The sequence below is a fragment of the Streptomyces sp. NPDC104581 genome (assembly GCF_055583685.1).
Genome location: NZ_JBVJNN010000019.1, coordinates 67,477 through 124,146, shown reverse-complemented (window position 1 = coordinate 124,146; position 56,670 = coordinate 67,477). Strand labels below are relative to the sequence as shown.

General features: G+C 73.1%; 46 protein-coding genes, 1 pseudogene and 1 riboswitch (1 of these 48 only partly in view). Of the genes and pseudogenes, 17 read left to right on the top strand and 30 right to left on the bottom strand.

All coding sequences use genetic code 11. From position 1 onward, the window contains the following. The 8 genes from ACZ61E_RS17970 to ACZ61E_RS17935 all read right to left on the bottom strand — a co-directional run. On the bottom strand, positions 1-4,447 hold the 5' portion of the coding sequence (locus ACZ61E_RS17970; RefSeq protein WP_469700579.1) for a hypothetical protein. It extends 545 nt beyond the left edge of the window; only the first 4,447 of its 4,992 coding nucleotides appear in the window; the start codon lies at positions 4,445-4,447; its stop codon lies off the left edge, out of view. A gap of 96 nt (positions 4,448-4,543) precedes the next feature. Continuing rightward, positions 4,544-5,455, bottom strand: a complete 912-nt coding sequence (locus tag ACZ61E_RS17965) for a hypothetical protein (RefSeq protein WP_469700578.1) — start codon at positions 5,453-5,455, stop codon at positions 4,544-4,546. A 76-nt stretch (positions 5,456-5,531) separates the two neighbouring features. Beyond that, entirely contained in the window at positions 5,532-7,076 is a 1,545-nt protein-coding gene (locus ACZ61E_RS17960) for a hypothetical protein (RefSeq protein ID WP_469700577.1), read from the bottom strand. A 138-nt stretch (positions 7,077-7,214) separates the two neighbouring features. Then, entirely contained in the window at positions 7,215-10,874 is a 3,660-nt protein-coding gene (locus tag ACZ61E_RS17955) for a hydantoinase B/oxoprolinase family protein (protein ID WP_469700576.1), read from the bottom strand. Next, a complete protein-coding gene (locus ACZ61E_RS17950; RefSeq protein WP_469700575.1) occupies positions 10,871-11,182 on the bottom strand; it encodes a hypothetical protein in 312 nt (103 codons plus the stop codon). The genes ACZ61E_RS17955 and ACZ61E_RS17950 overlap by 4 nt, the downstream gene beginning before the upstream one ends. Positions 11,183-11,270: 88 nt before the next feature. Continuing rightward, complete coding sequence (locus ACZ61E_RS17945; protein WP_469700574.1) at positions 11,271-12,446, bottom strand: glycosyltransferase family 4 protein; 1,176 nt, start codon at positions 12,444-12,446, stop codon at positions 11,271-11,273. Positions 12,447-12,725: 279 nt separating this feature from the next. Then, entirely contained in the window at positions 12,726-14,144 is a 1,419-nt protein-coding gene (locus ACZ61E_RS17940) for a HEAT repeat domain-containing protein (RefSeq protein ID WP_469700573.1), read from the bottom strand. Positions 14,145-14,349: 205 nt separating this feature from the next. Beyond that, positions 14,350-14,799 carry an ankyrin repeat domain-containing protein gene (locus ACZ61E_RS17935; RefSeq protein WP_469700572.1) on the bottom strand — a complete coding sequence of 150 codons (450 nt, stop codon included), beginning with the start codon at positions 14,797-14,799 and terminating at the stop codon, positions 14,350-14,352. 253 nt (positions 14,800-15,052) lie between these two features. On the opposite strand from ACZ61E_RS17935, the gene ACZ61E_RS17930 reads away from it, so the two are divergent. Continuing rightward, positions 15,053-15,247: a hypothetical protein gene (locus tag ACZ61E_RS17930; RefSeq protein ID WP_055611072.1), complete on the top strand. Its 195-nt coding sequence runs from the start codon at positions 15,053-15,055 to the stop codon at positions 15,245-15,247. A gap of 47 nt (positions 15,248-15,294) precedes the next feature. Further along, complete coding sequence (locus ACZ61E_RS17925; RefSeq protein WP_469700571.1) at positions 15,295-16,950, top strand: ATP-binding cassette domain-containing protein; 1,656 nt, start codon at positions 15,295-15,297, stop codon at positions 16,948-16,950. A 57-nt stretch (positions 16,951-17,007) separates the two neighbouring features. Here the strand turns inward: ACZ61E_RS17925 and ACZ61E_RS17920 are convergent, their stop codons facing one another. Then, positions 17,008-18,537 (bottom strand): SCO1417 family PLP biosynthesis transcription factor, encoded by a 1,530-nt coding sequence (locus ACZ61E_RS17920; RefSeq protein WP_469700570.1) that lies wholly within the window; start codon positions 18,535-18,537, stop codon positions 17,008-17,010. A gap of 104 nt (positions 18,538-18,641) precedes the next feature. Here ACZ61E_RS17920 and yczE point away from each other — a divergent pair, with 104 nt between their 5' ends. The 4 genes from yczE to ACZ61E_RS17900 all read left to right on the top strand — a co-directional run bounded on the left by yczE (position 18,642) and on the right by ACZ61E_RS17900 (position 22,100). Continuing rightward, positions 18,642-19,310 carry a membrane protein YczE gene (gene yczE / locus ACZ61E_RS17915; RefSeq protein ID WP_469700569.1) on the top strand — a complete coding sequence of 223 codons (669 nt, stop codon included), beginning with the start codon at positions 18,642-18,644 and terminating at the stop codon, positions 19,308-19,310. Then, a complete protein-coding gene (locus ACZ61E_RS17910) occupies positions 19,307-20,068 on the top strand; it encodes a glycerophosphodiester phosphodiesterase (RefSeq protein WP_469700568.1) in 762 nt (253 codons plus the stop codon). The genes yczE and ACZ61E_RS17910 overlap by 4 nt, the downstream gene beginning before the upstream one ends. A gap of 44 nt (positions 20,069-20,112) precedes the next feature. Next, positions 20,113-21,471: an MFS transporter gene (locus ACZ61E_RS17905; protein ID WP_469700567.1), complete on the top strand. Its 1,359-nt coding sequence runs from the start codon at positions 20,113-20,115 to the stop codon at positions 21,469-21,471. 254 nt (positions 21,472-21,725) lie between these two features. After that, positions 21,726-22,100, top strand: coding sequence for an RNA polymerase-binding protein RbpA (locus tag ACZ61E_RS17900; RefSeq protein ID WP_003959706.1), 375 nt, complete (start codon positions 21,726-21,728; stop codon positions 22,098-22,100). Positions 22,101-22,221: 121 nt separating this feature from the next. On the opposite strand, the gene fxsA is transcribed toward ACZ61E_RS17900, so the two are convergent. The 4 genes from fxsA to ACZ61E_RS17880 form a co-directional block, all read right to left on the bottom strand. Next, on the bottom strand, positions 22,222-22,830 hold the full coding sequence (gene fxsA, locus ACZ61E_RS17895) for an FxsA family membrane protein (RefSeq protein ID WP_469700566.1): 609 nt from the start codon (positions 22,828-22,830) through the stop codon (positions 22,222-22,224). Between the two features lie 53 nt (positions 22,831-22,883). After that, positions 22,884-23,651, bottom strand: coding sequence for a polyprenol monophosphomannose synthase (locus ACZ61E_RS17890; RefSeq protein ID WP_469700565.1), 768 nt, complete (start codon positions 23,649-23,651; stop codon positions 22,884-22,886). A gap of 564 nt (positions 23,652-24,215) precedes the next feature. Further along, complete coding sequence (locus ACZ61E_RS17885; protein WP_469700564.1) at positions 24,216-25,862, bottom strand: amidohydrolase; 1,647 nt, start codon at positions 25,860-25,862, stop codon at positions 24,216-24,218. A 98-nt stretch (positions 25,863-25,960) separates the two neighbouring features. After that, positions 25,961-26,401 carry an Lrp/AsnC family transcriptional regulator gene (locus tag ACZ61E_RS17880; RefSeq protein ID WP_469700563.1) on the bottom strand — a complete coding sequence of 147 codons (441 nt, stop codon included), beginning with the start codon at positions 26,399-26,401 and terminating at the stop codon, positions 25,961-25,963. A 204-nt stretch (positions 26,402-26,605) separates the two neighbouring features. Between ACZ61E_RS17880 and ACZ61E_RS17875 the strand changes: the two genes are divergently transcribed. Continuing rightward, a complete protein-coding gene (locus tag ACZ61E_RS17875; protein ID WP_469700562.1) occupies positions 26,606-26,998 on the top strand; it encodes a hypothetical protein in 393 nt (130 codons plus the stop codon). 132 nt (positions 26,999-27,130) lie between these two features. On the opposite strand, the gene ACZ61E_RS17870 is transcribed toward ACZ61E_RS17875, so the two are convergent. After that, positions 27,131-28,303: an acyl-CoA dehydrogenase family protein gene (locus tag ACZ61E_RS17870; protein WP_469700561.1), complete on the bottom strand. Its 1,173-nt coding sequence runs from the start codon at positions 28,301-28,303 to the stop codon at positions 27,131-27,133. Between the two features lie 429 nt (positions 28,304-28,732). Here ACZ61E_RS17870 and ACZ61E_RS17865 point away from each other — a divergent pair, with 429 nt between their 5' ends. After that, positions 28,733-29,980: a glycoside hydrolase family 18 protein gene (locus tag ACZ61E_RS17865; RefSeq protein ID WP_469700560.1), complete on the top strand. Its 1,248-nt coding sequence runs from the start codon at positions 28,733-28,735 to the stop codon at positions 29,978-29,980. A 96-nt stretch (positions 29,981-30,076) separates the two neighbouring features. Here the strand turns inward: ACZ61E_RS17865 and ACZ61E_RS17860 are convergent, their stop codons facing one another. Then, a complete protein-coding gene (locus ACZ61E_RS17860; RefSeq protein ID WP_469700559.1) occupies positions 30,077-30,733 on the bottom strand; it encodes a TetR/AcrR family transcriptional regulator in 657 nt (218 codons plus the stop codon). A gap of 114 nt (positions 30,734-30,847) precedes the next feature. Continuing rightward, positions 30,848-32,251 carry a peptidase C39 family protein gene (locus ACZ61E_RS17855; protein ID WP_469700558.1) on the bottom strand — a complete coding sequence of 468 codons (1,404 nt, stop codon included), beginning with the start codon at positions 32,249-32,251 and terminating at the stop codon, positions 30,848-30,850. A gap of 187 nt (positions 32,252-32,438) precedes the next feature. Here ACZ61E_RS17855 and ACZ61E_RS17850 point away from each other — a divergent pair, with 187 nt between their 5' ends. Both ACZ61E_RS17850 and ACZ61E_RS17845 read left to right on the top strand, forming a co-directional pair. After that, the gene (locus tag ACZ61E_RS17850; RefSeq protein WP_469700557.1) at positions 32,439-33,068 is read left to right on the top strand and encodes a hypothetical protein; all 630 of its coding nucleotides are present in this window, start codon (positions 32,439-32,441) and stop codon (positions 33,066-33,068) included. 373 nt (positions 33,069-33,441) lie between these two features. Then, a complete protein-coding gene (locus tag ACZ61E_RS17845) occupies positions 33,442-35,352 on the top strand; it encodes an AAA family ATPase (RefSeq protein WP_469700556.1) in 1,911 nt (636 codons plus the stop codon). Between the two features lie 104 nt (positions 35,353-35,456). On the opposite strand, the gene ACZ61E_RS17840 is transcribed toward ACZ61E_RS17845, so the two are convergent. From ACZ61E_RS17840 to ribD, 10 genes and pseudogenes are all read right to left on the bottom strand, one after another. Beyond that, positions 35,457-36,566, bottom strand: a complete 1,110-nt coding sequence (locus ACZ61E_RS17840) for a hemolysin family protein (RefSeq protein WP_469700555.1) — start codon at positions 36,564-36,566, stop codon at positions 35,457-35,459. Next, positions 36,563-38,011: a hemolysin family protein gene (locus ACZ61E_RS17835; protein ID WP_469700554.1), complete on the bottom strand. Its 1,449-nt coding sequence runs from the start codon at positions 38,009-38,011 to the stop codon at positions 36,563-36,565. The genes ACZ61E_RS17840 and ACZ61E_RS17835 overlap by 4 nt, the downstream gene beginning before the upstream one ends. Before the next feature lie 305 nt (positions 38,012-38,316). Beyond that, positions 38,317-38,781: pseudogene (locus ACZ61E_RS17830) on the bottom strand (PH domain-containing protein); the annotation flags it as partial. Between the two features lie 14 nt (positions 38,782-38,795). Then, positions 38,796-39,644, bottom strand: coding sequence for an ATP phosphoribosyltransferase (hisG, locus tag ACZ61E_RS17825; protein WP_469700553.1), 849 nt, complete (start codon positions 39,642-39,644; stop codon positions 38,796-38,798). A gap of 130 nt (positions 39,645-39,774) precedes the next feature. Further along, a complete protein-coding gene (locus tag ACZ61E_RS17820) occupies positions 39,775-40,044 on the bottom strand; it encodes a phosphoribosyl-ATP diphosphatase (protein ID WP_469700552.1) in 270 nt (89 codons plus the stop codon). A gap of 34 nt (positions 40,045-40,078) precedes the next feature. Further along, entirely contained in the window at positions 40,079-40,564 is a 486-nt protein-coding gene (ribH, locus tag ACZ61E_RS17815) for a 6,7-dimethyl-8-ribityllumazine synthase (RefSeq protein WP_469700551.1), read from the bottom strand. 62 nt (positions 40,565-40,626) lie between these two features. Next, positions 40,627-41,919 (bottom strand): bifunctional 3,4-dihydroxy-2-butanone-4-phosphate synthase/GTP cyclohydrolase II, encoded by a 1,293-nt coding sequence (locus ACZ61E_RS17810; RefSeq protein WP_469700550.1) that lies wholly within the window; start codon positions 41,917-41,919, stop codon positions 40,627-40,629. Then, on the bottom strand, positions 41,916-42,584 hold the full coding sequence (locus ACZ61E_RS17805) for a nicotinamide mononucleotide transporter family protein (RefSeq protein ID WP_469700549.1): 669 nt from the start codon (positions 42,582-42,584) through the stop codon (positions 41,916-41,918). Before ACZ61E_RS17805 ends, ACZ61E_RS17810 begins: the two co-directional genes overlap by 4 nt. Continuing rightward, a complete protein-coding gene (locus tag ACZ61E_RS17800) occupies positions 42,581-43,201 on the bottom strand; it encodes a riboflavin synthase (RefSeq protein ID WP_469700548.1) in 621 nt (206 codons plus the stop codon). Before ACZ61E_RS17800 ends, ACZ61E_RS17805 begins: the two co-directional genes overlap by 4 nt. Further along, complete coding sequence (ribD, locus tag ACZ61E_RS17795) at positions 43,202-44,380, bottom strand: bifunctional diaminohydroxyphosphoribosylaminopyrimidine deaminase/5-amino-6-(5-phosphoribosylamino)uracil reductase RibD (RefSeq protein WP_469700597.1); 1,179 nt, start codon at positions 44,378-44,380, stop codon at positions 43,202-43,204. 172 nt (positions 44,381-44,552) lie between these two features. Continuing rightward, positions 44,553-44,683: riboswitch (FMN riboswitch) on the bottom strand. 192 nt (positions 44,684-44,875) lie between these two features. On the opposite strand from ribD, the gene ACZ61E_RS17790 reads away from it, so the two are divergent. Then, positions 44,876-45,622: an SDR family oxidoreductase gene (locus tag ACZ61E_RS17790; RefSeq protein ID WP_469700547.1), complete on the top strand. Its 747-nt coding sequence runs from the start codon at positions 44,876-44,878 to the stop codon at positions 45,620-45,622. A gap of 81 nt (positions 45,623-45,703) precedes the next feature. Here ACZ61E_RS17790 and ACZ61E_RS17785 read toward each other — a convergent pair whose 3' ends face one another. Then, positions 45,704-46,888, bottom strand: a complete 1,185-nt coding sequence (locus ACZ61E_RS17785; protein WP_469700546.1) for an ROK family transcriptional regulator — start codon at positions 46,886-46,888, stop codon at positions 45,704-45,706. Positions 46,889-47,021: 133 nt separating this feature from the next. Between ACZ61E_RS17785 and ACZ61E_RS17780 the strand changes: the two genes are divergently transcribed. The 3 genes from ACZ61E_RS17780 to ACZ61E_RS17770 all read left to right on the top strand — a co-directional run bounded on the left by ACZ61E_RS17780 (position 47,022) and on the right by ACZ61E_RS17770 (position 50,626). Continuing rightward, positions 47,022-48,269, top strand: a complete 1,248-nt coding sequence (locus tag ACZ61E_RS17780; RefSeq protein ID WP_469700545.1) for an MFS transporter — start codon at positions 47,022-47,024, stop codon at positions 48,267-48,269. A 156-nt stretch (positions 48,270-48,425) separates the two neighbouring features. Then, positions 48,426-49,844: a uracil-xanthine permease family protein gene (locus ACZ61E_RS17775; protein ID WP_469700544.1), complete on the top strand. Its 1,419-nt coding sequence runs from the start codon at positions 48,426-48,428 to the stop codon at positions 49,842-49,844. Between the two features lie 92 nt (positions 49,845-49,936). Next, positions 49,937-50,626 carry a DUF5995 family protein gene (locus tag ACZ61E_RS17770; RefSeq protein WP_469700596.1) on the top strand — a complete coding sequence of 230 codons (690 nt, stop codon included), beginning with the start codon at positions 49,937-49,939 and terminating at the stop codon, positions 50,624-50,626. 95 nt (positions 50,627-50,721) lie between these two features. Here ACZ61E_RS17770 and ACZ61E_RS17765 read toward each other — a convergent pair whose 3' ends face one another. Together ACZ61E_RS17765 and ACZ61E_RS17760 are read right to left on the bottom strand one after the other, a co-directional pair. Beyond that, a complete protein-coding gene (locus tag ACZ61E_RS17765) occupies positions 50,722-52,443 on the bottom strand; it encodes a flavin monoamine oxidase family protein (protein WP_469700543.1) in 1,722 nt (573 codons plus the stop codon). Positions 52,444-52,528: 85 nt separating this feature from the next. Then, positions 52,529-53,344, bottom strand: a complete 816-nt coding sequence (locus tag ACZ61E_RS17760; protein ID WP_469700542.1) for a carbon-nitrogen hydrolase family protein — start codon at positions 53,342-53,344, stop codon at positions 52,529-52,531. Positions 53,345-53,655: 311 nt separating this feature from the next. Here ACZ61E_RS17760 and ACZ61E_RS17755 point away from each other — a divergent pair, with 311 nt between their 5' ends. Beyond that, positions 53,656-54,246 carry a Repetin gene (locus ACZ61E_RS17755; protein ID WP_469700541.1) on the top strand — a complete coding sequence of 197 codons (591 nt, stop codon included), beginning with the start codon at positions 53,656-53,658 and terminating at the stop codon, positions 54,244-54,246. A gap of 70 nt (positions 54,247-54,316) precedes the next feature. Here ACZ61E_RS17755 and ACZ61E_RS17750 read toward each other — a convergent pair whose 3' ends face one another. Beyond that, the gene (locus ACZ61E_RS17750) at positions 54,317-54,772 is read right to left on the bottom strand and encodes an Lrp/AsnC family transcriptional regulator (RefSeq protein WP_078078353.1); all 456 of its coding nucleotides are present in this window, start codon (positions 54,770-54,772) and stop codon (positions 54,317-54,319) included. 298 nt (positions 54,773-55,070) lie between these two features. On the opposite strand from ACZ61E_RS17750, the gene ACZ61E_RS17745 reads away from it, so the two are divergent. Both ACZ61E_RS17745 and ACZ61E_RS17740 read left to right on the top strand, forming a co-directional pair. Beyond that, entirely contained in the window at positions 55,071-56,117 is a 1,047-nt protein-coding gene (locus tag ACZ61E_RS17745) for a GDSL-type esterase/lipase family protein (protein ID WP_469700540.1), read from the top strand. Positions 56,118-56,159: 42 nt separating this feature from the next. Continuing rightward, positions 56,160-56,549, top strand: coding sequence for an ATP-binding protein (locus ACZ61E_RS17740; protein WP_469700539.1), 390 nt, complete (start codon positions 56,160-56,162; stop codon positions 56,547-56,549). Positions 56,550-56,670: the final 121 nt, after the last annotated feature.

Below are 56,670 nucleotides of genomic sequence, written 5' to 3'. Positions count from 1 at the left end.
CGGTGAGCAGCTGGCCGCCGGAGAAGACGTCGCCCATCTGTCCGACCGGGACGCGCTCCGCGCGCAGCACGGCGTCCGGTTTGAGGATCTCGACGGCGATGCCCTTGGGCTGGAGGGCCGCCTGAACTCCGCGCAGCAGCAGGGACATCCCGTCCCGGCGGAGGTCGGAGTTCTTCTTCAGGGCGGCGCGGGTGGCCTCGTCGATGACCTCGCCGAGCCGTTCGGTGAGGGTGGCCTGGTCGGGTTCCTCGAAGCGGATCCGGAGGAATTCCTGTCCGGACCACTCCCCCAGCCCCTCGGGCAGCCGGGAGAGCCGCTGCGCGGAGCGAAGGGTGGTGAGGGCGGATTCCACCAGTCCGCGCAGCCGGTCGACGATGGAGTCGCGGTTGCGTTCGAGCTGTTCCAGTTCGTCGGTGAGCACGCGCAGCCGGGGCGCGAAGGCGGCGGCCCACTTCGCGGCGTGGTCGGGGAGCGCGGCGGCCGGCAGTTCGCGGATCTGCTGGCGGGCCGGGGTGCGTACCTGTTCGTAGCGGGTCGAGTTGGCGTGCCGTACGAGGATGTCGCTCGCTTCCCGGACGGCGGACTCGGCGGCGGACAGGTCCGTGGCGCAGCCGCGCAGCGAACGGCGCGCCTCGGCGGCGGCGTTGCGGGCCTCTTCGATCGTCCCCGGATACGGCTCGTGCTCCTCCGCCGCCTCGTCGCCGTCCTCGTGGGCCGAGCCCCTGAGCAGGTCGCCGAGGAGGGCGGCGGTGTCCTCGAAGCCGCCGGTGGCGCCCTCCGCGGTGCGGTGGGCGTGCAGCAGTTCGCCGTGCGCGGCGCGGGCGGTGTCCAACGCGTCGGTGCGTGCGGCGAGTTCACCGGTGGCCGTGCGCAGCAGCGCCTGCGCCTGTTCCACGTCGGCGGGGACCTGGCTCTCGGGCAGGTCCGTGTGCGCCCCGCTCTCGGCGGGTGCGAGGCGCTCGGCCTCGCCGCGCAGCCGGCCCAGCTGCTCGCTGGCGGTCGACGCGCGTGACTCCAGCATCTGGACGAGGGATTCGGCGCGGGCCGCCGCGGCCTGCCGGGACGGTCCGTCGGCGCCGTCCGTGCTCTCCAGGAGTTGCGCGGCGCGGGTGCGGACCTTGTTGCTGAGCCGGTCGAGTTCGGCGAGGGCCGCGCCTTCGTCGCTCTCGGCGTGGGCCTGTTCGGCGCGCAGGTCGGCGCCGACGCCGACCTTCTCGTAGAGCTGCGAGGCGGCGCGGTACGCCTCGCGCAGCGCGGGGAGGGCGGCGCGCGGTGCTTCGCCGCCGGGTTCGGGCAGGTGGTCGGGGGCGCCGGCGATCTCGGCGCGTTCGGCCCGCAGGGCGCGGGCCGTACGGCGGGCGTCGTCGGCGGCGCGCTGGGCGGCCCGTCGGTCCTCGTCCGCGGCGCGGGCCCGGTCGAGGCAGGCGGTGGCGCGGGCTTCGGCCTCGGTGGCGTCGTCGGCCAGGGCGCGGAGCTTGACCTGCCAGCCGGCCCGTTCACGGAGCCGGAAGGCGAGGCCGGCGAGCGCGTCGGCGGCGCGGCGGGCGCGCTGGGCGGCCTCCTGGCGTTCGTCACGCACCCGTGCGGTGTCGGCGGCGGCCTCGTCCGCCTCGGTCCGCACCGCGCGGGCCTCGGCGAGTGCGGCGCCGGCCGTCCGCGCGACCTCGTCGGCCGCGTGTGCCGTCCCGGCGAGTTCTGCGAGCCTGCCGGGCGCGCAGGTGGCCCGCCAGGAGCCGAGGCGCGCCGCGATGGCCCGGTCCCCGGAGAGCCGGGCGGACAGGGCGCGGATCTCCTCGTCGCGTGCGGTGGCCTTGGTACGGAGGGACTGCCGTTCGGCGTCGGCCGCGTGTTCGTCGTGCATCGCGGGGTTGGGCGGGACGAGGAAGACGCCGCTGTCCTCGCCGCCGGCCGCCGTACCGAGCGGGCCGGGGCCCGGTACCGGTGCGAGCAGTGCGGCGGCCGTGCCCACGGCGACGGTCGAGCGGGGCAGCAGGGCGGCGCCGGAGAGGATCTCGCGGGCGCGGGCGTGCGAGGCGGGGTCGGTGATGACGACGCCGTCGACCAGTTCGGGCCGTGCGGTGAGGACGGCGGCGTGGTCGGCGGGGTCGACGGCCTGGGCGAGGTAGCGCCAGCCGGGGAGGGCGGGGATGCCGTGTTCGCCGAGGTATTCGACGGTGGCCAGCACGTCGGGGCCGGGTGGCAGCAGTCCGCCGTCACCGAGCGCGCCGAGGATGCGGGAGTCGTCGGCGGCGGCCGTGCGCAGGTCGAACAGCTGGCGCTCGGCGGCGGCGACGCCCTGGTCGAGGAGTTCGCGCAGTTCGTCGGCGTACCGGTCCAGCTCCTCCGCGGTGAGGGGGCCTTGGCCGGTGGGGCGGGTCGCGGTGGCACCGCGCGGGTCCGGGCCGTCCGTGCGGGACAGCCGCCCGGCGGCCGTTCCGCCGCCGGTGCCGTCCCGGTGCTCCGTGCTCGCGGGGCCTGCGGGGCCCCCGGGAGCGCCCGGGCCCGGTTCCGGGGGCGTATCGGGCCCCGCGCCCGCCGAAGGGCCGTCCGCACTGCTCCGGTCGGCGCTGCGCGGCCCCGGGACGCCCGCTCGCGCGGGGGCGCCGGGCAGGCCGAGCAGTTCGGTGAGGCGTTCCTCCTCGGCGATGGACTCGGCGGTACGGCGCTCCGCCTCGTACTCGTGCTCGGCGGCGCGGGCGGCGTCGACGGCGCGGGCCGCGGCCAGTTCGGCGCGCGACTCGGCCGCCGCCGCGTCCCTGGCCCGGTCGGCCGCCGCGCGCGCGGCTTCCCTGGCCGTGTCCCAGGCGGCGACGGCGGAGTTCTCCGCGTCGCTCGCGGCGAGCGCGGCGCGGGCGGGGTCGGCGTCGGGGGCGGTGTCGTCGAGCCAGCCGGCCCGTACCGCCTCGGCGGTCTCCTGCTCGACCTCGGTAAGGCGCTGGCGCAGGTGGCCGGTCTCGCTGCGGGCGCGCTGGGCCTCGGTGGCCGCCGCTGTCGCGTCGCGGTGGGCGGCCTCGCCGGCCTCCTGGAGTGCGGCGGAGCGCTCCTCCTCCTCGTTGGCCAGCCTCTCGCCGTCGGCGGCGGCGGAGTGCAGGGCGCGGACGAGGTCGGCGGCGGCGGTGGCGCGGGCGGCCAGGGCGGGCGCGGCGTCGCGTTCGGCCTCACGGATGGCGGCGGCGACCCGCGCCGAGCGGTCGGCGGCGGCGCGGTGCCGCAACACGTTCTCGGCGGCCTGCCAGGCGGTGTGGAGCGTACGGGCGTCGCTCAGCTCCCTGCGCTGGGCGGCGGCGGCCTTCTCGGCGACGGTGAGGGCCAGGGAGGCGTGCCGGTAGGCCAGTTCGGCGGCGATGAGGGCGCTGCGGCCGCGGGCGCCGTCCGCCTCGGTGACGGTGTGGGCGGCGGCGGTGACCCGCTGGGCGAGGTCGCCCACGCGGTCCCGCTCGACGGCGGCGCGGGCCGTGAGTCTGCGGGCGAGCGTACGGGTGCGGCGCTCGGCGCCCGCGTGGATGTCGCGGGCCCGGGAGCGGGTGTCGGTGGCGTCGACGATACGGCCGAGCAGGTCGACGGAGCCCGCGGTGAAGTCCCGTTCGGCGGTCAGCTCGGCGCGGCGGCCCAGTTTGTTGCCGAAGCCGCCGACGAGGTCGGCGAGCCCGTCCGTGTCGCGCGTGTCGGTGACGGCGCGCAGCAGGAGATCGGTGAAGTCGGAGTCCTTCTTGACCGCGAAGAGTCCGGCCGCCTCGCCCTCGTCGGCGTTCATCTCCCGCTGGTAGCGGAACAGTTCGGGGTCGAGGCCGAGATCCCCGAGGTGTTCGATCCAGCGGTCGTGGATCTCCTCCCAGTACACGTCGAGGTGCGGATACGCCTTGCCCGCCTCGGTGATGGCGTCCCGGAAGCCCTTCATGGTGCGGCGCCGGCCACGCGCGCCGGAGACGCCCTCCACGGGCCGCCGGACGGCGGTCGACTCGGCGACCGGCAGTGAGTCGAGGCTGAGCCCGGGGCCGGGCCGGAAGGAGTACCAGCCCTCGGCGAACTTGCGCGGGTCGTTGGACACCTGACGGCCGCGCCACTCGCTGGCCTTGCCGACCACGACCAGCTCACCGGTGAGGGTGTGCTGCCACTCCAGGGCGACATGGCCGCAGTCGTCGGCGAGCAGGAACTTGCGCAGCACGCCGGAGCTGGCGCCGCCGAGGGTGTTGCGGTGGCCGGGCAGCATCACCGAGAAGATCAGCTTGAGCAGTACGGACTTGCCGCCGCCGTTCTCCAGGAAGAGCACACCGGCGGGGGCCGGGCGGCGCGGCGGGCCGACCGGCTCCTCCTCGAAGAACTCCGCCTGGGTGGGGGCGGGGTGGGGCACCGGCTCGCCGACTCCGCGCAGGTCGAGCACGGTGTCGGCGTAGCGCGCACCGGCAGGCCCGATGGAGTAGAGGCGGACCCGGGACAGCTCGTACATGGCGGCGGACTCTCGTCGTGGTAAGGGGCGGATGGGGACCGGCGGGGTGGGGGCCGGGTGGGCGCGGGGCCGCGCCACGTCCGGCCGCTGGGCCGTTCAGGAGTGGAACGGCAGCCCGGCGTCGGCGACCAGGTCGAGGCCGTCCGGGTCGGGTGGGGGCAGCAGGGTGGCCGATCCGTCGGTGACCGGTACGACGCCCAGGGCGAGCAGCTCGGCCATGGCGGCGCTGCCGGCCATGTCGCGGACCTGGAGTTGGTAGCGGGCCGTGGTGCGGTACGCGCCTCCGGAGTCGTCGCCGGTGCGGTGCAGGAACCCGGAGTCGGTGAGGAAGGCCATGGCCTTGCCGATGATGCCGGTGGTGGAGCCGGCGAGGCGGCGGGCGTCCTTGGTGGCGCCGGTCGCGCTGCGGCGCGCGTAGACGCGCCAGGCCGATTCGAGGCCGGGGGTGTCCGTCTCGGGGTCGGTGTTCTCGCCCTGTTCCTCGGCCCGTTCCTCCAGTCTGCGGCATGCCTGCCGTACGAAGGCGTCGACGCCGTTGACGGTGATCCGGCCGATGTAGCCGTCGTCGGCGAGGTCCTCGGGGCGGGGGAAGGCCATGGCGGCGACGGCGAGATGGGCGAGGCCGTGCAGGAACCGGTCGGCGGAGTCGGCCGAGGCACGGCGGGCGTAGTCGCCCATGCGGACGGCGAACACGGAGTCCTCGCCCGCCGTCACGGCCATCCCGGCGCGGGACGAGACTTCGAGGACGACGAGACCGAGGCCGGTGGCGACCGCGTCGGAGAGCCGGGCGAAGCCCGGCTCCTCGCGGTACCGGCGCAGCAGGTCGGCGTATTCGGCGTCGCGCGCGGGCAGCAGTCTGGGCTGGAGCCCGAAGGAGACGAGCCGGGCGGCGTCGGCCGCGTCGGCGGGGGTGACAGCGCCGCCCGGCGCGGGCGCGGACACCCGGACCGGCTCCGCGCCGCCCGGCTCGCCCCACGCGGCGGTGTGCTCTGCCTGGTGGTCGCTCACGGCACCTGCTCCTTGCTGGGGGTCGTTCTGTCGAGGGTGGCGCGGCTGCCGGGGATCCGGGCGACGGCGGTGGGCGTCATGCCGCCTCCGTACGGTCCGCGGTCATGCCCGCGGCGTCCAGCAGGGCTGTGCCCACTATGAGGTCGGCACCGCCGAACTCCGGGTCGTCGAGGGGGGTTCCGTCGTCGACGGCGAACAACAGGCGCTCCTCGCCCTGCCGGTAGGCCGTGCCGACCGGTGGACTGGCCGCGTGGACGGCGAGCAGCGCGACCAGATAAGGCAGGTCGGGATCGCGGCGGCGGGCTTCGGCGAGCAGGCCCGAGAGTCTGCGTGGCGCGTCGTGCTCCAGGTCGAGCAGCTCCATCGCGCTCGCGAGCTGCTCCTCGCTGAAACGGCTGTCGTCGGGCGTCGCGATCAGATCAGGTTCGGGCATCTCCGCACCGAGGTGTTCGCGCTCCACGGGAGGGGTGAGCAGCAGATCGACGAGGTCGCCCACCCGTACGGAGGCGGGGGTGCGCAGGCCGGTGCCGCGGGCGAAGAACGCGTCGGTGACCCGGCTCGCCCGGTCGACCGGCAGCGGGAGGAGCGGGGCGACGAGCTGGCCGTACAGATCGAGTCCCGTGCGGCTGGTGGGTCCGGCGAACGCCTGGCGGTCCTGCTCGGCGCGGAACAGCGGGCCGGCCTCCAGCAGCCGGGACTGGAGCTGGGTGTGTCTGCGGATGCAGTCCTTGACGATGTCGACCAGTTCGGCGGCGCGCCGCTTGTGCTCGGCCGTCTTCGGGTCGGCGCCGGTCTCCGCCTCGTCGCGTGACCTGCGGATGTTGTTCAGGATGGCGTTCTCGTGGCGGTAGCGGTCGGCGACATGGTCGAGCGCTTCGTCGATCATGTCGGGGACGGCGTTGAGCCAGTCGACCGCGCGGACGTTGCGCCGGGTCGCCTCCAGCGTCCTGCGCAGGGTCTCGGCGTACTGCACGGTGCGGTACCGGGCCTGTTCGGCGGCGAGTTGGGCGTCGGCGAGCCGCCCCCTGTTGATCAGCACCTCCAGTTTGACCTCGGCGGCGATCTGCGCGCTGGTGACGTCCGTGTCCAGCGCGCCCACCAGCACGTTGACCGCCTCGTCGGTGGTGCGCAGATAGACGCTGCCGCCGTGGCCGGGGACTTCCTCGATCAGTTTGAAGTCGTAGTCGCGGCGGGTGTAGACGCCGTCGGCGCCGAACGTGCCGTAGACGGCGCGGAATCCGCGGTCGACGCTGCCGACGTTGATCAGGTTCTCCAGGACCCAGCGGGCGACCCGCTCGTGCTCGGTGGCCGGGCGGTGCGGTGCCTGGGCGGCGACGCGAGGCAGGAGTCTGGCCACTATCTGCTCGTGGTCCGCGCCGGTGTCGAAGTCCATGTTGAGCGTCACGAGGTCGATCGCCGCGAGCGCGACCTCCGCCATCGCGTAGACGGAGTACTCACCTGCCAGATTGGCCTTGCGGGTGTCGAGGTCGTGCAGCGGCGCGGTGCAGGCGAGCGCGCGCAGCCGCCGCGCCAGCCCTTCGTCGGCGGCCGGGCCCTGGGCGGGCCGCGGCCCCGCGCTGAGCTGGGGCGGAACGGGGTCCGTCGAGACAGGCGAAGTCACCCGCACAGATTAGGTCCTCGGACTGACAACGGTCGAAACGACGCAGAAGCCCCAGCGGTGGCAGCGGGTCGGCGGGCGGGCGGCGGCGTGCCCGCCGGTCCGCCGCGCCGGGCGGGTTCGGGTCGCTCCGGGGCGGGTTCACCGTGGTGTTCCGTATCCCCCGCCGCCCGGGGTGCGCAGCACCAGCACGTCGTCCACGGCGACGTCGACCGAGTCGACGCCCTTCAGCTCCGTGCGTGTCCCGTCGGCCCGTTCCACCTCGTTGGCGCCGAGTTCACCGGTGCCGCCGCCCGCCATGCCGTACGGCGGGACGGTGCGGTGCCCGGTCAACAGCGTCACCGTCATGGGCTCCAGGAAGCGGATGCGCCGTACGACTCCGTTGCCGCCGGTCCAGCGGCCCCGGCCGCCGCTGCCGTTCCGGACGGCGAATCCGTCGACCCGCACCGGGTAGCGCCATTCGAGCACTTCGGGGTCGGTGAGGCGGGAGTTGGTCATATGGGTCTGGACCGCGTCGGCGCCGTCGAAGCCGTCCCCGGCACCCGATCCACTGGCGACCGTTTCGTAGTACTGGACCCGCTCGTTGCCGAAGGTGAGGTTGTTCATCGTGCCCGATCCCTCGGCCTGCACGCCGAGCGCCGCGTACAGCGCCCCCGTCACGGCCTGCGAGGTCTCCACGTTGCCCGCCACCGTCGCCGCCGGGTGGGCCGGTGACAGCATCGAGCCCTCGGGCACCCGCACGTCGAGCGGGGCCAGACAGCCGCTGTTGAGCGGGATGTCGTCGGCGACCAGTGTCCGGAAGACGTACAGGACGGCCGCCATCACCACGGATCTGGGCGCGTTGAAGTTGCCCTCCTGCTGCGGCGAGGTGCCGGTGAAGTCCACGACCGCGCCGCGCGCCTCGCGGTCGACCCGTACGGCGACCTCGATGACCGAGCCGTTGTCGGTCTCGTAGCGGTACGTCCCGTCGCTCAGCCCGGCGATGATGCGGCGTACGGACTCCTCCGCGTTGCGCCGTACGTGCCCCATGTAGGCGTCGACCACGTCGTGGCCGAACTGCTCGGTCATACGGCGCAGTTCGGCGATGCCCTTCTCGTTCGCGGCGATCTGGGCGCGCAGGTCGGCGAGGTTGGTGTCCGGGTCGCGGGAGGGGTGCGGCGCGTCGGCGAGCAGCCGGCGGGTCTCGGCCTCGCGGAGCCTGCCGTCACGGACGAGGAGCCAGTTGTCGAAGAGCACGCCCTCCTCGTGGATGGTGCGGCTGAAGGCGGGCATCGAACCGGGCGTGATACCGCCGATCTCGGCGTGGTGGCCGCGCGAGGCGACGAGGAAGCGCAGCCGTTCGCCCTGTTCGTCGAAGACGGGCGTCACCACCGTCACATCGGGCAGATGGGTGCCTCCGTGGTACGGGTCGTTGACGGCGTACACGTCACCGGGGCGGATCGAGCCCTCGTCGCGCCTCAGCACTTCCTTGATGGACTCGCCCATGGAGCCGAGGTGGACGGGGATGTGCGGCGCGTTGGCGATCAGATTGCCCTCGGCGTCGAACAGCGCGCAGGAGAAGTCGAGCCGTTCCTTGATGTTGACGGAGTGCGCGGTGTTCTCCAGCCGAACGCCCATCTGCTCGGCGATGGCCATGAAGAGGTTGTTGAACACTTCGAGGAGCACCGGGTCCGCCTCGGTGCCCGCCGCGACCCTGGTGGGGCGGGGACGTACCCGGGTCAGGAGCAGATGCCCGAGATCGCCCACCGCGGCCTGCCAGCCCGCGTCCACCACGGTCGTCGCGTCGTCCTCGGCGATCATCGCGGGGCCCGTGACGGTGTCGGCGGGCCGCAGGTCACCGCGGCGCACGAGCGGGCAGTCGTGCTCGGTGCCGTCGACGAACATCCGTACCCTCGCGGGCGGTACGGGCCCGCCGTCGGCCTCCGCCGGGGCCGGCCCGGCCGCGTACGCGCCGTGCGAGGCGGCCTTCCCGACGGCTTCGACCGACACGGCCTCCACCACCAGGGGCTTGTCCATGGTGAAGGCGTAGCGCGAGCGGTGTTCCTTCTCGAAGGCCGCCCTCATCTCGGTGGCTCCGTCGAGGGGCACCGCCAGGCTCGCGTCCGTACCGGCGTACCGGAGCAGCACGCGCGCGTGGGTGGTGATCGCGGCGTCCGGGACGGAGTCGGCGCGCAGTTCGGCGCGGGTGCGCTCGGCGAGGGCGGCGCACAGTTCGCGCACCCGGCCGAGCGTGCCGCCGCCGGCGCCGTCTTCGTGATCACCGCCGCCGCCCTCCCCGGCGCCGTCGGCGTCGCCGAGTTCGGCCTCCACCGACTGCTCCCGCATGGCGGTGGCGTCGGCGAGCCCGATGCCGTACGCGGAGAGGACCCCGGCGAGCGGGGGCACGATCACCGTGTCGACGCCGAGCGCGTCCGCGACGGCGCACGCGTGCTGGCCGCCCGCGCCGCCGAAGCTGGTGAGGGCGTAGCGGGTGATGTCGTGGCCGCGCTGGACGGAGATCTTCTTGACGGCGTTGGCCATGTTCAGCACCGCGATCTCCAGGAAGCCGGCGGCCACTTCGGCCGGCTCACGCCGGACGCCGGTGGCCTGCTCGACCTCGCGGGCGAGCGCGGTGAAGCGCTCCCGCACGGTGTCGGCGTCCAGCGGCTGGTCTCCGTCGGGTCCGAACACGACGGGGAAGTGGTCCGGCTGCACCCGGCCGAGCATCACGTTGGCGTCGGTGACGGTGAGCGGGCCGCCCCGGCGGTAGCAGGCGGGGCCGGGCACGGCGCCCGCGGAGTCGGGGCCGACGCGGTAGCGCTGGCCGTCGAAGTGGAGCACGGAGCCGCCGCCGGCGGCCACGGTGTGGATGTTCATCATGGGGGCCCGCATCCGGACCCCGGCGACCTGTGTACCCAGTTCGCGCTCGAACTCGCCCGCGTAGTGCGACACATCGGTCGAGGTTCCGCCCATGTCGAAGCCGACGACGCGGTCGTGGCCCGCCTGTCCCGAGGTACGGGCCATGCCGACGACACCGCCGGCGGGTCCGGACAGCACCGCGTCCTTCCCACGGAAGTGGGCGGCCTCGCGCAGCCCTCCGTTGGACTGCATGAACATCAGCCGGATGTCACGGAGTTCGGTGGCGATCTCGTCCACGTAGCGCCGCAGGATCGGGGAGAGATACGCGTCCACGACGGTCGTGTCGCCCCGTGGCACCAGTTTGATCAGCGGGCTGACCTCGTGGGAGGAGCTGACCTGGGTGAAGCCCGCCGCGCGGGCCGCCTCCGCGACGGCGATCTCGTGACCGGGGTGGCGGTAACCGTGCACGAGGACCACCGCGGCGCTGCGGAAGCCGTCGTCGTACGCCTCCCGCAGCCGCCCGGCGACGGCAGCCGTGTCGAGCGGGCGCACGGTGGCACCGTGCGCGTCGACGCGCTCGGGCACCTCGATGACGCGCTCGTAGACCGCGTCCGGGAGCACGATGTGACGGTCGAAGAGACGGGGCCGGTTCTGGTAGGCGATCCGCAGGGCGTCGCCGAAGCCCTCCGTCACAAGGAGGACGGTGGGCTCACCACGGCGCTCCAGCAGCGCGTTGGTGGCGACGGTGGTGCCCATCTTGACGACGTCGATCCGGTCGGCGGGCACCGGGTCGTCGGGGGCCACCCCGAGCAGCAGCCGGATCCCGGCCACCGCGGCGTCGGCGTACTGCTCCGGGTTGTGCGAGAGCAGCTTCCGTGTGACGAGCCGTCCGTCCGGCCGCCGCCCCACCACGTCGGTGAAGGTGCCGCCACGGTCGATCCAGAATTCCCAGCGCCCAGTCATTCCCCCATTCTCGCAAGCGGACGGGCCGGTGGCAGGGCCGTCAGCGCGCGGGAGAGCGCGTGCTCGGCGCGCAAATCGAGACGGGTGGCCGTGCCGCGCGCCCGGTGGCGCAACTCGCCGCCCGCCAACAACAGCAGGTCGGGCAGCAGATCGGTGCTTCTGCGCCCCATCCAGCCGGTGCCCGCCGTGGCCGGCCAGAGCAGCGCCTCGGTCCGGGTGGGCGGCGGCCGTTCGGGGTCGGGTGACGGCGGCGGGCCCAGCGTCAGACCGCGCGCGGTGAGCATCGTGTGGAACCTCGCGGCGATCATCCGGTGGCCCCGTTCGACGGGGTGCAGCCGGTCGGCGCTCCACAGGGAGCGGTCGGCGACCCACGCCGGGGCGCGGCGACCGCGCCGCTCACGCGACCACGGCCGTGCGTTCGCCGAGCACCTCGGCGTAGTGGTCGAGCAGTTGGTCGCCCACCGCGGCCCAGGTGCGGCCCTCGACCGTGGCGCGGGCCGTGCGTCCGTAGGAGGCGCGCAGTTCCGGGTCGGCCCGGAGGTCCCGTACGGCGTCGGCGACGGCCCGCGCGTCGTGGGGAGGCACGAGCAGTCCGGTGCGGCCGTGGTCGACGAGGTCGAGCGGTCCGCCCGCCGCCGGGGCGACCACGGGCGTGCCACTGGCCATGGCCTCCTGGACGGTCTGGCAGAACGTTTCGTACGGCCCGGTGTGCGCGAAGACGTCGAACGAGGCGAAGAGCCGGGCCAGTTCGTCCCCGGTCCGGCGGCCGAGGAACACGGCGCCGGGGAGCGCCGTGCGCAGGGACGGCCCGCTCGGGCCGTCGCCGACGACCACGACCCGTACGCCGGGCAGCGCGCAGACCCCGGAGAGGAGTTCGACGTGCTTCTCGGGCGCCAGGCGGCCGACGTATCCGACGATCAGCTGACCGTCGGGCGCCAGTGAGCGGCGCAGTGCCGCGTCGCGCAGTTCGGGCCGGAACCGGACGGTGTCCACGCCGCGCCGCCAGAGCCTGACGCGCGGGACGCGGTGTTCGGTGAGGTCCTTCACGGCGGCGCTGGACGGCGCGAGCGTGCGGTCCGCCGCGCTGTGCACGGCGCGCAGCCGCCGCCAGGCCGCCGCCTCGCCGGCGCCCATGTAGGTGCGGGCGTAGCCGGCGAGGTCGGTCTGGTAGACGGCGACAGCGGGGATGCCCAGCCGTGCGGCGGCCGCCATGCCGCGTACGCCGAGGACGAACGGCCCGGCGAGGTGCACGAGGTCGGCCCGGTGCGCGGCGAGGGCCGCGGCGACCCGGCGGCTGGGCAGCGCGACGCGTACCTGGGGATAGCCGGGGAGAGGCAGGGAGGGGACACGCACCACGGGGCACGGTGCGTCGGAGTCGTCCGTACGGAGGGCGGCGGAGGACGGGGAGGGGGAGGCGGTCCCGGCGCCCGCGAATGCCGCGGCCGACGAGGCCGGTGCGATGACGAGCGGGTCATGGCCGCGGGCGACGAGATGACGGGCGGTCTGGTGGGCGCAGTGCGCCACGCCGTTCACATCGGGCGGGAAGGATTCGGTGACGATGACGACACGCATAACGGTGTTGTCGCCGTACCGGAGGTGGTCCCGCCAACGTGGATCTTTCCGGGTGGGAAACGAACCGTGAGCATTGGTGTTTCCGGCGTCCGGGCGGAACTTCGGCGGCCGTGAAACCGTTCGCGCCCCTGATCGGAACCGGAGTGCGCCGGGCGGTTCATCTGCTGGAGTCCGTACGGCCATACCCGCCCGGTAGAAGCCTCCCGGCGCCGGGAGGCCGCCCCGCGCGGCCCCGCTTCTCCCCCGCCCGGTGCGTCCCGGGCGGGGGGGGAGGGTGGGTCAGACGGCGGGCGCGTCCGGACCGATCCGGCTCCGTACGGCGGTCTGCACCTCGGCCTCCTCGGCCGGATCCGCGGCGAGCCGGCGCAGCCGGTCGGCGACCCGTACGTCACCGGTCTCGGCGTGGAGCGCGGCGACCTCCCTGGTGGTCTCCTCGCAGTCCCAGAGGCACTCCACGGCGAATCCCGTGGGGTACGAGGGGTCGGTGGCCGCCAGCGCCCTGGCCGTACGGCCGCGCAGCTGTGAGGAGGCGGTCTCCCGGTACACATGGCGCAGCACGGGCGCGGCGCAGCCGATGCCGAGCCGCCCGGTGCCGTCGACGAGGGTCCACAGGCGGGGCGCGTCGGGTCCGTCGGACCGTACGGCCTCGCGCAGCGCGCCGAGCACCAGTGGGGAGTCCCCCGCGCCGCCCCGGGAGGCGAGGACACCCGCCGCGGAGGCGCCGAGGGCGTCGGGCCGGTGCACCCAGCCGCGCGCCCGGTCGACCGCCGCCTCACCGCACATCCGCTCGAAGGCGGCGACGGCGGCCTCGGCCAGGCTCTGCGAGGGGTCGGTCGCCGCGGCCTCGATCAGGTCGAGCACGGCGGGATCGCGGGCCTCGGCGAGATAGTGCAGGGCGGCCGAGCGCGCGCCGTCGGGGGCGCTTCGGCCGGCTTCGACGATCGCGGCCCGGTCGTCGGGTCCGGCGACGGCTGTCAGACATCGGGCGGCGGGCACGTGCAGGGTGGTGCCCCGGTCGAGGCCGTCCTGTGCCCACTCGAAGACGGCCTGGACGCTCCAGCCGGGGCGCGGACCGGTGGGCCGCATCTGCTGCTGCCATCGGTCGAAGGAGCTCTGCTCGCGGGCCGCCTTGACGCGTGCGGCGACCGCCTCGCGCGGGTCGTCGGCCCACAGGCGCCAGGGCCGGGGCTCGAAGGCGTCGCGGAGCGCGCTCGCCAGCTCCGCGTCGCCTTCGGCGGTCGTGGGGAATCTGGCGAGGACCTTCGGGGCGAGCGAGCGCAGACCCGAGTCGTCGTCGCGCAGTGCCAGTTCGTCGAGCGCCCAGGTCCAGTTGGATCCGGACGCGGCGTACCGGCGCAGGAGCGCCAGGGCGTCGCCCCGTCCGTAGGAGGCGAGGTGGCCGAGTACGGCGAGGGAGAGCCCGGTACGGGACTCCTCGGTGTCGAAGTGGTCCTCGGCACGGAAGAGGTGGTGTTCGAGCGCTTCGAGATCGCCGTGGAGGTCCAGATAGAGACGTGCGTAGTAGAGGGAGCGGTTCTCGGCCTGCCAGTCGTGGCGGGGGTCGTTCATGACGCAGTGGTTGAGGGCGGTGAGCGCCTCGGCGCGGGGTGCGGCCAGCGCGTGCAGGGTGCCGTCGCCGCGCCCCCTCTGCAGCAGGCCGAGCAGCGTGCCGCTCGGCGCTATGACTGGATCGAACATGGGGAGAGCCTCACATCAAGCTGTCGACGCGACCGGTGTGTGGGGATGCCTAGGCTGCCTAGGCCGCGCGGCAACATCGCTCGACCGTCGTCTCCTGCTTGGTGTAGACCATCTTCCTCTGCCTCTCGTCGGTGGCCCCATCCGGGCCCGACGTCATGATGACCCACCCATTTCGCCACCGCGACCACATTTACGACGCCTCCTTTCACCGCGCTGCGAACAGTTCCAGCAGGTCCGTCTTCCCGAACATGCGCGCGGTATCCACGGCGGAGGGTGTTCCGGCCGCCGGGTCGGCCCCGCCGGTGAGCAGCGCGCGGATCACGGCGTCCTCGCCCTTGAAGACCGCGCCGGCCAGCGGGGTCTGCCCGCGGTCGTTGGGGCGGTCGGCCTCGGCGCCACGTGAGAGCAGTGCCGTGACGGCGGGTGCGTGGCCGTGATAGGCGGCGAGCATGACCAGTGAGTCGCCCCGGTCGTTGGTGAGGTTCACCGGGACGCCCGCGTCGACGTAGGCGGCGAGCGTCTCGGCGTCTCCGCGGCGCGCGAGGTCGAAGACCTTCGTGGCGAGTGCGACGACGTCGCTGTCGGGAGCGTCGCCGGGAGTCCCGCCCGGCGGGGTCGCTCCGGGCGGGGCCGCGTCGTCCGGGCTCCGGCTCATCGGTGGACCGCCTCTCGCGTCGCCGGCCTGGGGCGTACGGCCGGGGGGCCGTACGGGTGGTTCGACAGATTACTGCCCCGTAGACCGCTCCGGGGGTACCGAGGCCGCATCAAGCGGTACGCGAGCTTCCGCCGTCCGCCGGTCCAGTGAAATTCGCCGAATTTCACTCACTTGCACCTTTTATCACATAGATACTTACTGTGAGCATGGAAGAACTCATGGTGACTGTCCCCCTCAACCAGGAGAACCCCTCATGATCCTGTCCATCTCAGGCGTCGTGCTGCTCGGAATCATCGTCTTCCTCTTCTTCAGGAAGGACGGACTCAAGGCGTCCCACGCCCTCGTCTGCGCACTCTTCGGCTTCTACCTCGCGGGCACAGCCATCGCCCCGAGCATCACGGCCGGAGGCGCCAGCCTCGCCGGCCTGCTGGGCGGGATCAAGTTCTGACCCCCCCTCCGTCCCTCTCGCACCTTCCGCACCTTCAGGAGACAGACGTGGCCCGGCGACCACTCCCCCGCATTCTGAGCAGCGGCAACGCTCACATCGCTCGCAGCCGAGAGATGGCCCGCTCGGCCGCCGACAGCGCCACCGACGTCCTCCATCCGCTGATCACGATCACGCGTGGTCTGCGACTGCTGGCCGGCTCGGGACGGCGCAAGTGGGCCGCCACGCCCAAGGAGCGGCGTGGTCCCGCGCTGTTCCTGGTGGCGGCCTGCGTGCTGATGGTCGCGCTCCTCCCTTACGGACCGCTCCTCGCCCTCATCTCGGTGATGGCGGTGGCCGGCTGGAAGGGGCGTGACCGTACGCCGGCCCGCGGCGGACCCACCGACGCGGAGCTCCAGCGCCTGCGCTCTCTTTACGAGGCGCTGGTGCCGTACTTCTCCGTGCCGGAGGACCCGAGCCCGCTCTTCGCGCACGGCGGAGAGTGGGACAAGGTCTTCGACGAGTACGAGTTCGACGCCGACGGGCGTCTCACCCGGCTGCGGGTGTCGTACCCGGCCTACTTCACCGACGGCGAGGACTCCTCCCGCTTCCGGATCGAGCACCTGCTGCACGCGAAGTCCGGGCGGGGCCGGGAGTACCTCTTCGACTGGGACGAGGAGGGCAACGAGCTGATCATGAGCGTGCTGCCGCCCCTTCCCACCGGGATCGCCGCCCAGCGGTTCGTGACGGCTCCGGGCGAGACCGTGCTCGGCTTCACCGACCCGGCCGCCGTCCGGCGCACCGTGCCGGTCCTGGAGGGCGGCGAGACCCGTGACGCCCCTCCCGTGGTCTGGCGTACGGGCGCCCGCTCGACCGAGCCCCATCTGCTCGTCATGGGGCGCCCCGGAAGCGGCACCACCAGCCTGCTGCGCTCGATCGCCCTCCAGGCGCTCGCGCACGGCGACGTCGTGATCGTGGACGGCAACGGGACCGGCGAGTACGCCAGCCTCAGTGGCCGTACGGGCGTCCTCGCCGTGGAGTGCGGGCTCTCGGGCGCGCTGTCCGGTCTCGAATGGGCCGCCAACGAGACGGAACGGCGGCTGATCGCCGCCAACCGCGCCCGGCAGTCGGGGCACGCCGTGCCCGAGGACACCAAGCGCCCGCTGTGGCTGCTGCTGGACCGGCCGGGCGCCTTCACCCATCCGGCGGCCGCCGACGGGCGGCCCGATCCGCAGGAGCTGCTCCAGGTGCCGCTGCGGCACGGCAGGGCCGCGAACGTGACGGTGGTCGTGGCGGAACAGCTCGACACCCTGGACGCGGTCAGCCGGACCGTACGGACGCACACCCGCGCCCGGGTCGTGCTCGGCGCCGCCACCCGTGACGAGCTGGCGTCGGTCCTCGGAGCGCCGCCGCACACCACGCCCACGCCGGAGACCCCCGCCGGCCGGGGCTACGCGCGACTCGGTTCCGGTCCGGTGCTCAGGCTCCAGGTCCCGGCGACACCCGATCCGTACGACGACGCCACCAGCGAGGCGCACCGGCGGGCGGTGCTGGATCTGCTGCCGGACCGGCACACCCCGCCCGGCGCGACGACGGAACCCACCGACACCGCCCCCAGGGCGGCCGACCCCCGACCGGCGCCCGACCCGCCCGCACGCACGCGGGTGGGGCCGCGCCCCCGGCAGAGCCAGGCGCCGGTGCCCACCGCGGTCCCGGCCGAGGGCTGACCCCAGGGGCACCGCGAGCCGTACGCGCACGAAGGGCGCCCACGAAGGGCGCCGAGGTCAGGCGACGAACGTCCGGGGTGTGTCCGCGCCGGCGCGCGCGCCGCTCTCCACGAGGCGGGCGGCCGCCGCCAGCCGGACCGCCGCCTCGTCGGCGACGGGGCCGCCGACGGTGAACGGCAGCCGCACATAGCCCTCGAAGGCACCGTCGACCCCGAAGCGCGGCCCGCCCGGCACCCGTACGCCGACCCGTTCGCCCACCTCCGCGATGCGCGAGCCGGACAGTCCGCCGGTGCGCACCCACAGCGTCAGCCCGCCGCGCGGCACGTCGAACTCCCAGCTCGGCAGCTCCCTGCGGACGGCCGCCACCAGCGCGTCCCGGTTCTCCGCCGCCTGGGCGCGCCGGATACCGACCGCCTGCTCCCAGCCGCCGGTGCCCATCAGCCAGTTGATCGCCAGCTGTTCGAGCACGGGGGTGCCGAGGTCCGCGTAGGCGCGGGCGGCGACCAGGGAGCGGATGACCTCGGGCGCGGCCCGTACCCAGCCGATGCGCATGCCCGCCCAGAACGCCTTGCTGGCGGACCCGACGGTGAGGACCGCGCTGCCCGCGGGGTCGAAGGCGCAGACGGGCGGCGGGAGTTCGGCGCCAGGCCCGTCCCCGGCCCCGTCCTCGTCCAGCCCGTCCAGATACAGCTCGGACATCGTCTCGTCGACGACCAGCACGGTGCCCGCCGAACGCGCCGCCTCGACCAGCTGTCTGCGCTGGTCCTCACCGGCCAGGGCGCCCGTCGGGTTGTGGAAGTCGGCGACGACGTAGGCGAGCCGGGGCGCGGCGTCCCTCAGTACCTGCCGCCAGCGGGGCAGGTCCCAGCCGGCCAGCCCCTCGGCCATGGCGACGGGGACGAGCCGGGCGCCCGCCTCGCGCATCAGCTGGAGGATGTTCGCGTAGCTCGGCGACTCGACGGCGACGCGCTCGCCGCGCCCGGCGAAGAGATGGCAGATGGCGTCGATCGCGCCCATCGCGCCGGTGGTGACCATGATCTGCTCGGGCATGGTCGGGATGCCGCGCGCCGTGTAGCGGTCGGCGAGGGTCTGGCGCAGCGCGGGGAGCCCCGCCGGGTAGTCGCCGTGGGTGTGCGCGTACGGCGGCAGTTCGTCCAGGGCGCCCCGGACGGCGGTGGTGAGCCAGGGCTCGGGCGCGGGCAGGGCCGCGCAGCCGAGGTCGATCATCGAGCCGAGGGCGTCCGGCGGCAGCGGTTCGAGACCGCGGGCGGGCAGCGGGTTCCCGGCGGGTACGGCGGTCCAGCTGCCGGCGCCTCTGCGTGATTCGAGGAACCCCTCGGCGCGCAGGGCCTCGTACGCGGCGGCGACCGTCGTGCGGCTGACGGAGAGAGCGAGGGCCAGTTCGCGTTCGGCGGGGAGCCGGGCGGCGACCGGTACGCGGCCTTCGAGGACGAGCAGCCGGACGCCGTCGGCGAGGGCGCGATAGGCGGGGGGTTTGCGGGTGCCGGGGCCGGCGGGTCGCGGCCGCTGGGCATGGAGTTGGCGTGCGAGCTGAGCCGAGCCGACCGCCGAAGTCCACTGAGTCATCGAAATCAGTCCACCTTCCCCGAATTGGCCATGGTTGGCCTTCGGCTCCCCGCCACAGGGTGACACGTACCAGTCCACTCGTTCCACTCCAGGAGGACAGCGCCTTGTCCGTCACGCCCGCTCTCCGTGGGAAGCGGCTCCCCCGCCGGCTCGTCCAGCTCTACGCCGGTCTGACGCTGTACGGCGTGAGTTCGGCCCTGCTGGTCAGGGGTGGTCTGGGGCTGGAACCGTGGGGTGTGCTGCACCAGGGCCTGTCCGAACTCACCGGTCTGACCATGGGGGTCGTCTCGATCCTCGTCGGCGCGGTCGTGCTGCTGCTGTGGGTCCCTATCCGGCAGCGTCCCGGGCTCGGCACGGTCTCCAACGTCCTCGTGGTCGGCATCGCGATGGACGGCGCCCTGGCCGTCGTCCCGGACGGCCGCGTCCTCGCCGTACGGATCCCGCTGCTCATCGGCGGCATCGTCCTGAACGGCGCGGCCACCGGTCTCTACCTCGCCGCCCGGTTCGGCCCCGGCCCCCGCGACGGACTGATGACGGGGCTGCACCGGCTCACCGGCCGGTCGGTACGGCTGGTGCGCACGGCGATCGAGGTGGCCGTCGTCGCCACCGGCTTCGTCCTCGGCGGCTCCGTCGGGATCGGCACGATCGCCTACGCGCTGGCGATCGGACCGCTCGCCCAGCTGTTCCTGCGGGTCTTCAGCGTCCCTGCGACGGACGGTGGCGGCACGGTCGTCGCCGGAGGTTCTCCGGAGCGGGTCATACTTCGGCCGTGACTCCCGTACGCCACCCCTATCTGGACCATCCGTCGCCGATCCCGTTCGCCCACCGCGGCGGCGCGGCCGACGGGATCGAGAACACGGCGGCAGCCTTCCGGCGCGCCGCCGGTCTCGGTTACCGCTATTTCGAGACCGATGTGCACACCACGGCCGACGGCCGGCTCGTCGCGTTCCACGACGAGACCCTGGACCGGGTGACCGACATGCGCGGCCGGATCTCCGAGCTGACGTGGAGCGAGATCAGCCGGGCCAGGGTCGGCGGCGAGCCGCTCGCGCTCTTCGAGGACCTTCTCGACGAGTTCCCGGACGCCCGCTGGAACATCGACATGAAGGCGGAGCCGGCCCTGGTCCCGCTGATCGAGCTGATCCGGCGGACGGACAGCTGGGACCGGATGTGTCTGGGCTCGTTCTCGGAGGGGCGGGTCGCGCGGGCGCGGCGGCTGGCGGGGCCCCGGCTCGCCACGTCCTACGGCGTGCGCGGGGTCCTCGGCCTGCGGCTGCGCGCGTACGGGGCGCCCGTGCCGGTCCGCGGGGGCGCCGTCTGCGCGCAGGTCCCGCAGGACCGGGGCGGGGTGCGGGTGGTCGACGAGCGCTTCGTGAGGACGGCGCACGCCCGTGGTCTCCAGGTGCACGTGTGGACCGTCAACGAGGCCGATCGGATGCGGGCCCTCCTGGACCTTGGTGTGGATGGCATCATGACCGATCATCTGGAGACGCTGCGCGCGGTGTTGACCGAGCGCGGCGTCTGGCACTGACCGGTACGGATGTCCCCTCCGGGGGCGAATTGAGGGGGCGCGGGGTGACCGCCGACACCGCGGGCCTGACCGACGACGAGACGGGCCGCATACGTGAGCAGCGCGGCTGGTACTTCTACGATTTCGCGTGTTCCGTCTACTCGACGAGCGTCGTCACCGTCTTCCTCGGCCCGTATCTGACGTCCGTGGCGAAGGCCGCGGCCGACGCGGACGGTTTCGTCCATCCGCTGGGCATCCCGGTGCGGGCCGGTTCGGTCTTCGCGTACGCGGTGTCCGTGTCGATCGTGCTGGCCGTGCTGCTGATGCCGCTGGCCGGCGCGGTGGCGGACCGGACGGGGCGCAAGAAGCCGATGCTCGCCGTCTCGGCGTACGTCGGGGCCGGGGCGACGGCGGGCATGTTCTTCCTGGAGGGCGACCGCTACGCGCTGGGTGTCGTCCTGCTGATCGTGGCGAACGCCTCGCTGGCGGTGTCCATGGCGCTCTACAACGCCTACCTGCCCCAGATAGCCACGCCCGACGAGCGCGACGCCGTGTCCTCGCGGGGCTGGGCGTTCGGCTACACCTCGGGGGCCTTCGTCCTCGTACTGAACCTGATCCTCTACACCGGCCACGAGTCGTTCGGCGTCTCCGAGTCGGCGGCCGTACGGATCTGTCTGGCGTCCGCCGGTGTCTGGTGGGGCGCGTTCACGCTGGTACCGCTGAGCCGGCTGCGCGACCGGCGGGTGGTGAGGGACGGCGGCAAGGCGGGCGAGGGGGCGGTCGGTACGGGCTGGCGCCAGCTGATGGCCACCCTGCGCGACATGCGCCGCCATCCCCTGACGCTCTCCTTCCTGCTCGCGTATCTGATCTACAACGACGGCGTGCAGACGGTGATCTCCCAGGCGTCGATCTACGGCTCCGAGGAGCTGGGTCTCGACCAGACGACCCTGATCACGGCCGTGCTGCTGGTGCAGATCCTGGCGGTGGCGGGCGCGCTCGGCATGGGACGGCTGGCGCGGACCCATGGGGCCAAAAGGACGATTCTCGCCTCGCTGGCCGTGTGGACGGCGATCCTGGCGGCCGGGTACTTCCTGCCCGCCGGGAAGCCGGTCTGGTTCTTCGCCCTCGCCGCGGCGATCGGCATGGTCCTCGGCGGCAGCCAGGCGCTGTCGCGTTCGCTGTTCTCGCATCTCGTGCCGCGCGGCAAGGAGGCCGAGTACTTCGCCGCGTACGAGATGAGCGACCGGGGGCTGAGCTGGCTGGGGCCCCTGGTGTTCGGCCTCGCCTATCAGGTCACCGGCAGCTACCGGGACGCGATTCTCTCCCTGGTGGTCTTCTTCGTGATCGGTTTCGCGCTGCTGGCGCGGGTACCCGTACGCCGTGCCGTGGCGGAGGCGGGAAACCCCGTGCCGGAGCGGATTTAGACGTTGAAGTGAAAGCGCGGTAGTGTACGCCGTTGGCCTGCCAGCCGGACCGTTACCGCATGTCACAGAAGCGAAAACACGGGATGACATCCAGCGCTAGATGTGACAAACCGGGCACTGGTGGGTAAACAAGGGGCGGCACGACGGGCGACGCATGACCCGCAACGGGAATCTTTACCGCCGACCGGACGTTGACCGGATGACGACGACAGCGACACCTGTCCTGTGGGCGACAAGCCCGGGAGGCACGATTCATGAGTGAGCGAGCTCTCCGCGGCACGCGACTTGTGGTTACCAGCTACGAGACGGACCGCGGCATCGATCTGGCCCCGCGCCAGGCGGTGGAGTACGCATGCCAGAACGGCCATCGATTTGAGATGCCGTTCTCGGTAGAGGCGGAAATTCCGCCGGAGTGGGAGTGCAAGGCGTGTGGCGCCCAGGCACTCCTGGTGGACGGGGATGGTCCCGAGGAGAAGAAGGGCAAGCCTGCGCGTACGCACTGGGACATGCTCATGGAGCGACGCACACGCGAGGAGTTGGAGGAGGTGCTGGCCGAACGGCTGGCCGTCCTGCGCTCCGGCGCCATGAACATCGCGGTGCACCCGCGGGACAGCCGAAAGTCGGCCTGACCCTCTCGGTACCGCCACAACAGCACATGCGAGAAGCCGTGGGCCGCGACACATTCCGTGTCGCGGCCCACGGCTTCTCGCCGTGTCCGCCCCCGGCGGGTGGCTCGGGGGGCGGACGCCCTCAGTGCGTCAGGGGCGGCCGGGGCCCGTCGTGGCCCGAGTCACCCGGCGGGCGCGGCTCGTCGTGCCTGATGACCTCGCCCTGCACGACCTTGCCGTCCGGGCGGGACATCCGTGCCTGCTGGGCCTGCTGGTACGCCTCCCCGAGACTTCCGGGCCCGGCGGCGCGCATCCGGCGCTCCAGGGACCGCTCGGCCCTGCGGCTCAGCAGCGAGCGCACCGGGGGCAGCAGCAGCACCAGGCCGACGGCGTCGGAGATCAGCCCCGGCAGCATGATCAGCAGGCCGCCCAGCATCAGGAAGCCGTTGCCGGAGCGGGTGTTGGCGCTCTCGTCCGAGCTGCCCGCGTCGGGGTTCTCCTGCTGCCGCTGCGCCCGCTGGAGCGTCTCGGTGAGATTCTTGAACGCCCGCCGGCCCGCCCGCTTCACCACCACCGCGCCCAGGATGCCCGCGCCGATCAGCAGCAGCAGTACGGTCAGCCCGTTCGTCGCCTCGGCCACGACGGTCAGCAGCCAGATTTCGAGCACCAGCCAGAGAGCGATGCCCAGGGGGACAATTCTGCGCGCTCGCGAGCGCTTCGGGGCCGCGGGAGGCGGTGCGCCGGTCGTCATGACTCCAGTGTGCCTGGCGGCGGCTCGCGTTGTCGTACGAGGGGCGGCCGGATTCAGAGGGGCTTCCGGCCGAGCATCCGGTTCGCCCGGGTACCGACGCCCCAGGCGGTGACCCGCCAGAGCGCCTCCACGAGGATGTCCCGGCTCATCTTCGAATCGCCCAGCTCACGGTCGACGAAGGTGATCGGCACCTCTACGACATGGCAGCCGGCCTCGACGGCACGGCGGGCGAGGTCGACCTGGAAGCAGTACCCCTGCGAGGCGACCTCCTCCAGACCGAGCCGGTCGAGCGTCTCCGTACGGAAGGCGCGGAAACCGCCGGTGATGTCGCGCAGCGGCAGACCGAGCAGTGCCCGCGAGTAGGTGCTGCCGCCGCGGGAGATCATCTTCCGACTCCGCGGCCAGTTCACCACCCGCCCGCCGGGCACCCAGCGCGAGCCGAGCACCAGATCGGCGCCCTTGAGCGCGGTCAGCAGACGGGGCAGTTCCTCGGGCTGGTGGGAGCCGTCGGCGTCCATCTCGACCAGCACGCCGTAGCCGTGCTCCATGCCCCAGTGGAAGCCCGCCAGATAGGCGGCGCCCAGCCCTTCCTTGCCCTTGCGGTGCAGGACGTGGACCTGGCCGTCGTCGGCGGCGAGTTCGTCGGCGAGCTTCCCGGTGCCGTCGGGGCTGTTGTCGTCGGCCACCAGGATGTCGGCCTCCGGGACCGCCGCGCGCACGCGGCCGACGGTCCGTTTGATGTTCTCCGCCTCGTTGAAGGTCGGGATGATCACCAAGGCTGCGCCGAGCGGGCCGTACTGCCTCTGACCACCGTCGTTCACAACTGCCCCTTAATCGCCGTACGCAGAAGTACCACCTTAGCGAGCACGCGGGGGGTGTCCGTCCACACGGTCGCGGGGTGTCGGAGGGGACGGGGCACGGGCGGCCGGAATCCGGCGGTCCGGGCGGCCGGGCAGGGGATCCGGGTAGGGATCCGGGGCCTGGGGATCGGGTCCCGGCGTCCTTCGGGCCGACCTGGGACCCGCCGGCTGCGGGTCGACCGAGAGCCGTTGTCTACTGAACGCCGGGGCCCTACCCGGGTCTCACCCGCCGACCGGCAGAAACCTTCCCTCGCCCCCGAGGCGCGGGCGCTGAACCTGGCTCCCAGCGGTGGCGCGCCGGTGCGGCACGCCACCCCATGACCCAGCGGCGTTCGACGACTGCGTGGGAGTTGCCGGTCGGACGTCGTTTGGTGGACCCGGCCGAACCTACCGGCCGGTGAGTGCGTGCTGTCAACACTCCTCCCACCTGCGGAAATTACCTGTATCAGCAGGTCAGCGGGGAAGATCCGCTGGTCGCGACAGTGACCGACGGGCATCGGTCGGCCGTACGGAAACGCGGGTACATCACTCGTTCGGTCGCACGAACACCGTACGTCCGCCCACCACGGTCCGCAGACAGCGGGGCAGAGCCACGCCGGGCGTCAGATCCGGCAGGCCCGGCGTGCCCGAACGCGGGTCGGTGGACCAGCGGGAGACCCGGTCGTCGGGGGCCTGGACGATCAGTTCCTCGGTGCGCCAGACCGCGTAGTCGGCGGGGGCACCGGGGACGAGCACCCCCGTGTCGTCCCGGCCGACCGCGCGACCGCCGCCGCGCGTGTGGGCGGTGAAGCCGGCGCGTACCGAGATCCGGTGGGCGGGGGTGCGGTGGAAGGCGGCGGCCCTGATCGTGTCCCAGGGGTCGAGCGGGGTGACGGGGCTGTCCGAGCCGAAGGCGAGCGGGACACCGGCGCGCAGGAGCGCCGCGTACGGGTTGAGCGTGCCGGCGCGCGCCTCACCGAGCCGGTCGGCGTACATGCCCGCCGTACCGCCCCACGCCGCGTCGAAGGCGGGCTGGACGGCGGCGGTGAGGCCGAGTTCGGCGAAGGCGGCGACGGTCTCGGGGGTGAGCATCTCGGCGTGCTCGACCCGGTGGCGGGCGGCCCGGATCCGGGCGAGGCCGAGCGTCTCGGCGGCAGCGCGCGTCCCGGCGACGACGGCGGCGGTCGCGGCGTCCCCGATGGCGTGGAAGCCCGCCTGGAGACCGGCCTCGGTGCAGGCGGTGACATGGGCGGCGATGCCGGCCGCGTCGAGATGCGCGGTGCCGGTGTGGGGCGCGTCGGCGTACGGCTCGCTCAGCCAGGCGGTGTGCGAGCCGAGGGAGCCGTCCACGAAGAGGTCGCCCGCCGCGCCGACGGCGCCGAGTCCACGGATCCGCGCCGCGCCCTTGGCGTCGCTGATCAGCTCGGCCCAGTAGCCGTGGACGCGTGGGCCCGGTTCCTCGCCCGCGAGCCGCAGGAGCCCGGTGAAGTCGTCCTCGTCGGAGATCTCGGGGCCCGCGCACTCGTGGAGCGTGCCGATACCGAGCGATGCCGCGCGGGCGCGTGCGACGCGCTGCGCCTCGGTGCGCTGCGCCGGGGTCACCGCTCCGTGCGCGGCGGCGCGCACGGCGTGGTGGGCGTCGCCGGTCAGCGGGGCGTCCCGATGGAATCCGGCCAGATCGCGGACGCCGGGCACCAGGTCGAGCAGTGCGGTGGTGACCACGGCCGAGTGGACGTCCACCCGCGTCAGATAGAGCGGCCTGCCGCCCGCCGCCTCGTCCAGTTCCGCTCGGGCGGGGGCCCGGCGCTCGGGCCAGCGCGCGGCGTCCCAGCCGTGCCCGAGGAGCACCCGGTCTCCGGGGTGCGCGGCGCGGTGGGCGCGGACGAGGGCGAGCGCGTCGCCGAGGGTCCTGGCGCCGGACAGGTCGAGTCCGGTGAGGGCGAGTCCGGTGGCGGTGGTGTGGACGTGCGCGTCGGTGAACGCCGGGGTGACGAGGGCGCCTTCGAGGTCCACGGTCTCGTCGACCCCGGAGGCGAAGGAGTCCGCGGCGCCTTCGGAGCCGACCCAGGCGACATGGCCGCTCTCGACGACCATCGCGGTGGCGAAGGGGTCGGCGGGGCTGTGGACGTCTCCACCGCGCAGCAGCACGGTGCGGGGTTCGCTCGGGGTCCGGGGGGCGGCGCGATCGTTCATGCCGCCCAGTCTCCCGCCCCGCCGGACGGCGGCTGCACGCAGGGGTGGGCATCGGTCCGGAACCCCCGGAGGCGGACCGGGCCCCGGGGGAATGCCGCCTAGAAGTGCGGTCCCCGTGCCTCGTACGGCGTGGACAGGACGACCGTCGTACGGGTGGAGACACCCGCCAGGGTGCGGATACGGGTCAGCAGGTGCTCCAGCTCCAGCGGGGTGGCCACCCGCACCTTGAGGATGTAGTTCTCCTCGCCCGCCACGCTGTGGCACGCCTCGATCTCGGGGATCGGGGCGAGCCGCTCCGCGATGTCGTCCGGCGCGCTGGGGTCGAAGGGTTTGACCGAGATGAAGGCCGTCAGGGGCAGGCCGACGGCCTCCGGGTCGACGACGGCGGCGTAACCCCGTACCACTCCGCGCTGCTCCAGCCTGCGGACCCGCTGATGCACCGCCGAGGTGGACAGACCCGTGGCCTTGCCCAGGTCGGTGTAGCTCATCCGCCCGTCCTTGACGAGCAACTCCACGATCTGACGATCCAGCTCCTCCATGCGGATCAACCTATTGCCCGAGGAGGCTTCCGGCACAGCCGAGGGCGTACCCGATCGTCACGCGCGCCGGGCATGTGACGAAGACCACAGGTATGTCACGGGGTCCGTCGAGACCTCACGGTTACCCGGCTCGCGCGACGGGAATTGCTTGGTGTGGTCGAGGCCGCACGTGGCCGTTCGGCCCACCCGAGGGGGAGTGTCTCCATGCAGAGCCTGAAGCGCGCCGGACGTATCGAACCGGAGCCCGTTGAACCCGTCGAGGCCGATGATCTCGACTCCTGCGACACCTTCGAGATGTACCGGGTCGTGTGCCCGGACTGCTCGCAGCCGATCGCCCTGCTGGCGGACGAGGACCGCCTCCCGGAGCACGCGCTCTGCCCCAGCCCGTGGACCCCGTTCGTGCTCACCGTGTGCGCGGGTACGGGCCGTCCGGCCCGGGACGCCCGGCCGGCCGACGAATCGCTCGACGCCCAGGAGCAGGACACCGCACTGCTGCTGACGCTCCCCCAGGGGCTGGACTGGCGGACACAGCCGTTCTCCCACGCGGGCGGGGCGCGCCCGTTCAAGCTGCCGCATCTGCGGCGGCACGCCGCCTGACGCGCCATCACATGAGGTCCGGGCGGGAATCGGCCGATCGCTGACCGCCCGACCTGATCGCCCGTCAATTCGCTTGGCCCGTCCGCCGGTTGGTGACGACCGACGGACGGACCCGGTCCGGCGAGCGGGTGTTCAGCGGGTCTCGGGCCCCGCGAGGTGCCGCGCGATCACCATGCGCTGGATCTGGTTGGTGCCTTCGACGATCTGGAGCACCTTCGCCTCGCGCATGTAGCGCTCGGCGGGGAAGTCGGCCGTGTAGCCGTATCCGCCGAGCACCTGGACGGCGTCCGTGGTCACCTGCATCGCGGTGTCCGTGCAGAACAGCTTCGCCATCGCCGCCTGCCGGGAGAACGGCAGGCCGGCGTCGCGCAGCCGCGCCGCCGCGAGGTACAGGGCCCGTCCCGCCTCGATACGGGTGGCCATGTCGGCGAGCATGAAGCGCAGGCCCTGGAAGTCGGCGATGGGGCGGCCGAACTGGCGGCGCCCCGTCGCGTACTCCACCGCCTCGTCGAGGGCCGCCTGGGCGACACCCACGGCGCAGGCCGCGATCCCCAGCCGTCCGGAGTCGAGCGCGGAGAGCGCGATCGCGAAGCCCTGTCCCTCGTCCCCGATCCGCCGGTCGTCGCCGAGCCGGACGCCGTCGAAGTGGAGCTGGGCGGTGGGCGAGCCGTTCATGCCCATCTTCTTCTCGGGCGCGGCGGCGGTCAGGCCCTCGGCGTCCCCGGGCACCAGGAAGGCCGAGATGCCTCCGGCGCCCTCGCCCCCGGTGCGCGCGAGCACGGTGTAGAAGTCCGCGACACCGCCGTGGGTGATCCATGCCTTGGTGCCGGTGATCACCCAGTCGTCGCCGTCCCTGACGGCCTTCGTGCTCAGGGAGGCGGCGTCGGAGCCGGAGGCGGGCTCGGAGAGGCAGTACGCGCCGAGCAGACCGCCGCCCAGCATGGCGGGGAGGTACGTGGCCTGCTGGTCGGCGGTGCCGTACGTGGCGAGCGCGTGGCAGGACAGGGAGTGGACGCTGACGCCGAGGCCGACGGTGAGACGGGCCGCGCCGAGCTCTTCGAGGACTTGGAGCCAGACCTCGTACGGCTGGTCGCCGCCGCCGTGTTCGGAGTCGTACGGGAGGCCGAGAAGGCCCGATTCGGAGAGGAGGGAGAAGGTCTCCCGCGGGAAGTGTCCCGCCGCCTCCTGCTCGGCCGCCACGGGGACGATCTCCCGCTCGGTGATGTCGCGTACGAGTGCGAGCAGGTCCTTGGACTCCTCGGTGGGCAGCTGACGGTCCACCGGACGCGGGGCGCGGTCGGGCATGGCGGCGCTCTCCTCCCTCTCGGGGCGCTACGGCGGTCGCGCACGCAGGGTGTGGCGGCGCCGCCGGTCGAGATCCGGGGGTGTCCCCGGACCGGATACCTACCCAGCCGATGCTGCCTTCCCGGATCACGGGGCGGGCTGACCAGCGACTGTGGCGCGTTGAGTATGCCCGATCGGCGGGGAGTAGTCACGGGCGGCCGGATCCCGCACGGGGGTCCGGGCCCGTCCCGTCCGCACGCCGCCGGGGGAGCCGCCGGGCAGACGCTCAGGCCGCTGCCGGGGGGTCTCCGGGCTCCGCCGAGTGTGCCGGAACTTGGTCCGCACCATTGACCCACTGGTCTAGTCCTTCTAACGTCCCGGTGAACACTCTTCGCGTCCATGCCAAGTCGACGGCAGGGGCGTCGATCTCCCTCCCCACGAGGAGACACCATGCTCAGACCGCACCGTCCCCGCGCCCGTTTCCGGGCGCTCGTCGCCGCGGCGTGTACCGCCGCTCTCGGCGTCACCCTGCTCGCCGGCGCCGGAACCGCGGCCGCCGGCCAGGAGAAGGCCCCGGCGGCGGCCCCCACAGCCGCCGGTGAGAAGGTCATCGGATACTTCGCCAACTGGGGTGTCTACGACCGCAATTACCACGTCAAGAACATCGAGACCTCCGGGTCCGCCGACAAGCTGACGCACATCAACTACGCGTTCGGCAACGTCCAGGGCGGCAAGTGCACGATCGGCGACGCCTTCGCCGACTACGAGAAGGCCTACACCGCCGACCAGAGCGTCGACGGTGTCGCCGACGCCTGGGACCAGCCGCTGCGGGGCAACTTCAACCAGCTCCGCAAGCTCAAGGAGATGCACCCGGACCTCAAGGTGATCTGGTCGTTCGGCGGCTGGTCCTGGTCGGGCGGCTTCGGTGAGGCGGCGAAGGACCCGGCCGCGTTCGCCAAGTCCTGCCACGACCTGGTCGAGGACCCCCGCTGGGCCGATGTCTTCGACGGCATCGACATCGACTGGGAGTACCCGAACGCCTGTGGTCTGACCTGCGACACCAGCGGGCCCGACGCGTTCGCGAACATGGCGTCGGCGCTCCGTACGGAGTTCGGCGGCGACAGCCTGGTCACGGCGGCCATCACCGCCGACGGGTCCGAGGGCGGCAAGATCGACGCCACCGACTACGGCACGGCGGCCCAGTACCTGGACTGGTACCTGCCGATGACGTACGACTTCTTCGGCGCGTTCGCGGCGCAGGGCCCCACGGCCCCGCACTCGCCGCTCACGTCGTACGACGGCATCCCGCAGGAGGGCTTCAACTCCGACGCGGCGATCACCAAGCTGAAGGCCAAGGGAGTTCCCGCGGAGAAGCTGCTGCTCGGCATCGGCTTCTACGGCCGGGGCTGGACCGGGGTCACCCAGTCCGAGCCGGGCGGTTCGGCGACGGGCGCGGCGGCCGGCACGTACGAGGCGGGCATCGAGGACTACAAGGTCCTGAAGAACACCTGCCCGGCCAACGGCACCGTGGCCGGTACGGCGTACGCGCACTGCGGCAGCGACTGGTGGAGCTACGACACCCCCGCCACCATCGGCACCAAGATGGACTACAAGAACGAGCAGGGCCTGGGAGGCACCTTCTTCTGGGAGCTCAGCGGCGACACGACCGACGGTGAGCTGATCAAGGCGATCGACTAGCCGCTCGGGGACACGCGATCCCTCGGCGGACGGCGCCGGGCGGGCTCAGCGGGCCCGTCCGGCGCTTGCGCGTCCGGGGCGCTTCCTGACGTTCCGTCAGCGGCCGGTGTACGGGCGGAAGTCCGGGTCCGGCGGCGGCGCCGGGCACTCCGGCGCGAACTCCTCGATCGTGTTCAGCGTGTGACGCAGCATCCGCACCAGCAGATCGCGCGGGATCTCCCGGGTCAGCTCGCCGCGGTGCTCCAGCCATTCGAGCGTCAGCCACTCGACGCTGCTGAGCCAGCCGAGCAGGGCGAGCCGGGCGATCGGCGGGATGTCCTGGCGGCCGTAGGCGCCCTCGGCGACGGTGGAGACCAGTCCCGTACGCACCGCGTCGCGGATCGCCTGCACCTGGGTGTCGAAGCCGACGCCGCCCGTGATGATCGTCCGGTAGGCGGCCTCGTTGAACTCGGCGAACCGGAGGTACGCCTCCACCGTGCGCTGGACGCGCTGGGTGCTCGGCAGACCGGCGCCGCCCGCCGCGAGCGAGACCAGCTCCATCACCGAGTCCTCGATGATGGCGAGGTAGTAGCCGCGCTTGTTCTTGAAGTAGTAGTAGATCAGCCCCTTGGCGACACCCGCGTGCTGGGCGATGTCGTCCATCGACAGGGCGTCGTACGACGTGTCGGCGAACAACTTCCGGCCGGTGGCGATGAGTTCGGAACGGCGCAACTGCGCCCGCTCGCTCTCGCCACGCTGCTGCCTGTTGTTCAAATCCGCGCGTCCCAGGTCTCGGCCGTCTCAGGAGATCCGCAGTATGGCAGACCCGCCGACGGCGGCCGAGGCCGCCCGCGGCGCCGGGGAGGACCCCCGGCGCCGGGAGACGGCTCAGCGCACTCCTACGGCCTCCAGCGCCTTGCGCTGGGCCGAGGTGGGCTCGACGGGCCAGTAGAGGTAGCAGACACCGCCGGTGCCGGAGACGACCGCGCCCGAGGCGTTGTAGCGCTTGGTCCGCAGCCAGATGTTCTCCCACTCACGGCGCCGGTAGATCCGCCGCACGGCCTCGTTGCTCGGTGACGCGGGGTCGTTGGCGATCACGTCGCCGGCCGTCGTGAAGCCGATCACGGTCATCAGGTGGCCGGAGGTGCCGTAGCCGGCCCCGGTCAGCTCGCTCGCCAGGAAGGACTGCGAGGTGATGACCGGGATGCCCGCGCGGATCAGCCGCTCGACGTCGGTGAGCGAGCCGAGCCGGGTGACGACCGCGTTCATGTCCTTGTACCCGGCCGCATAGGCCGCGTTGAAGGGCCAGTTGCCACAGCCGTCGTACTGGTAGTCGAAGGTGAACCGGGCCGCGTGGCAGACCTGCGGGTCGTCGAAGTCCGGGTTCACCCAGGCCAGATCGGCGGGGGTGGGCTTGCGGCCCCAGTACTCGATGATCATCTGTGACGAGGTGGGGCTGCACCACGCCTCGCCGCCGTTGTCGTACTCCGGGTACTGGCCCACGTGCGTGTTCTGCGAGTAGCGCGGCACCGCCAGCTCGCGGGCCACCTGGTGCGCGGCGGCCGGGACGGTGAACCGGTCGGGGATGTCCGAGGCCATCGCGCCCACCCGCCGGACCGTGGGTGTGAGCGTGGTGCCCGGCTTGCGGTGGAGCGTGAGGCGGAGCTGGTACGACACGAGGCGCAGACCGCTCGCCGGGTCGTCGAGGGCGAGGGTGTCGGTCCAGACGCTGCTGCGGTCGTCCGTCTGGTCGTCGACGGACGTACGGCGGATGTCGCCGTCCCCGGACGCCCAGCGGCCCATCACGTACCAGGGGGTCGCCCCGCCGTCGGAGTAGGTGCCGCGCAGCTCGGTCTGGATCCAGGTGCCCGCGGGGGTCTCGGCGTTCCAGGAGGCGATCGCCTCGGTGGCCGGGACGCCGGAGCGATGGACGGGCGAGGTCCAGGTGGCGTACTCCCAGGTGCTGGTCGCCCCGGTGTGCGGGTCCGTGTAGTCGGTGCTGCCCGCCGGTACGCCGATGACGAGTCCGGAGCGACCGCCGGAGAGGACCTTCGTGCCGTCGGCCGTGCCGCCGCGCCAGTCGGCGGCACAGCTCCAGAACCGGTTGTCCACTCCGGTGGGCGCGCGGTGGGGCGCGGTCGCGGGTCCGGAGCGGGCGGACGGTGCGGAGGGCGCGGCGGCCAGGGCGGGCGTGGCGGCGGAGAGCGCGCCCGCGCCGGCCGCGGCGAGGGCGGTGGCGAGCACCGTACGGCGCGACGCCGGGCTGTTCCAGGATGCTGCTGTGCTGTTCATGGGACCCCCGGGTCACTGGTCACTTCACTGGTATGTGCACGACAGTCCGTCAACTATCGCGGCTCCCGATCCGCTTCGGCCAGCGATTCGTCCCGCGTCGCCGGACCAATATTGGTCTCCACCACTGATACCCCTCCCCCGCGCGGGAGCACGCCGCGTCCCACCCGTCCGCGCATAGGCTGACCGGGTGGACGACCTCACCGAAGCCGCGACGACCCTGCGCGCACTGCCGCCGTCCTGCGGCCAGGTCCGGCTGGTCGCGGTCGACGGGCACGCCGGTTCCGGCAAGAGCACCTTCGCCGGGCGGCTCGCCGCCGCGCTCGGCGGCGCGCCCGTCCTGCGCCTGGACGACCTGGCCACGCACGACGCGTTCTTCGACTGGACGCGGCGGCTCACCGACGACGTGCTCGGCCCGCTCTCGCGGGGCGCGACCGCGCGGTACGCGCCGTACGACTGGACGCAGCGGCGCTTCCGTGCGCCCCTGCCGCTGCCTCCCGCGCCGGTCGTCCTGGTCGAGGGGGTGGGCGCGGGCCGGGCCGCCGTACGGCCGTGGCTGGCGAGGCTGCTGTGGATGGACCGGGGCGCCGAGGAGTCCTGGCGGCGGGGCCGCGAGCGCGACGGCCCGGAGCTGTCGGCCTTCTGGGACGGCTGGACGCGGGCGGAGACGCGCCATTTCGCGGCCGATCCCTCGCGTCCCTTCGCCGATGTTCTGGTGCGCGAGTGGCAGGAGGGATACAAGTGGCTGCCCGGAACTCGTGCGAATGCGCCAGAGGTTGAACCTGTCACCTACGGTGACGGGACATTCCCTCCGTACTGAGCAGTCGGAAATCAGCCCCGAAGGTGCCTCAACTCGGCTTGACCAAGGGGTGGGACAGGTCTTACGTTCTCAATGTGCGGCTTTTCGGAGCCGCCGCAGACGCGAAGCCCCCGGTTGTTCCCCCGTGATCGGGGGCTTCGTTCTGCCCTCTTCGCCGTCTCCCGGCGCCGCCCCCCACCCAGCGATCACCCTGGGTCACCGGAGCGGGCGGGCGGACCGCGCCCTTAATCGCGCACCCTCTGCGCAGGTACGATGCCCCTTGGTTGGGTAGGTCTGGGGTCAATTCCCGTCCACGACAAGCTGGTTCAGCACGCTCTGCCGACGGGCGCCCGCCCGGCGGGACATCACGGGGTCATGGTTTGTGGGGGGCCTGATGGACATCGGCACGCAGGGCGCTGGAGCCCCGGCCGATCTCGCGTGGGTACGTGGCGTGGACGCCTACACGATGGGGGCGTATCCACAGGCGGAGGAGGAGTTCCGGGAGGCCGTACGGCTCGATCCCGGCATGGCGGACGGCTGGCTGGGGCTGCACGCGCTGCGGGTCGACACCACGGCCGCGCTGCTGCACATGTACCGCCACCGTGACCGCTTCGGCGAACAGCGCTCCCGCCACCGCCGCACGCTCAACTCCTGGTACTGGCTGGGCTGGTGGGTCCAGCCCGTGCTGGAGAGCCGGCGCGATCTGCTGCTCGCGCACGCCTCGCACTGGCTCGACGGCCGGCACGTGCCCGAGCTGGACCGGGCGCTCGCCGGGCTGCCGCCCGTGGACGCCGATCCGCATGTGCGCTTCCTGCACGCCTGCCGGGCCTATCTGGTCAAGGACTGGGACCAGTTGGTGCGCCACACCGAGTCCCTCGTCAACGACCCGCTGCTGGGCATCGAGGCCGGGCTCTTCGGGGGCATGGCACGCGTCCGGCTGGAGATGTACGGACAGGCCGAGCCGCTGCTCTCGACCTCGCTGATGCGCTGCCGCAGCGAACAGCCGCAGCGCAAGGAGCTGCGCTACTGGCTGGCGCGGGCGCACGAGGGGACCGGGCGCAGCGCCGCCGCGCTGCCGCTGTACCGGGCGGTGCACCGGACGGACCCGACCTTCATGGACACCGCCGCCCGGCTCGCGGCCATCACCGACTCCGACGGGTACGACGGGGCGGACGACTCGGCGGGACTCGCGTCGGTCGCGCTGGCAGGTTTCGGCCAGGACGCGCTGGACGCGCAGACCGACGGCGAGTACCCGCAGGGCGCCGACCCGCGGCCGGGCGCCGACGGCCAGTCCACCTTCGGCGTGGGTGTCCCGGCGAACCCGGTGGACCCGGTGGACGGGATACGGGAGAAGGCGGGCGTACCGTCGCAGCCCGCTCCCCCGCAGTTCCCCGACCGCCCCACCGACCCGGTCCTGCTCGCCGAGGCGCTGGCCGAGCTGGAGCGGATGGTGGGTCTGGAGCCGGTGAAGCGCCAGGTCAAGGCGTTGTCCGCACAGCTGAACATGGCGCGGTTACGGGCCGGCCAGGGGCTGCCCGTACAGCCCCCCAAGCGTCACTTCGTCTTCTCCGGCCCCTCGGGCACCGGCAAGACGACCGTCGCGCGCATCCTCGGCCGGGTCTTCTACGCGCTCGGGCTGCTCGGCGGTGACCATCTGGTCGAGGCCCAGCGGGCCGATCTGGTCGGCGAGTTCCTGGGCCAGACGGCGGTGAAGGCCAACGAGCTGATCGACTCGGCGATCGGTGGCGTGCTGTTCGTCGACGAGGCGTACAGCCTCGCCAACTCGGGCTACAGCAAGGGCGACGCGTACGGCGACGAGGCCCTCCAGGTGCTGCTGAAGCGCGCGGAGGACAACCGGAACCATCTCGTGGTGATACTCGCCGGCTATCCGGAGGGCATGGACCGGCTGCTCGCCACCAACCCCGGTCTCTCGTCCCGCTTCACGACGCGCGTCGACTTCCCCAGCTACCGGCCCCTCGAACTGACCGCGATCGGCGAGGTACTGGCCGCCGAGAACGACGACGTGTGGGACGAGGAGGCGCTGGACGAGCTGCGCAGCATCAGCGGCCATGTCGTCGACCAGGGCTGGATCGACGAGCTGGGCAACGGCCGCTTCCTGCGCACCCTCTACGAGAAGAGCTGCGCCTACCGCGATCTGCGGCTCTCGGGTTACGGCAGCACGCCGGGACGCGACGATCTCGCCACGCTGCGGCTGCCGGATCTGATGCAGGCGTACGGCGAGGTGCTGTCCGGCCGGGGGCCGCTGGACCGGGGGCGCGGTCCGGGGGACACGCCGCAGTTCTGACCCGGCCGGGGCGCGCGCCCGGCGCCGGACGACGGTCCCGGCCCCCCGGGCGTCGGACGGCGGCCGAGGTGACCGAGCCGCCCGGCGCCGGGGAGCGGGCGCGTTCAGTGCGCCAGGACCTGGTCCGACGCATCGGGCGGGCCGGCCTTGCCGCCGGACCGCAGCGCCACCGGCAGCGTCGCCTCCCGGTGGGCCGGGTCGCGCACCTCACCGACCAGCGTCTCCAGCACGTCCTCCAGCGCGACGAGCCCCAGCACCCGGCCCGACCCGTCGGCGACCTGCGCGAGGTGCGCGGCGGCCCGGCGCATCACGGTGAGGGCGTCGTCCAGTGGCAGTTCGGCCCGCAGGGTCGTCATCGGCCGCCAGATGTGCTGCGGTACGGCGCGCTCCCGCTCCTCCAGGTCGAGGACGTCCTTGACGTGCACGTACCCCATGAAGGCCCCGGTGCGGTCGGCGCAGACCGGGAAGCGGGAGAAGCCGGTGCGGACCGTCAGCTCCTCGATCTCGCGGGGCGTGACGGCGGGTGTCACCGTCACCAGCCCGGCCCGGGTGAGCAGGACGTCGGTGACCGGCCGGGAGCCCAGCTCCAGGGCGTCCTCCAGCCGCTCCTGCTCCGCCGGTTCGAGGAGACCGGCCTGACCGGAGTCCTCCACCAGCCGGTTGAGCTGCTCGCTGGTGAAGACGGCCTCCACCTCGTCCTTGGGCTCGACGCCGAAGGCCCGCAGGACCAGGCCGGCGCAGGCGCCGAGGGCCGCGGTGACGGGGCGGCAGAGCCGGGCGAAGCCGACGAGCCCGGGGCTGAGCCAGATCGCGGTCCTCTCCGGGGCTGCCATGGCGAGGTTCTTCGGGACCATCTCGCCGATGACGAGGTGCAGGAAGACGACCGCGGCGAGGGCGACGAAGAAGCCCAGGGGATGGATCAGCCCCTCGGGCACATGGGCCGCGTGGAAGAGCGGTTCGAGGAGCCGGGCCACGGTGGGCTCGGCGACGGCGCCGAGCGTCAGGGAGCAGATCGTGATGCCGAACTGCGCGGCGGCCATCATCTGCGGGAGGTTCTCCAGGCCGTGCAGCACCTGCCGCGCTCGGGCCGATCCCCCGGCGGCCAGCGGTTCGATCTGGCTGCGGCGCACCGAGACGAGCGCGAACTCGGCTCCGACGAAGAATCCGTTGGCGAGGACCAGCACGGCGGCGAAGAGGAGTTGGAGGGCGCTCACCGGGCCGCCTCCGCTTTCGCGGGAACCTTCGCGGGAGCCCGCGCCGGGCTCGCGGCGGGGGCGGGGGCCGCCGTCGGGACGGTGGCCCCCGGCGTCGCCGAGGTGCGGGCCGCCGCCGGGACCGGCGCGGGGACGTCGCCGGTGCGCACGAGGCGTACCCGCTCGGCCCGGTAGCGCCCGACCTGCCGGACGGAGAGCCGCCAGCCGGGCAGCTCGGCGCGGTCGCCGGGCGCGGGGATCCGGCCCAGCAGGTCGGCGACCAGTCCCGCCACCGTCTCGTAGGGCCCGTCGGGCACTTCGAGCCCTATCCGCTGGAGCGTGAGGACCCGGCAGCTGCCCTCGGCGTCCCAGGCGGGCCGTCCGTCGTCGGTGGCGACGGAGGCGAGTTCGGGCCGTCCGTCGCCCACGCTGTCGTGCTCGTCCAGGACCTCGCCGACGAGCTCCTCGATGATGTCCTCAAGGGTGACGACCCCCGCCGTGCCGCCGTACTCGTCGATCACCACGGCGATGGGCTGCTCGCTGCGCAGGCGCTCCAGGAGCTGCTGCACGGGCAGGGTCTCGGGCACGAGCTGGGGCTGCACGGAGATCCGGCCGACCGGTACGCGCCGGCGCTCCTGCGCCGGGACGGCGAGCGCGTCCTTGAGATGGGCCATGCCGACGATCTCGTCGATGCGCTCGCGGTAGACCGGGAACCGAGAGAGTCCGGTGGCACGCGTCAGGTTGAGCACGTCGGCCGCCGTCGCGTCCCACTGGAGGGCTATGACCTTCACGCGCGGGGTCATCACGTGCTGCGCGGTGAGGTGGCCGAGGGACAGGGTCCGTACGAAGAGGTCCGCCGTGTCCTGTTCGAGGGCGCCGGCGAGCGCGGAGTGCCGGGCCAGCGAGACCAGTTCACCGGGTGTACGGGCGGAGGCCAGCTCGTCGGTGGGCTCGACGCCGAACAGCCGCACCAGCCGGTTGGCCACCGCGTTGAGCAGGGTGATCACGGGCCGCAGGACGGTGGCGAACAGATGCTGCGGGCCCGCGACGAAGCGCGCGACCTGCAACGGCCGGGAGACGGCCCAGTTCTTCGGTACGAGCTCGCCGATGACCATCTGGACGGCGGAGGCCAGCAGCACACCGGTCACCACGGCGACTCCGGGCACGGCGCCCTCGGGGAGCCCCGTCGCGGTGAGCGGGCCGTCGAGCAGCCGGGCGAGCGCGGGCTCGGCCAGCATGCCGACGACGAGCGAGGTGATGGTGATGCCGAGCTGGGTGCCGGACAGCTGGAAGGACAGCTCCCGGAGGGACCTGACGACGGCGCGGGCGCGGCGGTCGCCGGCCGCCGCCGCGCGCTCGGCGTCCGGGCGGTCCACGGTGACGAGGCCGAACTCGGCCGCGACGAAGAATCCGTTGGCCAGGATGAGAAGGAATGCCGCGGCGAGCAGCAGAAGGGGGATGGTCATGCCGCCGCCTCTTCGAAGGCGGCGGCGCGGGTACTACCGGATGATCCGTCCATTGCTGGAGGGAGTCACTCCTCGGGTCGCAGGATGCCCCGCGGGCCGGTACTCACGGCCGTCGGATGCGGGGCGGGGCGCACCTGGCGCCTCCGTCCCCAGAGTAGCCACTGGCGCGGGCACCGCAATGTTCACGCCGGACCGGTGTCCCGGGACGCGTCCGTACCGGCGTCCGTACCCGCGTTCCCGGCGGCGTCCGTACCGGCGCCCTTGGCGGGGCCGGGGGATGTGCCCGCGCCGGCCTCCCCGGCCGTCTCCGCGCCGGTGCCGTGCGACTCCGCGAGGGTGCGCAGCGTCCGTGCGTCGCGCACGGCCTTCTGCTTGGCGACGCCGGGCTGGATGCCCAGCACGGCCAGGCTGGTGCCGTCGCTCAGGTCGAGGAAGACCCACGGGTCGCCGACGCGCAGGTTGACGCGCAGGATCTCGGCCCACTCCAGCCGCCGGGTGCGGGTGATGTTGACGACGGTGACTCCCGTGCCGTCGGCGACGACCTTGGGGCGGCTGAGGAGGACCAGCACCCCGAAGAAGAGCAGACCGACGAAGACGAAGCTGACGCGCTCCCCCGCGTTGAGCTTCTCCAGCATCACGGACATGGCCGTGATGACGACGAGCATGACCGTGCCGACCGAGAGCAGGACGGCGCGGGTGCCGTTCGGCCGGAACGTCACGGGAAGTGCGGGCGGGGCGGGGAGTTCGGGGCGGGCGGCCGGCACGGGCATCAGGGGTACGTCCTTCACAGGCGGCAGGCGTGGATGGCCGTGGTGAGGATGGCGCGGGCACCCAGTTCGTACAGGTCGTCCATGATGCGCTGCGCCTCCCTGGACGGGACCATCGCGCGGACGGCGACCCAGCCCTCGTTGTGCAGCGGCGAGACGGTGGGCGACTCCAGGCCGGGGGTGAGGGCGACGGCGCGCTCCAGGTGCTCGGCGCGGCAGTCGTAGTCCATCATCACGTACGTGCGGGCGACCAGGACGCCCTGGAGGCGGCGCAGGAACTGCTGGACCTTGGGGTCGCCGGTGTCCGCGCCGTTGCGGCGGACGACGATCGCCTCGGACCTCATGATCGGTTCGTCGACGACTTCCAGGCCGGCGTTGCGCATCGAGGTGCCGGTCTCCACGACGTCGGCGATGATCTGCGCGACGCCCAGTTCGATCGCGGTCTCGACGGCGCCGTCGAGGTGGACGACGGAGGCGTCCACGCCCTTGTCGGCGAGGTACTTGACGACGATGCCCTCGTAGGAGGTGGCGATCGTCAGCCCGCCGAAGTCGGCGACGGAGGTGGCCGTGCCGGGCTTGGCCGCGAAGCGGAACGTGGAGCGGGCGAATCCGAGCGGCAGGATCTCCTCGGCGCCCGCGCCCGAGTCGAGCAGCAGGTCGCGTCCGGTGATGCCGATGTCGAGACGCCCGGAGCTCACGTAGATCGCGATGTCGCGGGGGCGCAGGTAGAAGAACTCGACCTCGTTCTCCGGGTCGACCAGGACGAGTTCCTTGGACTCCTTGCGCTGCTGGTAGCCGGCCTCATGGAGCATCGCCGACGCTGCCCCGGAGAGTGAACCCTTGTTGGGGACGGCGATACGCAGCATGACAGCGGCTTCCTTACGTATGCGTGGGAGCGGGGGAAGGAACAGTGGACGGGAGCGGGGTCAGGGGGCCGGGGCGCCGGCGCGGCCGTACGTCCGCGGGCGCGGGGCCACGGGCCGCCGGAGGTGGTGCTCAGAGATGGGAGTAGACGTCGTCGAGCGAGATCCCGCGCGCGACCATCATCACCTGGACGTGGTACAGCAGCTGCGAGATCTCCTCGGCGGTGGCTTCGGGGCCCTCGTACTCGGCCGCCATCCACACCTCGGCGGCCTCTTCGACGACCTTCTTACCGATGGCATGCACTCCCTTGTCCACCAGCTCGGCGGTGCGGGAGGTGGCGGGGTCGCCCGTGGCGGCCTTCTGCTGGAGCTCGGTGAAGAGCTCCTCGAACGTCTTCGACATGGTGAGGACCACCCTACGCGGTCCGCACGGACCGTCAGCGCCAGGGTTCGGCGACCGTACGCAGGGTGGCCGCCGTGGCGACGGCCGCGGTGGCGGCCTCGTGCCCCTTGTCCTCGTTCGAGCCCTCCAGCCCGGCCCGGTCGAGCGCCTGCTCCTCGGTGTCGCAGGTCAGTACGCCGAATCCGACGGGCACCCCGGTGTCGATCGAGACCTGTGTCAGGCCCTGGGTGACGCCCTGGCACACGTAGTCGAAGTGGGGGGTCCCGCCGCGGATGACGACGCCGAGGGCGACGACGGCGTCGTACCCCCGGTCGGCGAGGACCTTGGCGACGACGGGCAGCTCGAAGCTGCCGGGGACCCGGAGCAGGGTCGGCTCGTCGATGCCCAGTTCACGCAGCGCGCGCACGGCGCCGTCGACCAGCCCGTCCATGACCTTCTCGTGCCACAGGGCCGCGATGACCGCCACCCGCAGGTCGCCGCAGTTGCGGACGGACAGTTCGGGTGCACCCTTGCCGCTCATGTCTCTCCCGTTGTTCCGATGTGCCGATGTGCCGGAGCGTGTGCGTCGTGGTCGTGTCGTGGTCACTGGTTGCCGCAGGCCGAGGTGGCCGCCGGGTCGAGCCAGGGCAGTTCGTGCCCCATCCGGTCCCGCTTGGTGCGCAGGTACCGCAGGTTGTGCTCCCCCGCCTGGACGGGCATGGGCTCGCGGGCGGTCACGTCGAGACCGTGCCGCGTCAACGCGTCGATCTTGTCGGGGTTGTTGGTCATCAGCCGCAGGCTGCGCACACCGAGGTCGTCGAGGATCCGCGCCCCGGCCGCGTAGTCCCGCGCGTCGGCGGGCAGGCCGAGCTCCAGGTTGGCGTCGAGGGTGTCGTGCCCGCGCTCCTGGAGTTCGTACGCGCGCAGCTTGGAGAGAAGACCGATCCCGCGCCCCTCGTGGCCCCGCAGATAGACCACGACGCCCCGGCCCGCCTCCGTGACGCGCCGCATCGACGCCTGGAGCTGTGGACCGCAGTCGCAGCGCTGCGAGGAGAAGATGTCGCCGGTCAGGCACTCGGAGTGCATCCTGACGAGGACGTCGGCGCCGTCGCCGATGTCACCGTGGACGAGGGCGACGTGCTCGACGCCGTCGACGGTGGACCGGTAGCCGAACGCGGTGAACTCGCCGAACGCCGTGGGCAGCCGGACCTCGGCCTCGCGGCGGACGGTGGGCTCCGCCGATCGCCGGTACGCGATCAGGTCCTCGATGGAGATGATCGTCAGACCGTGCTTGCGCGCGAACGGGATCAGCTCCGGCAGCCGGAGCATCACGCCGTCCTCGCCGGCGATCTCGACGATCGCCCCGGCCGGCCGCAGCCCCGCGAGCCGGGCCAGATCGACGGCGGCCTCCGTGTGGCCGTCGCGTACGAGCACCCCGCCCGGCTTGGCGCGCAGCGGGAAGACATGGCCCGGCCGGACGAAGTCGCCCGGTCCGGCGGCGCTTCCGGCGGCGAGCAGCCGCAGTGTGGTGGCCCGGTCGGCGGCCGAGATGCCGGTGGTGACGCCGTGGGCCGGGCCCGCGTCGACGGAGACGGTGAAGGCGGTGCGCATCGACTCGGTGTTGTGGTCGACCATCTGCGGCAGTTCGAGCCGGTCCAGCTCGTCGCCCTCCATGGGCGCGCAGATCAGTCCGCGGCACTCGCTCATCATGAAGGCGACGATCTCGGGGGTCGCCTTCTCGGCGGCGATCACCAGATCGCCCTCGTTCTCGCGGTCCTCGTCGTCGACGACCACCACGGGACGGCCCGCGGCGATGTCCATGATCGCCCTCTCCACGGGGTCGAGGGCGAAGTCCTCGATGTTGTCCGTGGAGTACCAGGTGGGCTGTGCGGTCATGCTGCTGCTCCTTCCAGAGCCGGGGTGCCGGCGCGGGTGCGCAGCCACCAGTCACGCAGTCCCCAGAGGACGAGACCGAGGTAGACGACGTACACGAAGCCGGAGAAGGCGAGTCCGCTGCTGAAGGCGAGCGGTACGCCCACGAGGTCGACCAGGAGCCAGGCGAACCAGAACTCGACCAGACCGCGTGCCTGGGCGACCATCGCGGCGAGGGTGCCGACGAAGATGTACGCGTCGGGCCAGGGGTTCCAGGACAGTTCGGGCACGGCGGTGAACAGGCCGCCGACGGCGAGGGTGCCCAGCGCCGTGCCGCCGAGGAGCAGCCAGCGCTCGGGCCAGGTGGCGAACCGTACGGCGATCGTGCCGTCCTGCGCCTGCCGCCGGCCGCGCTGCCACATCCGCCAGCCCCACAACGCCACGCCGATGACGAGGAGTTGTTTGCCGACACCGCCGCTCAGGTGCGCCGACGCGTAGGCGGCGACGAGGACGACACCGGAGAGCAGCTGCGCGGGCCAGGTGAGGATCGAGCGCCGCCAGCCGAGCACCAGGGCGATCAGGCCGATGGAGTTGCCGATCATGTCGGACCAGATGATGTGCTGGCCGAAGGCGGTGAACGCCTCGGCGTTCAGCCAGTCCATGGCCGGCCAGGAGGGCATGGCGCTCATCGGACCGGCCCCCCGGCGTCCGGGGCGGGGAAGGCCAGCAGGCGTTCCACGTACTTGGCGATCACGTCGACCTCCAGGTTGACCGGGTCGCCGGGCTGTTTGATGCCGAGGGTGGTGAGCGCGAGGGTGGTGGGGATGAGGCTGATGGTGAAGTGGTCGGGGCCCGCCTCGACGACGGTGAGGCTGACGCCGTCGACGGTGATGGAGCCCTTCTCGACCACGTAGCGGGCGAGAGCGGCGGGGAGCGAGACCTTGACGACCTCCCAGTGCTCGGACTTCTCGCGGCCGACGACGGTGCCGGTGCCGTCGACATGGCCCTGGACGATGTGGCCGCCGAGCCGGCCGCCGACGGCCATGGGCCGCTCCAGATTGACCCGGGCGCCGGGCACGAGCGCGCCGAGGCTGGAGCGGTCGAGGGTCTCGGCCATGACGTCGGCGGTGAACTCGCCGCCCTCTTCGAGGTCGACGACGGTGAGGCAGACGCCGTTGACGGCGATGGAGTCGCCGTGCTTGGCGCCTTCGGTGACGGCGGGGCCGCGCAGCCGGAAGCGGGAGGAGTCGCCGAGATTCTCGACGGCGGTGACCTCACCCAGTTCTTCGACGATTCCGGTGAACACTCAGCGCTCCTTGGGAGTGGTGACGGCCGCGGCGCCCATGGGGGCGGTGCCCGCGGCCACGGTGCTTTCGGGGACGGCGCCCGCGGGTGCGGCGGGTTCCGGTACGGCGTGTTCCGGTACGGCGGTGACACGCAGATCGGGGCCGACACGTGCGGTCCCGGTCATCCGCAGGCGCAACGCCCCGGTGAGGGTGGTGATTCCGGCGTCGCCGAGCGCGGCCGGTCCTGCGCCCAGCAGAACGGGCGCGAGATAGCCGACGACCTTGTCGACGGCCCCCGCCGCGACGAAGGCACCGGCCAGCGTCGGACCGCCTTCGAGGAGTACGGAACGGACCCCGCGCGCGTGCAGGCCGGCGAGCAAGGCGGGTACCGACAGCCCCCGTTCGGCGCGCGGCAGCCGCAGGACGTCCACCGGCGCCCCGCCGGGACCGGCCGCCTTCAGGTGCGTGGTGTCCGCGTCGTCGGCGACGGCGATCAGCGTGGGCCCCGCGCCGTCCAGGACGCGTGCCCCGGGCCGTACGGCGGTGGCATCGGTGTCGACGACGACCCGCAGCGGCTGGACGGCGCCCTCGACGCCGCGGACCGCGAGGTGCGGGTCGTCCGCGCGCGCGGTTCCCGAGCCGGCGACGACGGCGTCGGCCTCGGCGCGGAGGCGGTGGACGTCGGCGCGCGACTCGGCGGAGGTGATCCACCGGCTGGTGGCGTCGGCCGCCGCGATCCGGCCGTCGAGCGTGGCGGCGTACTTCCACAGGACATGGGGGCGGCCGAGGCGTACGGAGGTGAGCCAGGCCGCGTTGCCCGCCTCCGCCTCGTCGGCGAGCAGGCCCTGCTCGACCCGGACTCCGGCCGCCCGCAAGGTCCCGGCGCCGCCGGTCGCCCGCGGGTCGGGGTCGCCGACCGCGTACACGACCCGGGCGATCCCGGCCTCGACGAGCGCCCGGGAGCAGGGTCCGGTGCGGCCGGTGTGGTCGCACGGTTCGAGGGTGACGTACGCGGTGCCGCCCGCGGCCCGGCCGCCGGCCGCGCGCAGGGCGTGGATCTCGGCGTGCGGGCCCCCGGCCCGCCGGTGGAATCCCTCGCCCGCGGGCCGGCCGGCGGCGTCGAGGATCACGCATCCGACAACCGGATTGGGGCTGGTGGCGCCGAGGGCGCGGGCGGCGAGCGTGACGGCCCGCCGCATGGCGTCGGTGTCGGCCGTGGTGGTGGCCACCGGGTCCTCCCTGCCTCTGGGGCACGGACTCCGGGGCCTGTCGAAGACGACAGAGAAACGGGAAACGCGCACGGGAACGCCGGACCGATGGACGGAGCGTCCGAGGACGATCCGCCGACGGCGGCATACCGGTGACGGCCCGCCGCGCACTGCCTCCCATCCGGACTTTCACCGTCGGTCCAGGAATTTCACCTGGTCAACCGGCCGCTGGAAGCGGTCGGGTCGCGGACTGTAACCGCCGGTTCGGAATTGCACCGACCCCGGAGTGCGCTGCTGCTGGTACGGGACCAGTGTGCCACGCCTGATCGTCGGCCATCGCGGGTGTGTGCGCCGAATCACAGACGGTGGTCCGGCCGGCGGCCGGGCGGTGGTCGCGGGAGGGCACGGGAGACGTGGCGGGATCTCCACGGCACTCCCCAACACCCTCTCGTCACACGGGGCGTCACACGCTGGCAGGCTTGGGCCATGGCGACAATCCTCGTGACCGGTGGTACGGGAACACTCGGCAGACAGGTCGTGGACCGGCTGCGCACGGACGGGCACACCGTCCGCGCGCTGAGCCGGAGTTCACACCCGTACGCCGTCGATCTGCGCGACGACGACAGCAGGGCCCTGGACGAGGCGCTGCGGGGTGTGGACGTGGTCGTGCACTGCGCCACCTCGACGCGCGGCGGTGACGACAGGGCGGCGGCGCATCTCGTGGAGTCGGCCGTGCGCGCGGGGATTCCGCATCTCGTCTACGTGTCCGTCGTCGGGGGCGACAGACCGCCGGTCGGCTACTACCGGACGAAGCGGATCGTCGAGCGGATGATCGAGGATTCGGGGCTCGGCTGGACGATTCTGCGTACGACCCAATTCCACGATCAGGTCCTGAGGATGCTGGAGGGCGCGACGAGACTGCCCGTCGCCACGGTGCTGCCGGCCCGGGTCAGCCTCCAGCCGATCGGCTCGGCGGAGGTCGCCTCACGGCTGGCGGACCTGGCCGCGCGCCCGCCGGCGGGCCGGGTGCCCGACCTCGGGGGTCCCGAGGTCCGCACGCTGGAGGATCTGGCCCGGGCGTATCTGCGCGCGACGGGCCACAAGCGCCGGCTGGTGGCCCTACCGCTGTTCGGCAGGGTGTACGCGAGCTTGCGGCGGGGCGCTCAGCTGGCGCCCGAACGGGCCGTGGGCCGGGAGACGTTCGAGGACTTCCTCGCGACGCGGAAGATGTGAGGCGCGGCACGGGGCACACGCCGGCCGGCCGGGCCGTGCCGCCGGGCCGCCGGCGGGACCCGCCGCCGTAGCGGTTCGGGTTCAGCCCGGTGGGGTGAACAGGTCGTTCTGGGCCGCGTCCCGCGCCGTCAGCAGCGCTCCGCGCAGCACGGCGGCGCCGCCCAGGGAACTCGCCACGACCTCCGTACGGAGGGGGGAGATCCCGGTCAGGCGCGCCTCGACACGGGACGCCAGCGCCGCTCCGCCCGCATGGCCGATCTCGCCGCCGAGGACCACCCTGCCGGGGTCGAGCACGGCGCTGATGGCCGCGGCGCCGACCGCGAGCGGCGCGGCGAGGGCGTCGAGGAACGCCTCGCCCGCCGCGCCCGCCGTGTGGGCGGCGCGCACGACGGCCGCGGCGGGCGGCTCCTGGGGGCCGGCGTCGGCGAACAGGCCGTGCCGCCCGGCGAGTTCACAGATGCCGGCCGAGCCGGCGAGCGTGTGGAACCCGCCGTCGCAGGCGGTGGCGGAGGGCAGGCCCGAGGTCCCCGGCACGGGCAGGAAGCCGATCTCCCCGGCGCCGCCCGACGCGCCGCGCCGGACCTTGCCGTCCAGCACGAGGGCGGCGCCCACGCCGAAGCCGAGCCAGAGCAGTACGAAGCTGTCCGCGCCCCGGTCGCGTGCGGCGCCGACGCGCTGTTCGGCGACGGCGGCGAGGTTGGTCTCGTTCTCCACGAGGACCTTCGCGGTCAGGCGTTCCTGGAGCGCGGCGACGAGTCTTCGGTGCCAGGCGGGCAGCCCGCTGGTCTCACGGAGTTCGCCGGTCACGGGGTCGATCAGGCCGGGCGCGCCGATGCCCACGCTGTGCAGGCGTACGGCGCCCGCCTCGCGGGCGGTGCGCTCCAGCAGGGCCGCCGCGCCCTCGACGGCCGGTTCGGTGCCCGTGTCGCTGCCGATGGGCAGCACCGCCTCGGCGAGCGTCGCCCCGAGGAGATCGGTGACGAGGACGGCGACGCTCTGCGTCCGCACGTCGAGCGCGGCGAGATGGGCCCGGTCGGCGACCAGCCCGTACAGCCGCGCGTTCGGGCCGCGGCGCCTGCCTCCCGTCTCGCCCACGACCGTGACGAGCCCGGAGCCCTGTAGCCGTTCCACCAGGTCGGCGACGGTGGGCCGGGAGAGCCCGGTGAGCGTCTTGAGCTGTCCCGCCGTCAACGGGCCCTCGTCCTGGAGGAATTCCAGGGCGATGCGGTCGTTGATGGCCCGTGCCGTGCTCGGGGATGCGGCCATGGCCCGGATCCTTCCAGATGTCCGTCGATCTCATCGCGCTCCTGCCGTCTATTTATCAGGCAGGGTTCCTGATAGTTTACGGCCCGCACTGTTGGAACGGCGTCCGCGCGCCGTACGGGGAGGACGGCACGGAATGCAGAGTGGACCACCGGTCTTCGACGCACGGCGACTGCGGCAGGCACGGTTCGCCGTGGCCGCCGTCTTCTGTGTGCACGGCGCGGTCACCGGCAGTTTCGCGACCCGTATCCCCTGGATCCAGGACCACGCGGCGCTGAGCGCCGGGCAGTTGGGGCTCGCGCTCGCCTTCCCCGCCATCGGCGCCTCGGTGGCGATGCCGCTGGCCGGCGCGATCAGCCACCGCTTCGGCGCGCGTACGGCGCTGCGCGGACTGCTCGCCCTGTGGACGCTCTCCCTCACCCTGCCCGCGCTCGCCCCGAATCTGCTCACGCTCTGTCTGGCGCTCTTCGTGTACGGCGCCACGTCGGGCATGTCGGACGTCGCGATGAACGCGCTCGGCGTGGAGATCGAGAACCGGCTCGACAAGTCGATCATGTCCAGCCTGCACGGCATGTGGAGCACGGGAGCACTGCTCGGCTCCGCCGGCGGCACGCTCGCGGCGCACCTGGACAGCGACGCCCGGGTGCACCATCTGATCGCCGCCACCGTGCTCACCGTCACCGGTGTGATCGCCTGCCGGTGGGTGCTCGACCTGCGCAGCACGCCCGAGGACGAGCCGCCGCCGCGCTTCGCCCTGCCGCCGAGGTCCGCGCTGCTCATCGGCGCCGTCGGCTTCTGCGCGGTCTTCGCGGAGGGCGCGAGCCTCGACTGGTCGGCGGTGTACCTGGAGGACGTGCTGGACACATCCCCCGGTCTCGCCGCCGCCTCCACCACGGCCTTCGCCCTCACCATGGCGATCGCGCGGCTGCTCGGCGACCGGGTCGTGGACCGCTTCGGGGCCGTGCGGTGCGTCAGGGTCGGCGGTGTCTCCGCCACCCTCGGCGGCGCGCTGGTGGTCCTCGCGCCCGGTCCCCTGGTCGCCATGGGCGGGTTCGCCCTCGTGGGGCTGGGTGTGGCGGTGGTCGTACCGCTGGCCTTCGCCGCCGCGGGGCGCAGCGGGCCGAATCCCAGCCAGGCCATCGCGGGCGTCGCGACCATCACCTACACGTCGGGGCTGATCGCCCCCTCGGCGATCGGCGCGGTCGCCGACGCGACGTCGCTGGTGGCCTCGTTCGGCCTGGTGACCGTGCTGGCCTTCGGTCTGGTGCTGGGCGCGAGCGTGCTGAGGACCGGGGACCGGCGTGCGGTTCCGGCCACCGGGGCGGATACGGCGAAGTCCGCGTCCACCCTGCCGGACGGGCTCAGGAGCCCGTCCGGCGAGTGAGGCCGACGGGCCGGGGCGCGCTCGGTCCGGGCGCTCCGGCGGCATGGGCGGATCATGCGCGAACAGTTGTTCCGGCTCGCCCGTGGGCCGCCGGCGCCGGGGACCTACGATGACGCTCATCTGTTCGGCGCCGGATCCGGAAGTGGAGCCACCCTCATGAAGCCCCTGACGAAGCTCGGTGTGCGCTGGACGCTCCACGGCGACGGGCGGACTCCCGCACCCGGCGCCGTGGTACGGCCCGATGAACGGCTCTCCTGGCCGCGAACGGCCGGGCTCGGGGCGCAGCACGTCGTGGCGATGTTCGGCGCGTCGTTCGTGGCGCCCGTCCTGATGGGCCTCGACCCCAACCTCGCGATCATGATGTCCGGTGTCGCGACGGTCGTCTTCCTGCTGGCCACCCGCGGCCAGGTGCCCAGCTATCTCGGCTGCTCACTGTCGTTCGTCGGGGTCGCCGCCACCATCCGGGCGTCGGGCGGCGACAGCGCCACCGTGACCGGCGCGGTCCTCGTCGTCGCCGTCGCGCTCTTCCTCTCCGGCCTGGCCGTACGGCGCTTCGGCGCCCGGATCATCCACGCCGCGATGCCGCCGGTCGTGACGGGCGCGGTCGTGATGCTGATCGGATTCAATCTGGCGCCGGTCTCCGCCAAGACGTACTGGCCGCAGGACCAGTGGACCGCGCTGCTCGTGATGGTGTTCACCGCGCTGGCCGTGGTCTGTCTGCGCGGTTTCTGGTCGCGGGTGGCGATCTTCCTCGGTCTGCTCTTCGGATACGGCGTGTCCTGGCTCTTCGACCGGATCTTCGGCCGGATCCACTCCCCCGCCGGCGGCACCGAGTCCGTGGACCACTGGCGGCTGGACCTCTCCCTGGTCGGCAAGGCCGACTGGATCGGGCTCCCGGACTTCCACGCGCCGAGCTTCGAGTGGTCGGCGATCCTGGTCGCGCTGCCCGTGGTCATCGCGCTGATCGCGGAGAACGCCGGACATGTGAAGGCCGTCGGTGAGATGACCGGCGACTCGCTCGACAGCAGGCTCGGCACCGCGATCGCCGCCGACGGCGCCGCGTCGATGCTCTCCACCGCCGTCGGCGGGCCGCCCAACACCACGTACTCCGAGAACATCGGTGTGATGGCCGCGACCCGTGTGTACTCGACGGCGGCGTACTGGGCCGCCGCCGGGTTCGCCCTGCTCTTCGGGCTCTGTCCGAAATTCGGCGCGGTCGTCGCCGCGATTCCCGGCGGGGTGCTCGGCGGGATCACCGTCATCCTCTACGGCATGATCGGACTCCTCGGCGCACAGATATGGATCAACGCCGGGGTGGATCTGCGCAATCCGCTGAATCTGGTGCCGGCCGCGGCGGGCATCATCATCGGCGTCGGCGGGGTCACGCTGAAGTTCACGGACAGCTTCGAACTCGGCGGCATCGCCCTCGGCTCGCTCGTCGTCATCGTCGGCTACCACGTGCTGCGCGCCTTCGCCCCGCCGCATCTGAAGGGCGAGGGCCCCCTGCTCGACTCGGGCACGTCCACGTACGACAACGGGGACGACGGAGACCGGCGGCCCGCCCCGAAGCCGTGACCGCCGGGCCCGGCCTTCCCCCGTTCTGACGAAGTCCCGGTCCCCCGGCACCCGGTGGCCCCGTGTGCTGAGACGCTCCCCCCATGGCGGAGATGCGGCTTTGCGCGGCCCGGCCCGAAGACGGCACACACGCGCCTGGCTCGGTGCGGCGGCGGCTGGACGCGCTGTGCGGCGGCCGGCCGGCGGACGACGGGGTGGCCGTGTTCAGCCGCCTCGCCCGGTCCGTCGTCGACACCGGTGCGGCGTACGGGGGCGGTCGCACCGCCGCGCGGGAGGCCGCCGCGCTGCGTTCGGCCCTGGCCGAGCGGTATCTGGCGGCGGTCGACGCGGTGGCGGTGGGCGGGCGGGCGCCGGCGGGCTGGCGGCCGCTGTTCCAGTACCGGCGGCATCCTGGCGTACGGCCCGCGCAGTTCGCGCTCGCGGGGGTCAACGCGCATGTCGGGTACGACCTGCCGCTCGCCGTGGTGGACCTCTGCCGGGCGCGCGGCCGTGGACCGGCCGAGCTGGAGACGGCGTTCGGGCTCGTCGGCGACGTGCTCGCGCCGCTCGTGGAGCGTGTCGGCGACGAGGACCCGGCCGGTCCCGGCGCGCCGCGGGTCGGGGACCCGCTCACCCATCTGCTCTGCTCCTGGAGTCTGGAACGGGCTCTGGAGTCGGCCTGGTCGTCGGCGCGGGTGCTCTGGGGGCTGCGGGAAGTGCCGCCACTGGCGGAGGAGTTCAGGGAGCGGATGGACGCGGGGGTGGGCCTGGTGGGGCGGTGTCTGCTCACGCCGTACGGCTGAGCACCCCGTACGGCCGGGTCACCCCGTACGGGCCGGCCACCCCGTACAGGCGGACCGCCGGCCGCACCCGGCCACCGGCCCCCTCCCGCGCGCCCTCAGTCCTCCGGCAGTTCGACCGGGGCGATCTCGTCGAAGACGTCACCCGGTCCGGGATTCGTCGCGTCCGTGGCGCCGCCGAAGTGCCTCATCACACCCCACACGGCGTTGAGCGCGGTCTGTACGGCGCCTTCCGCCCACCCCGCCGTCCACGAGATGTCGTCCCCGGCGAGGAAGATCCCGCGCTTGTCCGCGGGCAGCCGGTCCTGCATGAAGTGGGTGAACAGCCGGCGCTGGTAGCGGTAGTGGCCCGGCAGGTTCGCCTTGAACGCGCCCATGAAGTACGGCTCGTTCTCCCAGGACACCGTCACCGGGCTGCCGATGACGTGCCCCCGGATGTCCACGTCCGGATAGATCTCGCCGAGGGACTTCAGCATGACCTCCATCCGCTCGTTCGCCGACAGCGGCAGCCACTTCAGGCTGTCGTCGCACCAGGTGTAGGAGAGGCAGATGACGGCCGGCTTGTCGGGGCCGTTGTCCAGGAGGTAGGTACCGCGCGTCATCCGGTCGGTGAGGGTCATCGACATCGTGTCGCGGCCGGTCGGCTCGCCCCTGTCGTCGACGGCCCCGTCCAGCCAGAACGGCCGGTCCACCGGCACGAACAGCTTGGACGACTCCATGTAGTGGGTGCGCTCCATCGCCGTCCAGTGGTCGATCGGGAAGAGCGAGTCCGAGCAGTCGATCTTGGAGAGCAGCAGCCAGGACTGCGCCGTGAACACGGCGGCCCGGTAGGTACGGATGTCACCGGACGCGTCGGTGACGGTGATCCGGTCGCCCGCCGTGCGGTGCAGCCGGGTCACGGCGCCGCGCGGGGCGCCGCCGTGCAGGGAGGAGAGCGAGGTGCCGAGCGGCCAGTGTGTGATCTTGACCGGTTCGCGCTCCCAGAGCCGCAGCGGCAGTTGGCTGCTGCCGCCGACGATGCCGCGGTGGTGGTCGTCGGCCTCGGAGTAGACGACGCGCAGGATCTCCAGGATCGAGTTGGGGAAGTCGGTGTCCCAGCCGCCCGTGCCGAAGCCGACCTGGCCGAAGATCTCCCGGTGCCGGAAGGACTTGAAGGCGTCGGAGTCGCAGAGGAAGCCGTAGAAGGTCTGGTTGTCGAGCTTCTCCACCAGCCGCGCCCAGATCTCCCGGATGCGCGGTACGTCGCGCTCGCGCATGGCGCGGTTCATGTCGGAGAAGTCGGCGCCCTCCTCCAGACAGGTGTTCCAGGCGGCCATGACGTCGCGGTAGACCTGCGGCAGGTCGTCGATCGTGCGCGCGTAGTGCGACTCGCCCTTGAGGTCCACGACGGTCGAAGGGGTGCCGGGGGAAAGGGGGTTGGGGAACGGCTCGGTGACCAGGCCCACCAGGTCGATGTAGTGCTGGAGCGCGGTGGAGGACGGCGGGAAGCGCATCGCGCCCATCTCCGCGGTCAGTTCGGGGTCGCAGCCGTCGAAGCCCACCGTGCGCAGCCGGCCGCCGATCCGGTCGGCCTCGTAGACGACCGGCCGCAGGCCCATCTTCATCAGCTCGTACGCGGCGACGATGCCGGACAGACCGCCGCCGATGACGGCGACCTCGGCGCCGTGCTCGGTCGCCGGTATCTGGCCGACGCCCGCGGGGTGGGCGAGGAAGTCGTCGTACGCGTACGGGAAGTCCGGCCCGAACATGGTGATCGGCGGCAGGCCGGCCGGCGGCCGGTCCTCGCTGTGCGGGACGGAGGTGGGCACCGTGGACGTCATGGGGTACGGACTCCTTGCGGGGGAAGGACGGGAGCGGCGGCGGGGGTTACGGGGCCGGGGCGGGGCGGGCGGAGCGGGGGCGCGGTCAGTTCAGCGAGCCGTACAGGCCGGGGCGCCGGTCGCGCAGATACGGGTTGGCGGCGCGCGAGGACCGCAGCAGGCCGGGGTCGACGTCCCCGATGAGCAACTCCTCGCCGCGTCCCGCGCGGGAGCGGGTGGTGCCGTCGGGACCGGCCAGACAGCTCAGCCCGACGAACTCGAACGCGGACCCGTCCTCCCCCTCGGGACCTGTCCGGTTCACGTACGCCACGTACATCTGGTTCTCGAAGGCGCGTACCGGGACGAGCGATTCGGCGACGAACTGGAAGGGGTGCATCTGGGCGGTGGGCACCAGCAGCAGATCCGTACCGGCGAGGGCGTGGGCGCGTACGTTCTCCGGGAACTCGACGTCGTAGCAGATCATGATCCCCACCCGCAGACCGCCGAGTTCGGCCTGGACGACCGGGGTGTCGCCCGGTGTGAACCACTCCCGCTCGAAGCCGCCGAAGAGGTGGGTCTTGCGGTAGTCGGCCAGGGCGGCGCCGTCCGGGCCGATCAGCCGCGCGGAGTTGTAGAGGTTCGCGCCGTCCCCGGACCGCTCCGGGTAGCCGTAGAGGACCGCGACGCCGTGCTCGGCCGCGATCCGGGCCACGGCCTCGGAGGCCGGTCCGTCCGCGGTCTCGGCCAGCCGGGACACATCGGCGCCGATGGCGTATCCGGTGAGGAACATCTCGGGGCAGACCAGCAGCCCCGCCCCGCCGTCGGCGGCCTGTCGGGCCGCGCCCGCGAGGATCTCGACGTTCTTCACGGCGTCGCCGGGCCGGCCGGAGCTCTGGAGCAGGGCGATACGCGAAGACGGCATGGCGGACCTCGGGACGTCATGGTGTTCGGGGGGACGTCTCGAAGGTACGGCTCCGGCTTCCGCCCCGACAAGGCGCCTGTGTTGCGTGTGGGCGGGCCAATCGTTGCGTGTTCGGGCCCGCGTACGGCGATTCGTTGCACCGCCGGTCGTAACCGGTTCTCCGCCGTGCGGCGGAGCGGGTGGGGACCCTGGCGTGACGTCCGGCAGGGGTCCGGCGCGGGACGGTGGTCGTGCCCGGCAGGTACCGGGCGCACGACATCCGCAGTGACGTCCGTACCGGCGCGACCGGTACTCCCGAGAAAGGGCCCTCCATGAGGTCTGCCGCACCGTCCGCCCGCCGCCGCACCCGTGCCGCCGCGCTGGGAACCGCCCTGCTGATCGCCACCGGCGCCGCCGCCGGCGGCGGATCGGCCGCCGCGTCCGACGGCCGGGGCGCCGGGGCGGGAGACCGGGGCACCGCCCGGGAGGCGGCGGCACTGACCGGCACGGCCAAGCTCTACCGCTCGCTCGGTGACGACATCACCTTCAGCTTCGACGCGCACCTCGCCGCCGGGGACACGGACGATCCGAGCAGGGCCACCGGCACCTTCCGCTTCAGCCACCGTCTGAACGGCGAGGGCGCCTCGGCCGAGGTGAAGGTCGACTGCCTGCTGACCGGCGGGAAGGTGGCGGTCGTCAGCGGCGTCATCACCGAGTCCGATCTGGAGGGGGCCGAGGGCAGGCGGGTCGGCGTCACCGTCCACGACCTGGGCCGCGCGGACCGGCTCGGCTACAGCTGGGCCTCCACCGGCAGCCCGGTCGACCAGGGTCCACTGCCCAAGTGCGTCAGCTCGGCGCCGTTCGAGAAGGTCAGGGCCGGCACCGGCGACTTCACGGTGCTGCCCTGGCAGCCGCGGCTCTGAGCCGGCGGTGACGGCCGGGGCTCCCGCACAGGGGACGGGAGCCCCGGCGCCGGACCCGGCGGGGGGCCCGTCAGCCCGGTGCGCCCGAGGAGAAGCGTCTGAGCAGCGGTGAGAGCACCAGCACGGACTTCGTACGCTCCACGTACGGCTCCCCCGCGATCTGTTCGAGCACCCGCTCGAAGTGGCGCATGTCGGAGGCGAAGACCTGGACGACGGCGTCCGCGTCACCGGTGACGGTCGAGGCGGACACCACCTCCGGGTAGCGCGACAGGCCGCGCCGGATGTCCTCGGGCGAGGTCTTGTGACGGCAGTAGATCTCGACGAACCCCTCGGTCTCCCAGCCGAGCGCCGCCGGGTCCACCCGTACGGTGAAGCCGGTGATGGCGCCCTCGGCGCGCAGCCGGTCGACCCGCCGCTTGACCGCGGGCGCCGAGAGGCCGACCTCGGAGCCGATGTCCGCGAAGGAGCGGCGGGCGTCCTCGGCGAGGGCGTGCACGATGCGTTCGTCGAGCTTGTTCAGTCGCACTGCGGGTGGGGTCACTTCTCTGCTGGTGGCGGGTGTGCCGTGGCCGGCCGGGGGCGGCGCGCCCCCGTATCCGAAGTAGACCATGCGGCCGGCGGTCCGCCGGATTCCGCGGACCGGCCGGGTGGTCCCCGCCGGGCCGGGTCCGCCGCCGCACGATCACCGGGACGTCGACGGAGTACCGCGAGGACGGCGGAACATTTCGGGCCTTGTTCGGGGCACTCATGTGATCGGGGCCGCGGGCGGCGGGTACGCGCGCCGGGCGGCGCCCCGCCGCGGCCGATCGCGATCGAGGAGGACGATGAGCTGGCTGGATCCCATCCCCTTCCTGCGCGGCGTGGGCTGGCGGGACGGCGACCGCGTGACGCGCGCCGATCCCGCCGATCTGACCCGGCTGCCGTGGGACATCGCCGAGCGCGCGGCGCTCCCGATCGGTGTGCGGCTGGAGTTCGTCTCCGAGGGGGCCCACGCCCTGGAGATCCGTTACCGCGCCGGTGTGCCCGAGGCCGGGGACCCGCTGTCCGAACTCGCCCACGGCTTCGCCCTCTGGGAGGACGGGCGCCTCCTGGGCGAGACGTTCACCGAACCGGCGCGGGAGCGGTCGGTCCGGATCGCACTGCCCGCGTCCCCCGGCCCGTTCACGGTCCATCTCCCCGAGGCGCACGCGCCGGCGGTCCTCGGCCTGCGGCCGGCCGGCGGTTCGGTCACCCCGGCGCCGCCGCGCCCGCGCTGGATCGTCCACGGCGACTCGATCACCGAGGGCTGGTGGTCGACGCGCCCCGCGCACTCCTGGCCCGCGGTCGCGGGCCGCGCGCTCGGACTGGACACGGTCAATCTCGGTTACGCGGGCGCCGCCCGCGGCGAACTCGTCACCGCCACCCAGATCGCCGCGCTCCCCGCCGAGCTGCTCACCCTGGCCTTCGGTACCAACTGCTGGTCCGGGGCCCCGTACTCGGCGCCGCTGCTCTACGAGACGGTGCGCGCGTTCCTGGCCCTCGTACGCGACGGGCAGCCCGCCACGCCGCTGCTGCTGCTCTCGCCGGTGCTGCGGCCCGCCGCCGAGCACACGCGGAACGCGCTCGGGGCGACGCTCGCGGACCTCCGCACGGCCATGGAGGAAGCCGTACGCGACAGCGTCGCGGCGGGCGACGAGCGGCTTCTGCTGCTGCCGGGCCGGGACCTGCTGCGCGCGGAACACCTGGTGGACGGACTGCATCCCGGCGACCGCGGGCATGTACTCATGGCGGAGGCGGTCACGGCCGCCCTGCGCCCGGCGGGATTCGCACCCCCGTTCCTGGTGGCGGCCGGTCGGCCCGTTCCGTTCCGGCGGGCCGGCTCCCCGCGGTGATACTTCATGGTTGCCCGAGAACGGGGTAGGCGAGCCGGTGAGATGAGTGAAGAACCGCATGTGGTGATCGTGGAATCACCGGACCGTGACACCGCGTCCGCCCGCAGGGCCGCCGCCGACTTCCTGACGCAGCACTGCCCCTGGGCCGATCTGGACGCGGTCCTGCTGGTCGTCTCCGAACTGGTGGCCAACGCCGTCCGGCACACCTCCGGCTGGTGGCGGCTGCATCTCACGGTCAAGCGGGAGTCGCTGGTCGTGGAGATCGACGATTCGAGCCCGCAGCCGCCCGTGGCGCGCGACCCCGATTACGGCGGCGGCGGCGGATTCGGCTGGCACATGGTGCTGAGGCTGGCGAGCCGCGTGGAGATCCGGCCGCTGCCGGAGGGCAAGCGGGTGCAGGCGGTCTGGGACCATCCGGCGGCACAGGTCTGAGGCGCGCGGACGAATGGCGGAGGGGGGGAAACCACGCTCCCGGTTGTCCCCCCCCCCCTCTTCCCGGGCGGCCGGGGTAAGGGGGATAGTGGGGGTGTGCCTCCCCCCCCCTAGAGAAAAA

Bases quoted from the DNA above. Each gene is read 5' to 3' on its own strand.
- ACZ61E_RS17780 (WP_469700545.1), top strand. From the start codon at position 47,022: ATGCAGAGTGGACCACCGGTCTTCGACGCACGGCGACTGCGGCAGGCA.
- ACZ61E_RS17945 (WP_469700574.1), bottom strand. From the start codon at position 12,446: ATGCGTGTCGTCATCGTCACCGAATCCTTCCCGCCCGATGTGAACGGC.
- ACZ61E_RS17935 (WP_469700572.1), bottom strand. From the start codon at position 14,799: ATGAGCCGGAGCCCGGACGACGCGGCCCCGCCCGGAGCGACCCCGCCG.
- ACZ61E_RS17885 (WP_469700564.1), bottom strand. From the start codon at position 25,862: ATGAACGATCGCGCCGCCCCCCGGACCCCGAGCGAACCCCGCACCGTG.
- ACZ61E_RS17790 (WP_469700547.1), top strand. From the start codon at position 44,876: ATGGCGACAATCCTCGTGACCGGTGGTACGGGAACACTCGGCAGACAG.
- ACZ61E_RS17940 (WP_469700573.1), bottom strand. From the start codon at position 14,144: ATGTTCGATCCAGTCATAGCGCCGAGCGGCACGCTGCTCGGCCTGCTG.
- ACZ61E_RS17765 (WP_469700543.1), bottom strand. From the start codon at position 52,443: ATGACGTCCACGGTGCCCACCTCCGTCCCGCACAGCGAGGACCGGCCG.
- ACZ61E_RS17900 (WP_003959706.1), top strand. From the start codon at position 21,726: ATGAGTGAGCGAGCTCTCCGCGGCACGCGACTTGTGGTTACCAGCTAC.
- ACZ61E_RS17810 (WP_469700550.1), bottom strand. From the start codon at position 41,919: ATGACCGCACAGCCCACCTGGTACTCCACGGACAACATCGAGGACTTC.
- ACZ61E_RS17855 (WP_469700558.1), bottom strand. From the start codon at position 32,251: ATGAACAGCACAGCAGCATCCTGGAACAGCCCGGCGTCGCGCCGTACG.
- ACZ61E_RS17950 (WP_469700575.1), bottom strand. From the start codon at position 11,182: ATGATCGCCGCGAGGTTCCACACGATGCTCACCGCGCGCGGTCTGACG.
- ACZ61E_RS17835 (WP_469700554.1), bottom strand. From the start codon at position 38,011: ATGACCATCCCCCTTCTGCTGCTCGCCGCGGCATTCCTTCTCATCCTG.
- ACZ61E_RS17920 (WP_469700570.1), bottom strand. From the start codon at position 18,537: ATGACTCAGTGGACTTCGGCGGTCGGCTCGGCTCAGCTCGCACGCCAA.
- ACZ61E_RS17865 (WP_469700560.1), top strand. From the start codon at position 28,733: ATGCTCAGACCGCACCGTCCCCGCGCCCGTTTCCGGGCGCTCGTCGCC.
- ACZ61E_RS17880 (WP_469700563.1), bottom strand. From the start codon at position 26,401: ATGGAGGAGCTGGATCGTCAGATCGTGGAGTTGCTCGTCAAGGACGGG.
- ACZ61E_RS17955 (WP_469700576.1), bottom strand. From the start codon at position 10,874: ATGACTGGGCGCTGGGAATTCTGGATCGACCGTGGCGGCACCTTCACC.
- ACZ61E_RS17785 (WP_469700546.1), bottom strand. From the start codon at position 46,888: ATGGCCGCATCCCCGAGCACGGCACGGGCCATCAACGACCGCATCGCC.
- ACZ61E_RS17755 (WP_469700541.1), top strand. From the start codon at position 53,656: ATGAGGTCTGCCGCACCGTCCGCCCGCCGCCGCACCCGTGCCGCCGCG.
- fxsA (WP_469700566.1), bottom strand. From the start codon at position 22,830: ATGACGACCGGCGCACCGCCTCCCGCGGCCCCGAAGCGCTCGCGAGCG.
- ACZ61E_RS17770 (WP_469700596.1), top strand. From the start codon at position 49,937: ATGCGGCTTTGCGCGGCCCGGCCCGAAGACGGCACACACGCGCCTGGC.
- ACZ61E_RS17805 (WP_469700549.1), bottom strand. From the start codon at position 42,584: ATGAGCGCCATGCCCTCCTGGCCGGCCATGGACTGGCTGAACGCCGAG.
- ACZ61E_RS17875 (WP_469700562.1), top strand. From the start codon at position 26,606: ATGCAGAGCCTGAAGCGCGCCGGACGTATCGAACCGGAGCCCGTTGAA.
- ACZ61E_RS17845 (WP_469700556.1), top strand. From the start codon at position 33,442: ATGGACATCGGCACGCAGGGCGCTGGAGCCCCGGCCGATCTCGCGTGG.
- ACZ61E_RS17820 (WP_469700552.1), bottom strand. From the start codon at position 40,044: ATGTCGAAGACGTTCGAGGAGCTCTTCACCGAGCTCCAGCAGAAGGCC.
- ribH (WP_469700551.1), bottom strand. From the start codon at position 40,564: ATGAGCGGCAAGGGTGCACCCGAACTGTCCGTCCGCAACTGCGGCGAC.
- ACZ61E_RS17760 (WP_469700542.1), bottom strand. From the start codon at position 53,344: ATGCCGTCTTCGCGTATCGCCCTGCTCCAGAGCTCCGGCCGGCCCGGC.
- ACZ61E_RS17740 (WP_469700539.1), top strand. From the start codon at position 56,160: ATGAGTGAAGAACCGCATGTGGTGATCGTGGAATCACCGGACCGTGAC.
- ACZ61E_RS17775 (WP_469700544.1), top strand. From the start codon at position 48,426: ATGAAGCCCCTGACGAAGCTCGGTGTGCGCTGGACGCTCCACGGCGAC.
- ACZ61E_RS17870 (WP_469700561.1), bottom strand. From the start codon at position 28,303: ATGCCCGACCGCGCCCCGCGTCCGGTGGACCGTCAGCTGCCCACCGAG.
- ACZ61E_RS17745 (WP_469700540.1), top strand. From the start codon at position 55,071: ATGAGCTGGCTGGATCCCATCCCCTTCCTGCGCGGCGTGGGCTGGCGG.
- ribD (WP_469700597.1), bottom strand. From the start codon at position 44,380: ATGCGGCGGGCCGTCACGCTCGCCGCCCGCGCCCTCGGCGCCACCAGC.
- ACZ61E_RS17930 (WP_055611072.1), top strand. From the start codon at position 15,053: ATGATCCTGTCCATCTCAGGCGTCGTGCTGCTCGGAATCATCGTCTTC.
- hisG (WP_469700553.1), bottom strand. From the start codon at position 39,644: ATGCTGCGTATCGCCGTCCCCAACAAGGGTTCACTCTCCGGGGCAGCG.